The organism is Acidovorax sp. sic0104 (assembly GCF_019219095.1).
GTDB lineage: Bacteria > Pseudomonadota > Gammaproteobacteria > Burkholderiales > Burkholderiaceae_C > Acidovorax.
The window spans coordinates 57,672-113,625 of record NZ_JAHUWH010000014.1 but is presented as its reverse complement, the minus strand read 5'-3'; the positions used below and the strand labels follow the sequence as shown (position 1 = coordinate 113,625).

The window sequence follows — 55,954 nt, the reverse complement described above, 5'->3', positions numbered from 1 at the left end:
AGCATCCAGATCCCGGTTCCGTTCCGTCTGCTGCCATTGCTTTCATCATCATGAAGGTGCTTGATCTCCAATGCCGCCATGGCCATGTCTTTGAAGGCTGGTTCGCGTCGGAGGACGATTTTCAGAGCCAACGGGAGCGCAGCCTGGTGCAGTGCCCGATGTGCGCGGACGACCGCATCGAAAAGCGCCTGAGCGCGCCGCGCCTGAACCTTGGCGCGCGGGAACCTGCGGCAACACCACCCGCAGCATCGGGATCGGCTCTTGCCAGAAGCGCGCAGGCAGGCTCGATGGCGCCGTCCGACGCAGCCCCCATCGACGCGGGCATGCTGCCTCCGGCCCTGCAGGCCGCCTGGCTGGAGCTGGCCCGCAAGGTCGTCGCCAACACCGAGGACGTGGGTTCGCGGTTTGCGCAGGAAGCGCGGCGCATGCACCATGGCGAGGTCGAGGAGCGCGCCATCCGCGGCCAGGCCACGCCCCATGAAGCGGTGCAACTGCTGGAAGAAGGCATTGCGGTGATGCCGCTGCCTCTGCCTGCCGCCGCCAAGGAAACCCTGCAGTAGCGTAGCGGGCTGCCGCAGCGAGCGGGTTCGCTTCACAGTCGCCGTCGCCGTATCTCCACCGCTGTCGGTGTCGTTCAGCCAGACTCACGGCCTGTAGTGGGCTGGTTTTTGGGCTATTTTGGCCGCCGAAGCTTGAGCAGCAAACGCTGAAAGCTATAAATTCAGTAGCGTTGTGCCTGGCGCCGCCCCGTGGTCAGGCCGTGAACTGCAAGGCTGCCAGCCGCGCATAGACGCCACCTTGCGCGAGCAGGGCGGTGTGTGTTCCCTGCTCCACGATCCGCCCGTGCTCCAGCACCACGATCCGGTCCGCGTTCTGCACGGTGGCCAGGCGGTGGGCGATGACCAGGGTCGTGCGGCGACCGGTGTGGCGTTGCATGGCGGTGTCCAGGGCGGCCTGCACCATGCGTTCGCTTTCTGCGTCCAGCGCGCTGGTGGCCTCGTCCAGCAGCAGCAAGGGCGGGTCCTTGAGCATGGCCCGCGCGATCGCGATGCGTTGGCGCTGACCGCCCGACAGGCGCACGCCGCGCTCGCCCAGAAAGGTGGCGTAGCCCTCGGGCAGGGCCACCAGGAAGTCGTGCGCAAACGCGGCGCGCGTGGCGGCCATCACCTCCTCGTCGGTGGCATCCGGGCGCCCATAGCGGATGTTCTCCATCGCCGATGCCGAGAAGATCACCGCGTCCTGCGGCACGGTGCCTGTGCTGGCGCGCAGCGTGGCCAGCCGCAGGTCCTGGATGTCCACGCCGTTCAGGCGTATCCGGCCCGCCGGGCGGCCGTCCGGGCCGGTGTCCACATCGTAGAAGCGCTGCAGCAGCTGGAACACCGTGGTCTTGCCGGCGCCGCTGGCGCCCACCAGCGCCACGGTCTCGCCAGGCGCCAGGTGCAGTGAAAAGTCATGCAACGCAGGCTGGTCGGGCCGCGACGGGTAATGGAACTGCACGTTGTCGAACTCCACCGCCAGGCCCTGGCCCGACAGCGGCAGTTCCCGGGGGGCCGCGGGGTCCGCCACGGGGGATCGGCTGGACAGCAGCTCCATCAGGCGCTCGGTGGCGCCTGCGGCGCGCAGCAGGTCGCCGTAGACCTCGCCCAGCACGGCCACGGCACCCGCCAGCAGGATCACGTAGACCACGGTCTGTCCCAGGTGCCCGGCGGTCATCTTGCCGGCCAGCACGGCCTCGGTGCCACGGTACAGCCCCCACAGCAGCAGCGCTGCGTTGGCCACGATGATGAAGGCCACAAGCAGTGCCCGGGCCCGGCTGCGCGTGATGGCGACCTGAAAGGCGTTCTCGGTGGCCTGCATGAAGCGGTGCGTCTCGCGCGGCTCGGCCGTGTAGCTTTGCACCACCGGCACGGCATTGAGCACCTCGGCCGCGATAGCGCTCGAGTCCGCCACCCGGTCCTGGCTGTCGCGCGACAGGCGTCGCACGCGCCGCCCGATCCACATCGTGGGCAGCACCACCAGCACCACGGCCGCCAGAACGATCGACATGACGTACGGGTTGGTCCAGACCAGCATGGCCAGTGCGCCCACCCCCATCACGGCGTTGCGAAGCCCCATCGACAGCGACGAGCCCACGACCGTCTGCACCAGCGTCGTGTCGGCCGTGAGCCGCGAAAGCACTTCACCCGTCTGCGTGGTCTCGAAGAACTGCGGGCTTTGCCGCAGCACGTGGCCGTACACGGCATTGCGCAGGTCGGCCGTCACGCGCTCGCCCAGCCAGCTCACCATGTAAAAGCGCGCCGCCGAGAACACGCCCAGCGCCACGGCCACGGCGAACAGCGCCTCGAAGTGGTTGCGCAGCGCCATGGTCTGCGCTCCCTTGTCGGTGCTGACCAGGCCCGAATCCACCAGGTTGCGCAGCGCCAGCGGAAACGCCAGCGTGGCCAGGGCCGCGAGCACCAGGAACACCACCGACAGTGCGATGCGGCCTCGGTAGGGCCTCAGAAACGGGAGAAGGCCGCCAAGGGAGCGGGGCGCGCCGCGTGCCGGCGATGAGGTAGGGGTTGCCATGGGCGAAGTGTAGGGGCGCCAGCGAGGCGCCGGGTCTGCGCGGTCTGGCGGAGCGCTGGCATGTGGGTGCGATGTGCTGATGGCCGCTGTCGCCAGCCGGCACCCTTGTTGGAGGCGGCCAGCCCGTGCCGGCGTGTGCCGCAGTTGCGGGCCCGGTATCCGGGACGTCGCTTAGGCGTAAATACATAGGCATTAGTCCCAGTATCTACCGCAGGGTAAGCAGGCATACGATGCACGGCGACACAACGTACGCACGGGAGCCTTGGCCTGCCAGGCTTTCTTTCTCAGCCCCCTTACGGAGCGACCCTGGCGCAATGAGCGACGTCATCCTCGAAACCCACAGCCTGACCAAAGAGTTCAAGGGATTCACCGCGGTGAGTGATGTGAACCTGGCCGTGCGCCGCGGCTCCATCCATGCACTGATTGGCCCCAATGGTGCAGGCAAGACCACCTGCTTCAACCTGCTGACCAAGTTCCTCACACCCACCTCGGGCACCATCCGGTTCAACGGGCACGACATCACCCGCGAGCAGCCTGCGCAGATCGCGCGGCGTGGGGTGATCCGCTCGTTCCAGATCTCCGCCGTGTTCCCTCATCTCACGCTGATCGAAAACGTGCGCCTGGGCCTGCAGCGCAAGCTCGGCACGTCGTTTCACTTCTGGCGCAGCGAGCGCAGCCTGCACCAGCTCGATGACCGGGCCATGCAGTTGCTGGCCGAAGTGGGCCTGACCGACATGGCCGATGAAGTCACGGTGAACCTGCCCTATGGCCGCAAGCGCGCCCTGGAGATCGCCACCACGCTGGCCATGGAGCCCGAGCTCATGCTGCTGGACGAGCCCACGCAGGGCATGGGCCACGAGGACGTGGACCGGGTCACGCAGCTCATCAAGAAAGTGTCTGCGGGGCGCACCATCCTCATGGTCGAACACAACATGAAAGTCGTCTCCACGATCGCTGACCGCATCACCGTGCTGCAGCGCGGCGCCGTGCTGGCCGAAGGTCCGTACGCCGAAGTGTCGAGCAACCCCCAGGTGATGGAAGCCTACATGGGCACCACCGACGGCCAGCTGCAGGGAGCGCATTAGATGAAGCTCCCCCTGAGTCGCTTCGCGCCTCGGTGCCACCGCCAGAGGCGGTGTCTCTTCGGGCACGTCCAATCCTGCGCAGGCAGGATTGGAGCCTCGGCCCTCAGCCCCTCTCTCGTCTCGCTGCGCGAGTCGGGAGGGGGACGCCCCCAGCGCGGCGGGGCGGCCCTTGCGCGGGGGCGCTGGCTTCGATCGCGACGGTTGCGGCGGACAGCGTGCGGGGCAATGGATAACTGAAATGGCAAATACCCCAATCAAGAACGGTGTGCCCGCACTAGAAATCAAGGGCCTCGAAGCCTGGTACGGCGAATCGCACGTGCTGCATGGCGTGGACATCGTCGTGCAGCCGGGCGAGGTCGTCACGCTGCTGGGCCGCAACGGGGCTGGGCGCACGACCACCATGCGCGCCATCATGGGCCTCACGGGCGCGCGCAAGGGTTCGGTCAAGATCAACGGCGTGGAAACCGTGAACATGCCCACGCACCGCATTGCACACCTGGGCGTGGGCTACTGCCCTGAGGAGCGTGGCATCTTCTCCAGCCTGTCGTGCGAAGAGAACCTGCTGCTGCCGCCAGCGCTCAAGACCAACACGCCCGGCATGTCGGTGCAAGAAATCTATGCCATGTTCCCCAACCTGGCCGAGCGCAAGAACAGCCAGGGCACGCGCCTGTCGGGCGGCGAGCAGCAGATGCTGGCGGTGGCCCGCATCCTGCGCACGGGGGCCAACCTGCTGCTGCTCGATGAGATCTCCGAAGGCCTGGCGCCCGTCATCGTGCAGGCCCTGGCCCGCATGATCACCATGCTGCGCGAGAAGGGCTACACGGTGGTCATGGTGGAGCAGAACTTCCGCTTCGCCGCGCCGCTGGCCGACCGCTTCTACGTGATGGAGCACGGCCGCATCGTCGAGAAGTTCGGCGCTTCCGAGCTCACCGAGAAGATGCCCGTGCTCAACGAACTGCTGGGCGTCTGAGGGGCCGATGCCCGGCGCTTCCTCCCATTTCCTTTCTTCAACCACCACACCCACAGGAGACAATCCATGAAGAAGAACCAACTCACCGCGCTGGCACTGGTGCTGGCCGCAGCGGGCCTGGCGACCTCGGCGGCGCACGCGCAGGACAAGGTCAAGATCGGCTTCATCACCGACATGTCCAGCCTGTATGCCGACGTCGAAGGCAAGAACGGTGCCGTGGCCATCCAGATGGCCATCGACGACTTTGGCGGCAAGGTGCTGGGCATGCCCATCGAGCTGATGAGCGCCGACCACCAGAACAAGGCCGACATCGCGGCGTCGAAGGCGCGCGAATGGATCGACACCCAGGGCCTGACGATGATCTTCGGCGGCACCAACTCCGGCACCGCCCTGGCCACGGCCAAGGTCGCGCAGGAGAAGAAGCGCGTGTACATCAACAACGGCGCGGCCAGCTCGGCGCTGACCAACGAGCAGTGCTCGCCCTACACCGTGCACTATGCGTACGACACCGTGGCGCTGGCCAAGGGCACGGGCTCGGCCATCGTCGACACCGGTGGCAAGAGCTGGTACTTCCTGACCGCAGACTACGCGTTCGGCCACGCGCTGGAAGCCGACACCACCACCGTGGTCAAGGCCAAGGGCGGCAACGTGGTGGGCGCCGTGCGCCACCCGCTCAATGCGTCGGACTTCTCGTCCTTCCTGCTGCAGGCGCAGAACTCCAAGGCCCAGATCCTGGGGCTGGCCAATGCCGGCGGCGACACCATCAACTCCATCAAGGCCGCCAAGGAGTTTGGCATCGGCAAGAGCATGAAACTCGCCGGCCTGCTGATCTTCATCTCCGACGTGCACAGCCTGGGCCTGCGCAACACCGAAGGCCTGCAGTTCACCACCAGCTGGTACTGGGACCTGAACGACGAGACGCGCAAGTTCTCGGCCCGCTTCTTCGAGAAGACCAAGCGCATGCCCACCGAGATCCAGGCCGCCGACTACTCCGCCACCATGAACTATCTCAAGGCCGTGGAAGCTGCCAAGAGCGTGGACGCCGACAAGGTCATGACCACATGGCGCGGCATGAAGATGAACGACTTCTTCGGCTCCGGCCAGCTGCGCCCGGATGGCCGCTACGTGCACGACATGTACCTGATGGAAGTGAAGAAGCCTTCGGAATCCACCAAGCCCTGGGACTACTACAAGCTCGTGAAGAAGCTGCCCGGCGACACGGTGTTCACCACCAAGGCCGAGAGCAAGTGCGCGCTCTGGAAGTAGCCAACCCCTGAGAGCGCGGACGCAAGCCCGGGGGCCTCCACGGCCCCTGGCCTTTTGATTCCGGCAGTGCTGCTGCTGCTGCCTGCCGGACCGCCCCGCCTTCTGCTCTGAACCCTTTCCTCTCCACCTGGCCCTGCCTCCCATGGAATTCTTTGGTGTCTCATTGCCCGGCTTGCTCAGCCAGCTTCTCCTGGGGCTGGTCAACGGGTCGTTCTACGCAATTCTCAGCCTGGGGCTGGCCGTCATCTTCGGCCTGCTGAATGTCATCAACTTCGCGCACGGCGCGCTGTTCATGACCGGCGCCCTGATCACCTGGATGGCGATGAATTACTTCGGCATCAACTACTGGTGGATGCTGGTGCTGGCGCCGCTGGTGGTGGGGTTGTTCGGGGTGGTGATCGAGCGCCTGCTGCTGCGCTGGATCTACAAGCTCGACCATCTGTACGGCCTGCTGCTCACGCTGGGCCTCACGCTGCTGATCGAAGGCGTGTTCCGCTCCATCTACGGCGTGTCGGGCCTGGGTTACGACACGCCCGAGCTGTTGGAGGGCGCCACCAACCTCGGCTTCATGATCATGCCCAACTACCGCGCCTGGGTCGTGGTGGCGTCGGTGGTCGTGTGCCTGGGCACTTGGTACGTGATCGAAAAGACCAAGCTCGGCGCCTACCTGCGCGCCGGCACCGAGAACCCGCGCCTGGTGGAGGCCTTCGGCATCAACGTGCCCGTGATGGTGACCCTGACGTACGCCTTCGGCGCAGCGCTCGCCGCATTCGCGGGCGTGCTGGCCGCGCCGGTCTACCAGGTCACGCCGCTCATGGGCCAGAACCTCATCATCGTGGTGTTCGCGGTGGTGGTGATCGGCGGCATGGGCTCCATCATGGGCTCCATCCTCACCGGTCTGGGCCTGGGCGTCATCGAAGGCTTCACCAAGGTGTTCTATCCCGAAGCGTCCTCCACCGTGGTGTTCGTCATCATGGTCATCGTTCTCCTCATCCGCCCCGCCGGCCTGTTCGGCAAAGAAAAGTAAGCAGGGGCCGCTCGCATGAACCTCAAGAACATCGCCCCCATCGGCTACGGCCTGCTGCTGCTGGGCCTCATCGCCGCGCCGTTTCTGGGTGCCTATCCCGTCTTCGTGATGAAGCTCATGTGCTTTGCACTGTTTGCTTCGGCCTTCAACCTGCTGCTGGGCTTCACCGGGCTGCTGTCCTTCGGCCACGCGGCCTTCCTGGGCGGCGCGGCCTACGTCACCGGCCATGCGATCAAGGTCTGGGGCCTCACACCCGAGGTCGGCCTGCTGCTGGGTACGGCCGGCGGCGCGCTGCTGGGCCTGCTGTTCGGCTGGCTGGCCATCCGCCGCCAGGGCATCTACTTCTCGATGATCACGCTGGCGCTGGCGCAGATGCTGTTTTTTGCCTGCCTGCAAGCGCCCTTCACCGGCGGCGAAGACGGCCTGCAGGGCGTGCCGCGCGGCAAGCTGTTCGGCCTGATCAGCCTGCAGAGCGACCTGGTCATGTACTACGTGGCCTTGGTGATCGTGGTGCTGGCGTTCCTTGTCATCGTGCGCACCATCCACTCGCCGTTCGGCCAGGTGCTCAAGGGCATCAAGGAGAACGAGCCGCGCGCCATCTCGCTGGGCTACGACACCCACCGCTTCAAGCTGCTGGCCTTCGTGCTGTCGGCCGCGCTCGCGGGCCTGGCAGGATCGCTCAAGACCCTGGTGCTGGGCTTTGCCACGCTGTCCGATGTGCACTGGACGGCCTCGGGCCAGGTCATTTTGATGACGCTGGTGGGCGGCCTGGGCACGCTCTCGGGCCCGCTCATCGGCTCGGCCGTGGTGGTGCTGCTGGAGAACAAGATCGGCGAGTTCGGCAACCTGCTGGCGGCGTTGACCAGCGTGGAATGGTTCAAGACCCTGGGCGAGTCCGTCACCATGGTCACGGGCCTGATCTTCGTGATCTGCGTGCTGGCCTTCCGCCGCGGCATCATGGGCGAGATCATCGCCTGGATGGACCGGCGGCGCGGTGGTGGCGGCAAAGCGGGCGGCGGCACGGGCACCCCGCATTGATCCGACACCCGGCGTGGGCCCGTGGCTGCTGTGCTGCTCTCGATACGATAGCGCTCCGCGCTGTGTACAGGCGGATTTCAGGTTGAAATTTGCTTGAAAGGCTTTGCTGTAAAGCGCTGACAGCTATCAAACTTGACTGCAGCTGCGGGTGGCCTCAGCCCAGCCGCAGCCGCTTTGCATACCCCGTCATCTCCAGGTAGCCCCGGCCCACCGCGCGGCCGGCGGCGTCGCGCAACTCGCTCAGGCCCTCCCAGTAGATCGCGCCGGTCGAGCCCTGGCTGTCCAGCTCCTGATCGTCCAGCAGCGCGTGCACGCTGAACGTGCCCCCGGGCGTCTGCACCCTCCAATCCACCGGGTAGCGCGCACCGCTGCGCCCGCTGGTCCAGTGGCGGGTGGGCGTGAAAGTGACGGCATCGTGTGCGAAGACCTCGGGGGTGTGCTGGCCCGCCGCGCGCACGGAGCCACCGGCCCACAAAGTGCTGCCGTCCTGCCGGCGCAGGTGAAAGGCCGTGAGCGCGCGGCCATCGTCCAGATTCATGCCGATCCAGTCCCAGCCCACGGCGTCCGGATGCATCAGCGCTTCGCTCCACTCGTGATCCATCCATGCGCGGCCGCTGTTCTCTTGCACCGCCATGCGGCGCCCGCCCAGCGTCAGCAAGCCCGACACGGCCAACTGCGGCTGGCTGTAGTAGTAGCTGGCCTGTGCCGGGTCCGGCCCCTTGCGCGACAGGCCCTCGCGGCCCTGCAGCAGCACGGGCTGCGTGCTGTCAAAGCGCAGGTCCAGCGCGAAGCCGCCACCCTGCACCTGCGCGGTGTAGCGGCTGTTGCCAGGCGCATCGGCGGCGGTGCGCACCAGGTGCCAGTCACGCAGGTGCACGGCCGTGTCACCCTGGGCTGCTTCGGCGATGCCGAAGCCCGTGCGCGCAATGCGCTGGTCGTGGTGCAGGTGCCGACCCTGCACATCCGTCAACGCCGCGTGCGCAAACACCAGCTGCCTGGCTGCAAACTTCGACTGCATGCTTTGCGTCGCTTCCACCCGCGAACGAAAGAACGTGACCTGGAAACCCCACAACCGCCCCTCGGCCCTCGCGTGGCCGGTGATGTACCACCACTCGGTGCGCAGATCGGGGTGGCTGCCGTGGTCGCGCGGGAACGCGAGCGTGCGCGGGGGCAGGGCGTGGGCCGGCCGTGCGCCCCATCCCCAGCCCGCCACCACCATGGGGACGCCGCTGCCCAGCGCCAGCCAGCGCCGCCGCGTCAACGCGCCCGGAACGCCGTGGGGTGCGGTGGTGTGGTCCATGCCGGTTCGATGGGTTCGTGCCTGCGCGGGCCTAGCCAATCAGCGCATGGATGCGCTGCTGCGCGGACGAGCAGTCGCCAAAGCGCTCGTCCACCCAGTGCGTGTCGAAGTAGGTGGGCAGATAGCGCTCGCCCGCATCGCACAGCAGCGAGAGGATGGAGCCCTGCTCGCCGCGCTCGCGCATCTCGCCCGCCAGCGTGAGCATCGCGACAAAGTTGGTCCCCGTGGATGGCCCCACGCGGCGGCCCAGCAACTGCGACAGCGCCTGCATCGCGCTCACCGATTCCGCATCGCTCACGTCGATCATGCGGTCCACCAGCGTGCGGATGAAGCTGGCCTCCACGCGCGGCCGGCCGATGCCCTCGATGCGCGAGCCCGGCGCGGTCAGCGTGGCATCGCCCGATCGGTGGTAGGCGCTGAACACCGAGCCCGCAGGGTCAGCAACGCACACCTGCGATGCGTGCTGCTGGTAGCGCACATAGCGGCCGATGGTGGCGCTGGTGCCCCCAGTGCCCGCGCCCACCACGATCCAGCGCGGCACCGGGTGCCGCTCGCGCTGCATCTGCGAGAACATGCTCTCGGCGATGTTGTTGTTGCCGCGCCAGTCGGTGGCGCGCTCGGCATACGTGAACTGGTCCATGTAGTGCCCGCCCGTGTCGGCCGCGATGCTGCGCGCCGCGTCGTACACCTCGCCCGCGCTGTCCACGAAGTGGCAGCGCCCGCCGTAGAACTCGATCAGCGCGATCTTCTCGGCCGAGGTGCTGCGCGGCATCACCGCCACGAAAGGCAGCCCGAGCAGCCGCGCGAAGTAGGCCTCGCTCACCGCCGTGGAGCCGCTGGAGGCCTCCACGATGGTCGAGCCCTCATGCACCCAGCCGTTGCACAGCGCGTACAGAAACAGCGACCGCGCCAGCCGATGCTTGAGGCTGCCCGTGGGGTGGGTCGATTCGTCCTTGAGGTACAGGTCGATGCCGTGCTCGGCGTAGCCCGGCAGGGGCAGGGGGATCAGGTGCGTGTCGGCACTGCGCTGGTAGTCGGCTTCGATGCGGGCGATGGCTTCGTGGAGCCAGGGGGTCGGAAGGGTCATGGGAGGATTGTCGTGCAGCTGGCCTATTGACGGCTGTCTATGCGGGAACGCTTGTTCGTGCACAGGCTGTGCGCCTACCAATCCTCCTTCACCGCCATCACCGCATCCCGCCCGGCCGCAGCGCGCCCGGCCAGCCACGCCGTCACCGTGCCTGCGGCCACCACGGCGGCAGCCAGTGCCAGCAGCCGAGCCACCGGCACCTGCAGGTCCATGGTCCAGTGAAAGCTCTGCGGGTTGACCACGTGCACCAGCACGACCGAGACCGCCAGCCCCAGCACGGTGCCTGCTGCGGCGCCGACCGCCGTCCATGCCGCACCTTCGCTGGCCACCACGGTGAGGATCTGCCTGCGGGTCAGGCCCAGGTGGGCCAGCAGGCCGAACTCCTTGCGGCGGGCCAGCACCTGGGCGCTGAAGCTGGCGGCCACGCCGAACAGCCCGATGCCGATGGCCACGGCCTGCAGCCAGTAGGTGACGGCGAAGCTGCGGTCGAAGATGGCCAGCGAGCGGGCGCGGATGCTGGCGGCGGAGGTGAATTCAAGCGCGCTGCCGCCCGGCGCCGCCCCGGGCGAGGCCGACCGGGCCAGGGCGGCGATGGACTCGCGCAGCGCTGCTTCGTCGGCGCCCTCGCGCAGCCACAGCGCCAGGTCGCTGGTGCGCGCATCGCCCGTCAGGCGCACGAAGTCCGCGCTGTCCATTGCCACCGCGCCGAACTGGCGCACATAGTCGCGCCACACGCCTGCTACGAAAAATGTAGCTGCCTGCGCTTGTCCTGATTGCGTCAGCGACCCAAAGGATTCGGCAAGCGCAGGCCAGTCGGCGCCGGGGCGCGCGCCGTACAGCTCGGCCACCGCCTCGCTCACGTACACGCCCACGCGGCCGGGCGGCACGGGCACGGGGTTGCCGACCAGGGGCAGGGCCTGCGCCGGGCCGCCCGCCAGGGGCCTGGCGATCAGCGCCACGGCGGGGCGTGCCGGGTCGAGCAGCAGGCTGCTGGTGCGCAGGGTCTGCACCCGCTCCACGCCGGGCAGCTGCGCCACGCGGTCGGCAAAGCCGGCGGGCAAGGCGGCAGCGTCGTCGGCCGCGGCGTTGCCGGCCAGGCGCACGTACAGCGGAGCGGGCAGCACGGCGTCCAGCCACTGGACGACCGAGCCGCGAAAGCTGGCCACCATCACCGTCAGGGCCACGGCCAGGCTGAGCGATGCCACCACGCCGCCCACGGCCACAGCGGCCGTGCCATGCATGCGGCGGGCGCGCTCCACGGCCAGCAGGGGCAGCGGCGAAGTGGCTGCGCCATGCCGCGCGGCCAGCGGCTGCACCGCATGCAGCAGCGCTTGCACGGCCCAGGGCAACAGCGCAATGCCGCCCACCAGCAGCATGCCCACGGCGACATAGGCGGCCAGCGGTATGCCAAAAACCGGTGGAGCGCTTGCCAGTAAAGCGCTGGTAGCTATCAAAACAATACCGGCGATGCCGCCTCGCTGGCGCCCGCCGTGGGTGCCCAGCCCCTTGAGCGTCTGCGCGGGCGCAAGGCGCTGGGCCTGGCGTGCGGGCCACCAGCCCCCCACCAGCGCGGCGGCCACGCCCAGGGCACCGTAGACCGCTGCGGCGGCTGCGCTCCACTGCAGGCCGGGCTGCACGCCCGCAAAGTAGCCGCCGCCCAGGTCGCCGCCCAGCACCTGCAGCGCCAGCGCTGCCAGGCCCGTGCCCAGCGCAATGCCGGCCACGCTGCCCAGCAGCCCGAGCGCGGCGGACTCCATCAGCACCAGTGCCAGTCGCTGGTGCGGCGTGGCGCCCAGCACGGCCAGCAGGGCGAACTGCGGCGCGCGCTGCGCCACGCTGAGCGCGAGTACGGAGAAGACGAGGAAGGCGCCCGTGAACAGCGCCACCAGCGCCAGCACGGTGAGGTTGACGCGGTAGGCGCGCGAGAGGTTGCTCACGCGCTGCGCGGCGTCGCCGGGCTCGCTCATGCGCACGCCGCGCGGCCAGCCGGGCAGCGCCTGCAGTTCGTGCTCCACCGTGGCACGCACGGCGCCAGGGCGCAGCTGCAGGTCGATGCGGCTGAGCTGGCCGCCGCGCCCGAACAGGTCCTGCGCCGCGGCGATGTCCATCACCGCCAGCGGTGCGCCCCCGGCGGCCACGGTACCGGCCACCTGTACGGTGAGCGCCTGCAGGCCGTACTGCAGGCGCAGATCGGCCAAGGGCCCGCTGCCGTCGCCTGCCAGCCGCAGCGCCTGCAACGCCGCCGCGTTGAGGAACACCTGCCCCGGTGCCAGCATGGCCAGGCGATCGGCGACGTCGAATGCACGCGGCATGAGCGAAGGGGCCATGGCGGGCAACACGAGCGCATCCACACCCGCCACGCGCAGGGCCACGCGCGCACCGGGCTGCGCGGCGTCTGCGGACACCGCAGCGCTGGCCTGGGCGGTCAGCTCCAGCCACGGGCTGGCCAGCGCCACCTGGGGGTGCGCGGCCACGGTGGCGTAGAGCGACTCGGGCAGCGCGCCCTGCGCGGCGCGCAGTTCCAGGTCGGGCTGGCCATTGACGGAGCGCACGGCCTGCGCAAACTCATCCAGCGCCGACGCGTTGATCACATGCACCGCAAACCCGAGAGCGACACCCAACATCACCGCCGCCACGGCGGCTGCGCTGCGCCAGGGATGGTGGCGCAGTTCCTGCCAGGAGAAGGTGCGAAGCAGCGCAAGCATGGGCCAGGCCTGGTCAGCGCACCGCAATCCCTTGCGCCGTGAGATGCAGCACCCGGTCGGCCCGTGCAGCCGCCGCATCCGAGTGCGTGACCAGCACCAGCGAGGCCCCGTGCTCGCGCGTCTGCGCCAGCAGCAGGTCCATCACGCGGGCTGCGGTGGTGGGATCGAGGTTGCCGGTGGGTTCGTCGGCCAGCAGCAGGGCGGGACGGTGGACGAGCGCGCGGGCGATGGCCACGCGCTGCAGCTGGCCGCCGCTGAGCTGCTGCGGCAGCCGGCTGCCCAGCTCGGCCAGGCCGACCGCATCGAGCATGTGCCGGACGCGGGCCGCGTCGGGGCGAGAGAGCAGCATCAGCGGAAGTGCGATGTTCTGCGCCACGTCCAGATGCGGCAGCACGTGGAAGGCCTGAAAGACGAAGCCCACATGCGCGCGGCGCCACAGCGCGCGCTGGGTGCCGTCGAGCGGGCCCAGGTCCGTGCTGCCGTGCGCGATGCGGCCGGCGTCCCAGGTGTCCAGCCCCGCCAGGCAATTGAGCAGCGTGGATTTGCCCACGCCCGAGTCCCCCACGATGGCCACGAATTCGCCGGGCGCCACGCTGAAATCGACCTGGGCGAACACCTGCACGTCGCCATAGTGCTTGCCCAGTTGCTCGACGCGCAGACCGGCGGCTGCGGCCTGCGGTGCGTGGCTGGCCGCCTGCGTCATGCCGTGTGCTGCCCCAGCCGCTGCAGCACGGCCTGCACCAGGGCGGCCACGGCGTCTGGCTGGTCGCAGGCGATGGCGTGGCGCTGCGGCATGCTGCGCAGCCAGGTGATCTGGCGCTTGGCGAGCTGGCGCGTGGCGGCAATGCCGCGCTCGCGCAGGTGGGCCAGATTCAGCGGTGCACCCTGCCCGCGTGCGGCCTGAAAGTCGAGTTCGTCCCACACCTGGCGGTAGCCGACACAGCGCATCGAGGGCAGGTCCGGGTGCAGGTCGCCGCGCGCGCGCAGGGCCTGCACCTCTTCGACCAGACCGCCGGAGAGCATGGCGTCAAAGCGCTGGGCGATGCGCCCGTGCAGCCATGCCCTGTCGTTGGGTTCCAATGAATAAAGGGCGCTATCGCCCGCTGGCAGGGCGCCGCCAGCTCCTTTTTTTGTAGTGTGAAAGCTCGACAGCGGCTGGCCGGAGAGATGCCACACCTCCAGCGCGCGCTGGATGCGCTGGCTGTCGCCCGGCGCCAGGCGTGCGGCCGTGACGGGGTCTGCCAGGGCCAGTTCTGCATGCAGCGCAGGCCAGCCATACTCGGCGGCCCGGGCTTCGATGCGTGCGCGCACGGCGGGGTCGGCGGGCGGCATGTCGTCGATGCCATCGAACAGCGCCTTGAAGTACAGCATGGTGCCCCCCACCAGCAGCGGCAGCGCGCCCCGTGCGCGGATGTCGGCCATGAGCCGCGTGGCGTCCTGCACGAATTCGGCGGCGCTGTAGGCCTGCAGCGGGTCGCGGATGTCGATGAGGTGGTGCGGCACCGCGGCGCGTTCCTCGGGCGTGGGCTTGGCGGTGCCGATGTCCATGCCGCGGTAGACCAGGGCGGAGTCCACGCTGATGATCTCCACCGGCAGGCCCTGCCGGCCCAGCACGGTGGCCAGCGCCAGCGCCCCGGCCGTCTTGCCGGAGGCGGTGGGGCCTGCCAGGGCGATGGCGGGCAGGCGGTGGTGCTGCAGCGGCGTGCTCACGCGCGGGCTCCGAATTTCTGTACCAGCGTCCAGGAGATCACGGCAAGCACCGTCGACCAGAACCAGATGCCGTTGACCAATGGCCACACGGTGCCGTCCAGGCGCGCGCCCAGCCAGCCGCCAATGGCGAAGGCGGCCAGCATCATCATGAAACCGTTGAGCGCGGACGCCACCCCCGCAGCCTGCGGAAACGGCCCCACGGCACCGCTTTGCCCGCAGGGCTGGTGGATGCCGTGGCCCAGCATGAACAGATAGAACGGCAGCGTCAGCGCCCAGGGCTGCTGCCAGCCCAGGTGCGCCACCAGCGCCATCAGCGTGCCGCCGCTGATGCTCAGGGCCCCGGCGATCGCCACCGTGCGCTGCAGGCCAAAGCGCCCCAGCAGGCTGCGGCACAGGAAGGTGCCGCCGAAGTAGGCCAGGCAGGCGGACGCCATCGTCCAGCCGTACTGGGTGCGGGTGAGGCCCAGCACGTCGATGTAGATGAACGAGGACGCCGCCAGAAAGGTGAACAGGCCGCTGTAGGTGGCCGTGGTCTGCAGCGAGAACGCCCAGAACGTGGGGTGGCGCAGCACCTGCATCCAGGTGCCGACCAGCACGCGGGGCTGCAGTGCCTGCGGGTTGCGGCGTGCCAGCGTCTCGGGCATGCGCAGTGCCACCAGGGCGAGCGTGACGACCGCATACACGGTAAGCGCCAGCAGCGCTGCACGCCAGCCCAGCCATTCGCTGAGGAGCCCCCCCATGGGTGCGCAGATGCAGGCCACGATGCCCAGCCCGGTCAGCGCCTTGGACATGGCCCGGGCGCCCTCGAGCGGCGTGTACAGGTCGCGCACGATGGCGCGTGCGCACATCACCACGGCGCCCATCGCGGCACCCTGCGCAATGCGCCACAGGATCAGCAGCGCCATGCTGGGCGCGAACGCGCTGCCCAGCGATGCCACGGTGTAGATCGCCAGGCCCGCCAGCAGGATCGGGCGCCGCCCGAACCGATCGGACAGGGGGCCCCACACCATCTGCGAGCAGCCGAAGGCCAGCAGCAGCCCGCTGAGCGTGAGCTGGGCCGACGCCATGGGCGCACCCAGGCTGCGTGTGAGCGCCGGCAGCGCGGGCAGGTACAGGTCGGTGGTGACGGGCTGGATGCTCAGCAGCAGGGCCAGCACCAGGATGGCCAGGCCAGGCGCAACCGTGGTGTTGGAAGCCGTGGGCACGGCGGTGGCGGAGGGGGCAGACATATCTGTCTGAGGGTACCAGATGGGCCGTCCCGGCCCGCGCCCGATGGCCCGGCGCCTGCCAGGTTGGAGTCGCGCCGAGCGGCCCTTGCCGATGCGCTGGCGGGCCAGCCTACTTGAGCTTGAACAGCGAGACCATGGCCTCGCGGTACAGGCTTTGTCCCACCGAGTTGGTGTTGTGGTGCGAGCCGCCCTCGACCAGCACGAACTGCTTGGGCTCCTGAGCCGCCTCGTACAGCTTGCGCCCCAGGCTGGGCAGGATCAGGCTGTCATCACTGCCATGCACCACCAGAAGGGGCGAGCCGATCTCCGAGACCTTGCGCACCGATTCAAAACGCTGGGTGATCAGGGCGGAAACCGGCAGCCAGCCCCACTTGAAGGTGCTGACCACCTCGGGAATACTGGTGAAGGTGCCTTCCACGATGGTGCCCTGCTCATCATCGACCTGGCGCGCGAGGTCGATGGCGATGGCGCCGCCCAGCGAATGGCCGAAGATGTAGCGGGGCTTGCCCGGCTGGTGCTCTGCCAGCCAGTTCCAGGCTGCGCGCGCGTCCTCGGCGGCGGTGGATTCGGACGGAAGGCCCGCGCTGCTGCGGCCAAAGCCCCGGTAGTCGATGGCCAGCACCGAGAAGCCCAGCTCCTGCATGCGCCGGATGCGGCCGGACGAGCCCGCCACGTTCCAGCGGGCACCGTGCAGGTACAGCAGCACCGGCGCATCCGCCCGGTCGTGGGGCAGCCACAGGCCATGCAGCTTCTCGGCCTTGCCGCTGTCCCGGGATTGGAAGTCGATCCACACGTCCGCCATGTCGTCGGTGGACTGCGCGCCGCCCCAACTGCGGTCGCTGGGCTGGAAGATCCATTCGCGCTGCTTGGCGTCGAGGGTGGCGCAGCCCGCCGAGACGGCAATGGCCAGCGCCAGGGAGACAAGGAGAGGGGTGCGTTTCATGACAGGGACTGACTGCGATCGTGTCGGAAAGTTCTGACACGGCCAAGCAGGGTTTGTGCCCATCTGCCTGGAGAAGCCGCCAATTGGCGCGCAACTCTCCCCTTTGTCATCGCTTGCGCGATGCGTCTGGCGGTGGCTTACACCACGCCCTGCGCCAGCATGGCGTCGGCCACCTTCACGAAGCCCGCGATGTTGGCGCCGTCCACATAGCTCACGCGGCCGTCGGCGTGCTTGCCGTAGCGCAGGCAGGCGGCGTGGATGCCCTGCATGATCTGCAGCAGGCGGGCGTCGACCTCTTCGCGCGGCCACGACAGGCGGGCCGCGTTCTGGCTCATCTCCAGGCCCGACGTCGCCACGCCGCCAGCATTGCTGGCCTTGCCCGGGGCGTACAGCACGCCGGCGGCCTCGAAGGCCTTGGCGGCGTCGATGGTCGAGGGCATGTTGGCGCCCTCGGCCACGCAGACGACGCCATTGCGGATGAGGGTGGCGGCGTCGCTGGCGTCCAGTTCATTCTGCGTGGCGCAGGGCAGGGCCACGTCCACGGGGATGTGCCAGGGGCGCACGCCGGCTTCGAACTGCAGGCCCGTGCGCTCGGCATAGTCGCTCACGCGGCCGTAGCGGTGGTTTTTCACGTCCATCAGGACGGCCAGCTTCTCGGGCGTGAAGCCTTCCTTGTCGACGATGGTGCCGCTGGAGTCCGACACGGTGATCACCTTGGCGCCCAGCTCCAGGGCCTTTTCCACCGCGTACTGCGCCACATTGCCCGAACCCGAGACGGACACGCGCAGGCCGTCGAACGAGCGGCCCTGCTGCTTGAGCATCTCCTGCGCGAAGTACACGGTGCCGTAGCCCGTGGCCTCGGGGCGGATCAGCGAGCCGCCGAACGACAGGCCCTTGCCGGTGAACACGCAGTCCGCCCGGTTGGAGAGCTTCTTCATCATGCCCGCCATGAACCCCACCTCACGGCCGCCCACGCCGATGTCGCCGGCCGGCACATCGGTGTCGGCACCTACGTGGCGGAACAGCTCGCAGACGAAGGCCTGGCAGAAACGCATCACTTCACCGGGGCTCTTGCCCTTGGGGTCGAAGTCGGAGCCGCCCTTGCCGCCACCCATGGGCAACGTGGTCAGGGCGTTCTTGAAGGTCTGCTCGAACGCCAGGAACTTGAGCACCGACAGGTTCACGGAGGGGTGGAACCGCAAGCCGCCCTTGTACGGCCCGATGGCCATGCTGTGCTGGATGCGGTAGCCCCGGTTGACCTGCACCGTACCGTGGTCGTCCACCCACGACACGCGGAACATCACGATGCGCTCAGGCTCCACCAGCCGCTCCAGCAGGCCGTGTTCGGCGTAGCGCGGGTGCTCGGCAATGAAAGGCCACAGGCTCTCCATGACTTCGGTGACGGCCTGCAGGAATTCGGGCTGACCCGGATTGCGTTGGGCGACATGGGACAGGAAGCTGCCTGCGGACTCGTATTTCATGGTTCTCCAGATTTGTGCGTAAAAGATGAGCAGCCAAGCGCGCTGCAAAAAAGGTTCAGCGCGGATTATGTTCAAAAGTTATACGTTCATGCGCAAGGCTATGCACAATGGTGGGGAATGTGGCAGGGATTTGCCACAAATTGGTGCATTTGATGGCGACTGCGGGTCGTCATCGTTTGGCAAGACGGGCGTCACGGCCTTGTCACAAGGCAAGCCCACAGTTCGGCGGTTTTAAACACGTTCTACAACACGACGAGGAGAAGACCATGCACATTTCTGGTGCGAAATTGGGAGCGCTGGCCCTGGTGGCCATGCTGGCGGCTTGCGGCGGGGACAACGACAACCCCTACCCCACACTGAGCGGTGACAGGCCGCTGGTGATCGGCCACCGCGGCGCCGCCGGCTACCTGCCTGACCACACGCTCGAAGGCTACAAGCGCGCCATCGACATGGGCGCCGACTTCATCGAGCCCGACCTGGTCGCCACCAAGGACGGCGTGCTCGTGGCCCGCCACGAACCCAACATCACCGGCACCACCGACGTGTCCACCCGGCCAGAGTTCGCCAGCCGCAAGACCAAGAAAATGGTGGACGGCGTGCAGGAAGAAGGCTGGTTCGTCTCGGACTTCACCCTGGCCGAGATCAAGACGCTGCGCGCCATCCAGCCCCTGTCCGACCGCGACCAGTCGCACAACGGCAAGTACCAGATCCCCACGCTCGAGGAAGTGCTGGACCTGGCCAAGAATGAAGGCGCCAAGGCCGGGCGCACCGTGGGTGTCTACCCCGAGACCAAGCACCCCACCTACCACGTCAATCTGGGCCTGGCGCTGGAAGACCGCCTGCTGGCCGTGCTGGCCAAGTACGGCTACACCACCAAGGCCTCGCCGGTGATCGTGCAGTCCTTCGAAGTGTCTAACCTCAAGTACCTGCGCACCAAGACGCAGATCCGCCTGGTGCAGCTGGTGGACGCGAACGACGTGAACCCCGACGGCAGCATGGACCTGACAGCGCCGTACGACAAGCCGTATGACTTCGCCGTGGCGGGCGACAAGCGCACCTTCGCGAGCCTGCTCACCGCCGACGGCCTCAAGGAAGTCAAGACCTACGCCGACGGCATCGGCCCCTGGAAGCCGTACCTGATCCCTTCCAAACAGGTGGACGCCAACAAGGACGGCAAGGCCGACGACCTCAATGGCGACGGCGTGATCGACGAGCGCGACCGCGTGATGATGGCCCCGACCGATGTGGTGAAGAATGCCCACGCCGTCGGCCTGATGGTCCACCCCTACACCTTCCGCAGCGAGGCCAAGCGCCTGGCGTCGGACTTCAAGGGCGACCCCAAGGCCGAGTACAAGCTGTTCTACAACCTGGGTGTGGACGGCGTGTTCAGCGACTTCCCGGACACCGCCAAGGCGGCGCGGGACAACTGAGCTGCCGATCTGGAGGGGCACGGCTTCGCAAGGCCGTGCCCAGCCGCCAAGTCAAAGGCCCGCGACTGCGGGCTTTTGATTTTTTGGCGGCGAGGGGTGGGCGTGGGGCGAAGCAGCGCCGTCATGTTGCTGCGGTTGCAGCCTGGGCAGGTTCGTGTGCCGACTGCAACCGGTCGGCAGGGGGCAGGTCCATCCAGGCGCGCATGAGCGCGGGCTGCTTTCGCAGCCAGTGCGTGGGCATGGCCTGTGTGCCCCAGACGGGGATGCGGCCGGCATATTCACCCATCAACCAGAACTGCCGCAGCGCCAGGCAGAGGGCGACGGCCGCCATGTCCGCAGGCGGCACCGCGCGCACGCTGGTGTAGCCGGCCAGATAGTGCTGCCACCGCTCCAGCACGGCAGGCGTGGCGGGCGTCTCGGGGCTGCGTGGCAGAAGCACCCACAGGTACACGGCCAGTTCATACGCCAGCAGGCCCGGGCCTGCGTCGTCGAAATCGAAGAACGCCGCCACCCGGTGGTGTCCGGCTCCTTCCGGTCCGTCGGCCATGAAGTTGTTGCTGCCGTGGCAGTCGCCATGGCAATGCACGCGCGTGAGGGGCGGCAGGGCCGCAAGGCGTGCGCGCAAAACCTCGGCCAGGTCCGAGAACTCGCGCCGCAGGGCGTCATCGACGGTGGGCGCGGCCAGCATGCGCTGCAGCGATGCGCCCAGCAGCTGCGGCACATCCAGTGTGTAGATGCTTTCGGGCCCCTGGTAGCTTTGCGCCGCAGCGTGCAACTGCGCGAGCCCCCGGCCCGTGGCCTCGATGTCCGCCAGCGACTCGCCGGGAGGGTCGCCCGGCAGAAAGTCGAACAGCACCAGCGCGCGGGGCCCTTCGGGCAGCGCCAAGCTCGCGCCGAATGAGCCATCTGCCGCGGGCAGCGGCGCTGCAACCGGAATGCCGTGCGCGCGCAAGTGGGTGAGCAAGGCGGTTTCGTAGGCGATGTTGGGCTCGCCGCGCGGCCGTTCGGCGCTCAGCCGCGCGATGGCGTGCTGCCCGCTGGCAAGGCGCAGCTCGTACACCTGGTTGAAGCCGCGCCGCAGCAATACGCAGTGCGCCACGGGGCCCAGCAGCCAGCCGGATTCCACGGCACGCGCGATGGCCTCGCCCGTGGGAGTGGTTTGTGCGATGGAGTGGGGGTCGAGGGCGATCATGGCGGCGTGTGCGTGCAGCAAGGCGCGCGATTGTGCCGCCAACGGCAACTTTGTGGCTTAACGCCAGCCAAAGGTGCAGCGGGCCATATGCCCCGCGCCGGTCAGAAACCGAAGGCGAACCCCACGCTCAGCAGCGTGCGGCCCTGCTGGCGGCCCACGGTGGCGTCCACCTGCCGGTCTGGCGCCCATTCCCACCGCGCACCGGCCTGGAAGACGGGCGCGCCGTGCTGGACGCCGAAGGCCTCCACATGCGGCGTCACCGCGCCCCAGTTGCGCTCCAGGGACACTCCCCAGGTGCCGCGCCACGGCTGTCCGCGCTCGCGCAGCGCCCCCAGGTTGGCATTGGCCACACCCCACGGCGCCGCGCAGGTGCCGATCATGTTCAGCGCCACCACGCTGCCGCCGCTGTGGCCCTGCGGCAGCCTGCGGTGCGTGATGCCGGCTGACGTGGCCGCGTTGCAGCCGTCTGCCTGCGCGGGGCTCCACAGCCACTTGGCCTGCACGCCCTGCAGCGTGTGGCGCTCTCCCACATCGCGCGCGAGCAAGGCGCCCAGCTCCAGGCCTTCGACGGGCGTGAAGGCGGGCGCTGCGTACAGGCTGCCCCGCTGTCCGCGCAGGCCTTCCCACCAGACTTCGACATGGCCCTGGCCCACCTCGTCCACGCCCGCGTCGTCCACGGTGAGCGGGCGCCCCGCGTGGGCGCAAGGAACGGCCATGCACAGAGTCGCCAGCAGGGCGGGCGCGAGGGGATGTGTACGAAGCTGTGAGGATTGCATTTGGCTGGAAGGAATCTGGCTATGCGAAGGGGGTTGATAGCCGGCGGCCACGAGAGATGCCGGGCAGGCGGGCCTGGCGCGCTACCTGCCCCGCAGGAACAGCGCGTCCAGCTCTTTCATCGACAGCTGCCGCCAGGTGGGGCGTCCGTGGTTGCACTGGTCGCTGCGGTCGGTGGTCTCCATCTGGCGCAGCAGCGCGTTCATCTCGTCGATGGTCAGGCGCCGGTTGGCCCGCACCGCGCCGTGGCAGGCCATGGTGCCCAGGATCTCGTTGCGGGCGCGTTGCACCACCGTGGTGGCGTCGTGCGCGGCCAGTTCGGCCAGCACGCTGCGGGCCAGCTCCACCGGATCGCCGAAGCCCGATGCCGTGGCCAGCGTGGTGGGCACGGCGCGCACGGCCAGGGTCTTGGGCGAGAACGGCACCACCTCCAGCCCCAGCAGCGCCAGCACGTCGGTGGACTCCTCGGCGGTGGCGACCTCTTCGGCCGTGGCGGCGAAGGTGGCGGGGATCAGGAGCGGCTGGCTCGCGATGCGCGCCCCGCTGTCCACCTGGGCCTTCAGGCGTTCGTACACGATGCGCTCGTGTGCGGCGTGCATGTCCACGATGATCATGCCCTGCGCGTTCTCGGCCAGGATGTACACGCCGTGCAGTTGCGCCACGGCACGGCCCAGGGGCCAGGTGGCATCGCTGCGGGTGGCCGGTGTGCTGCCGGCGTGGGCCATGGCGCTGGTGTCTGCTGAAAGGCCCGGTGCGGCGGCAAGGGGGGCTGCCGCTCCCGGCGAGTCCCATGGCGGCACCTCGGCGGCGTTGCCAGCGGGCCCTTCTTGCCCTTGCTGCGACTGCGGCTGCGCGGCTTGCCACGGGGCCGGGCCTGCGGCTGCGCCTGGAGCAGCGGGGTCCTTGCGGGGCCCCCATAGTGCCTGAAGGTCGGCCACCTGGTGGCCGCGTTCTTCAAATCTGATAGCAGACTGCGCTTGCCAGGTGCGCCCTGGCGCCTGTTTTGATGGGAATCCCGGCGCGTTGTCGCCCGTGGGGCTGGCACCGCCCTCGGCAGACGCGGCGGCTGTTGCTGCCGCCAGCGCTGCGGCACGTGGTGCGGCCAGGGCGTTTTCGACCGCGTGGCGCACGGCCTGGTGCACTTCGCGGCTGTCGCGAAAGCGCACCTCGATCTTGGTGGGGTGCACGTTCACATCCACGCGGGCGGGGTCGATCTCCACATACAGCGCATACACGGGCTGCTTGTGGCCGTGCAGCACGTCTTCATAGGCGCTGCGCGCGGCGTGGGTCAGCACCTTGTCGCGCACGAAGCGCCCGTTGACGTAGCAGTACTGGTGGTCGGCGCGCGAGCGCGCGGCGTCCGGCAGGCCGGCGCGGCCGGTCACGACCACCGGGCCCACGCGGTGCTGCACGGCGACGGACTGCGCGACGAAGTCCTCGCCGAGCACGTCCGACAGGCGGCGCGCCAGTGCGTCCTGCAGGCCGTCGGCCGCGCCCTGGCCCGGCACGAAGGTGGCGCGCCACTGCTCCACCAGCTTGCCTTCGTGCCAGATGGCAAAGCCCACGTCGGGCCGGGCCAGTGCGTGGCGGCGCACGGATTCGATGCAGTGCGCAAGCTCGGTAGCGTCGGTCTTCAGGAACTTGCGGCGCGCGGGTGTGGAAAAGAAGAGTTCCTTGACTTCCACCGTGGTGCCGGTGGCACGCGCAGCGGGCCGCAGCTCGCCGCTGCGGGCATCCAGCAGGAAGGCGCTGGATTGAGCGGCCGGCCGCGACAGCAGCGCCATCTCCGAGACGGACGCAATGGCCGCGAGCGCCTCGCCCCGAAAGCCCATCGTGGCCACGGTCTCCAGGTCGTTCAGGTTGGTGATCTTGCTCGTCGCATGGCGGCGCAGCGCCACGGGCAGTTCCTCGTGCGGTATGCCGCCGCCGTCGTCTTCCACCGTGATCAGGCGCACGCCACCGGCGGACAGCCGCACGGTGATCTGCGAAGCACCCGCATCGAGCGCGTTGTCCACCAGCTCGCGCACCACCGACGCGGGGCGCTCGACCACCTCGCCCGCGGCGATCTGGCTGATCAGCTCGTCGGGCAGGTCGCGGATGGGGCGGCGAGGGGATGGGGGCGCGTCGGCCGGCACGGCGGCTGCGATAGGGGCGGTGGTGTCGTTCACCAAGTGGATTTTATGAGTGCCGGGCCCGCGCAGGGGCTTTGCGGGGCATCGCGGCGGGGTGGGGATAATGCCCGCTGCTTTTTTGCCAACACCAGCCCATGGAACTTGTCACCTTTCTCATCGACTTCATCCTGCACGTGGACAAGTACCTTGAAGCGTTCGTGCAGGCCTACGGCCCCTGGGTGTACGCGCTGCTGTTCCTGATCGTCTTCGTGGAAACGGGCGTGGTGGTCATGCCCTTCCTGCCGGGCGACTCGCTGCTCTTCATCGTCGGAGCGCTGTGCGGGGCGGGGATGATGAGCTTTCCCATCGCCTGCGTCGTGCTGATCGCCGCGGCCATTCTGGGGGACCAGTGCAATTACTCGATCGGGCGGTATTTCGGGCCCAAGGTGTTTCAGTGGGAAGACTCGCGCTGGTTCAACCGCCGCGCGTTCAATCAGGCGCATGATTTTTACGAGCGCTACGGTGGCATCACCATCATCCTGGCGCGCTTCATGCCGTTCATCCGCACGTTCGCGCCTTTCGTGGCGGGCGTGGCCGAGATGGGCCGCGCAAAGTTCACGGCGTTCAACGTCGGCGGCGCGCTGCTGTGGGTGCTGGGCATCTGCACTGCGGGCTACTTCTTCGGCAACTTTGCATGGGTGAAGGAAAACCTGGACAAGATCATCTGGGCCATGATCTTCATCCCCGGACTCATCGCGATCTTTGGCGCCTGGCGCGCAGGCCGCGCTGCCAAGGCGGCTTGAGGCCTCGCCCGGGTGGCCCCCCCAAGACAAAACTCCTGGCGCCCGTGAACGAGCGGCAGGAGTTTTTTTTGGCCACCACGCCGCAAGGTGCGTGGGAGGCTGGTTGGCAATAAGCTGGCAACAGGTGGCGGCTGATCAGCGGCGATAGGGGCGGCGCTGGTCGCGGTCTTCACCGATCTCATGGCCCACCAGAGCGCCGGCTGCGGCACCGCCGATGGTCCCCACGGGGCCGCCGAAGATGGCGTTGCCGGCCACACCGCCGACCACGGCGCCTACACCGGTGCCGACCTGGGCATTGGTGGGGTTGGAAGCGCAACCACCCAGGGCAAGGGCTGCAGTGCAAGTGGTCGCAAGGAGGATGTGACGGATTTTCATGGCAAGAGTCCTTTGTGCTGTGGATTCAGGCCTTGCAGCCCAGCAGCGGGTGCTGATGGACTCGACCTGTGACTGAACTATCCATCCCGCTCCGCGCCACGGGCGTAGGCAAGCTGGGGCTGAGCCTGTAGGACATGCCGCGCCGCCGCTGAAGGCCGGACGTGGTGGGGACGGCCCCGGTTCGGGACGGCTTGCGCGGGTTGCGCCGGGCCGTCTTGCCGGTGGCGGATTTGCGGCACTTCTAAGGGTTTACGTGGCATCGTCCCCGTTGCCAAGCCTGCGGTGCAGACTGATCATTGACTGGCCATGAACACACGACGCGACCAGAGCGCGGCAACCGAGGGGATACCAAGATGGGCCAGCACACCAACCACGCGGGCCAAGGCCCCCAGCTCACCGTAGCGCAGCAGATCAGCCTCATCGTCGGGGTGGCGGTGCTGGCGCTGGTCGTCATCCTGGCGCTGAGCCTGGTGCGGGTGCAGACCCTGGGCCGCACCGTGGACCACCTGGCCACCGAGCAGGTCGAGCGGCTGCAGCTGGCCCTGCGCTGGCGCAGCAACATCGCGGTCAACTCCACGCGCGTGTTCTCCATTGCGCAGAGCGATGGTGACGACCTGCAGAACTACTTCAAGGACATGGTCGCCGCGACCACGGCGGATACCACGACGGTGCAAAAGCGCTACACCGAGCTGGAGCACAGCCCGGAGGGGCTGCGCATCCAGGAAGAGCTGGCGGCCGTGCGCACCAAGTACCTGGAGACCCGCGACAAGGCCCTGGCCCTCAAGAAAGCGGGCGACATGGCGCAGGCACGGAGCTATGCGCTGGGCAGCTTCGCGCCGGCACTCAACCAGTACAACACCGTGGCGGACAAGATGGTGGCCTACCAGGTGCAGCGCTCGGCCGAGCAGGCGTCAGAGGCTGCGGCACTCATCAGCTCGTACCGCACCACGGTGCTGGTGGCCGGTGTGGCCGGGCTGGCGCTGCTGGTGCTGCTGTCGATGGTGGTGGTGCAGCGCATCCGCCGGTCGCTGACCGAAGTGGCCACGGTGGCCCAGCGCATCGGTGAAGGCGATCTGTCGCAGCCCATCCAGGTGCAGGGACGTGGCGAGGTGGCGCGGATGATGCAGGCGATGGACACCATGCAGGCATCGCTGGTGCGCATCGTGGGCGACGTGCGCCACAGCAGCGACAGCATCGCCACCGGCTCCAGCGAGATCGCCGCCGGCAACGCCGACCTGAGCCAGCGCACCGAAGAGCAGGCCAGCAACCTGGAGCAGACAGCCGCGTCGATGGAAGAAATCACGAGCACCGTGAAGAACAACTCCGACACCGCGCAGCGCGCCGCCGTGCTGGCGGGCACCGCATCGGCAGCGGCCGTCAAGGGCGGCGAGGTGGTGGGCCAGGTGGTGGCGACCATGCAGGACATTTCGGCCGCGTCGCGCAAGATCACCGACATCATCGCGGTGATCGACGGCATCGCCTTCCAGACCAACATCCTGGCGCTGAACGCTGCGGTGGAGGCGGCTCGCGCGGGCGAGCAGGGCCGTGGGTTCGCGGTGGTGGCCAGCGAGGTGCGCAACCTTGCGCAGCGCAGCGCTGACGCCGCCAAGGAAATCAAGGTCCTGATCAACGCCAGCGTCTCCAGGGTGGAAGACGGCACGCAGCTGGTGAGCAATGCGGGCCAGAGCATGGAAGACATCGTCACGCAGGTCAAACGCGTGAGCGACCTGATTGGTGAGATATCGAGCGCGACGGGCGAGCAGACCATCGGCGTCAGCCAGGTGGGCGAGGCGGTGACGCAGCTCGATCAGGTCACGCAGCAGAACGCCGCGCTGGTGGAGCAAAGCGCCGCTGCGGCCGACAGCCTCAAGCACCAGGCGGCGCGGCTGGCCGAGGTGGTGAGCGTGTTTCGCCTGTAGCCAGGGCCGCGCGGGCCGGGGCCGGCCCCGCGCGCCCACACGGGCGCGTGGACATGATGGGTGCCCCAAGGGCCGCGCGGCTGACTCTGATCAGCGCTCTGCGGGCTGAAGGCACAGTGTGACCAGCAGGGACGCCGGCTGCACCGCCTTGAGCGCATGCAGCATGCGCGGTGCCAGGTGCACGAAGTCGCCGGCATGCAGTTGCTGCACCGCGCCTTCGTTCATGAACTCCACCACGCCTTCGATGCACTGCACCGTGGCTTCGCCCGGGGTCTGGTGCTCTTTCATGGACTTGCCCACGGGCAGCACCACGCGCATGACCTCGAGCTGGCCGGCTTTCAGGATGGCGGTGGTGATGGCTTCGGGCAGGCGGTCGCCCAGGGGGCGAACACTGACGATCTGGCCGGATTGGGCGTGGGGCAGTGCCATGGCATTTCTCCTTGCGTCCGCGGCGCACGGCCTGCTCGCAGGGGCGGGGCTGCACGGGCGGTGTCGATGATGCAGCCTACTTTGCCTGTACTTGGCTGTCCGCGCAAGGCAAGGCACCTGCACGCTGGAAGCTGCTGCGGGTCTACACCGACCTGCTGCGCGCCAGCGGCGGGTTCTTGGCGAAGTAGCGCGTGATGCCGCGCATGAGGGCATCGGCCAGCTTTTCCTGGTAGGCGCTGCTGCGCAGGCGCTGCTCTTCTTCGGGGTTGCTGATGAAGGCGGTTTCCACCAGCACGCTGGGGATGTCCGGAGCCTTGAGCACCGCAAAGCCCGCCTGCTCCACGCGGGGCTTGTGCAGTTTGGCCATGCCGCCGATCTCGCCCAGCAGCACGCTGCCGAGCTTGAGGCTGTCGTTGATCTGCGCGGTGGTGCTCATGTCCAGCAGCGCGCGCTGCACGTGCTGGTCTTTCGATTGCACGTTGATGCCGCCCACCAGGTCGGCCTGATTCTCTTTGTTGGCCAGCCAGCGCGCGGCGGTGCTGGAGGCGCCGCCCTGGCTGAGCGCGAACACGCTGGCGCCGCGCGCGGCCGGGGTGGTGAAGGCATCGGCGTGGATGGAGACGAACAGGTCGGCCTGCACGCGCCGGGCCTTTTGCACGCGCACGCCCAGCGGCACGAAGAAGTCCCCGTCGCGGGTGAGGAAGGCGCGCATGGGGTTGCCGCCCACGGTGGTCGCGTTGATGCGGTCGCGCAGCAGGTGGGCCACGCGCAGCACCACGTCCTTCTCGCGGGTGCCCGCCGGGCCGATGGCGCCCGGGTCTTCGCCGCCGTGGCCGGGGTCCAGCGCCACGATGATGATGCGGTCGGTCTGCGTGGACGTGGCACGGTTGGGAGTGGGCCGGGCGGGCTCTGCCGGCGACGGCGCTGCCGCCACCACGGGCGGCGGTGCGCCGGCCGGGCCGGGGCGCTGGCTGCGCTGCGCGATCAGGTCGCCCAGCGGGTCGGTTTCTGCGGGCGGCGGCGGGCCGGTGCGTGCCGTGGCGGTGGGAGGCGCGGGCAGGGGTGTGCCGGATGCGGGCGCTTCGCGCAGGCGCTCGGCAATCAGGGCCTCCAGCGGATCCACCGGTGCGGCTGGGTACAGGTCGAACACCAGGCGGTGCTGGTAGGCGGCCACGGGCGGCAGGGTGAACACCTGGGGCAGCGCGGCCTGCTTGAGGTCCACCACCAGGCGCACCACGCCAGGCGCGTTCTGGCCCACGCGGATCCCGGCGATGTTCGGGTCGTCCGGCTTGACCTTGGCCACCAGCTCGCGCAGCTCGGGGCTCAGATCGATTCCTTCGATGTCCACGGCCAGGCGCGGCGGCGTGGTCACGAAGAACTGCTTGGCCACCAGGGCGCCGTCGGACTCGATGGTGACGCGCGAGTACTCAGGGGCGGGCCACACCCGCACGGCCAGGATGGTGGCGCCACGGGCGATCTGCTGCGTGCCGAGCAAAAGGACCAGGCTTCCCGTCTGCAGCAGCGTGCGGCGGGACGGCTGGCTCAGCGCCGGGCGGGGTGGCAGATTCATTCGTTCAGAGTCCTTGCAGCAGCTGGAGGCCGTGGGCCGTGGGGGCGTGCACCGTGACAGCCCTTTCGGTGTCGTCAATTGCTTCAATGTGTATAGCAAGGTCTGCAGGCGGGGTGAGCGCTGCAGCCTTTTCCGGCCATTCTGCCACCTTGAGGCCCGGGTTGGCAAAAATGTCCCTGAATCCGGCGTCTTCCCACTCGCGCGGGTCGTCGAAGCGGTAGAAGTCGAAGTGCCAGATCGCCATGCCCGGCGCCTCATGGGGCTCCACCACGGCGTAGGTGGGGCTTTTGATGCGGCCTTGCACGCCCAGGGCGCGCAGCAGGTGGCGCACCAGCGTGGTCTTGCCGGCGCCCAGGTCGCCGTGCAGCGTGACGAAGGCATTGGCCAGCTGCGGCTGCGCGGCCAGGCGGCGCGCGAAGTCGGCGGTGTCGTCTTCGCCGTGCCAGGTGAAGGGGCGGGCGGCGGCCTGCGCTGCGGGGGCGCCGCTTTCTACAATCTGGCCGGTATGTGGTGCAACAGTCAACTCGTTCCTCAAATGCAGGAGTGGGCCCGCGAGCTGGGATTTTCCCAAATCGGCGTGGCGGGGGTGGACTTGTCCGCCGCAGAGCCCGGGCTTTCGGCCTGGCTGGCGCAAGGGTTCCATGGAGAGATGCATTACATGGCATCGCACGGCCTGAAGCGCGCCCGCCCGTCCGAACTGGTGCCCGGCACCGTGAGCGTGATCACGGCGCGCATGGATTATTTGCCGCGCGACACCGGCCAGGGGGCGGCCCAGGGCGCCGGGCCGGGCTGGCAGGCCCACGAGCTGGCGCGGCTCACGCGGCCGCACGAGGGCATCGTCTCGGTCTACGCCCGGGGGCGCGACTACCACAAGGTGCTGCGCGCGCGGCTGCAGAAGCTGAGCGACCGCATCGCTGAGGCCATCGGTCCGTTCGGCCACCGCGTGTTCACCGACTCCGCCCCCGTGCTGGAGGCCGAACTGGCCGCGCGCAGCGGCCAGGGCTGGCGCGGCAAGCACACGCTGGTGCTCAACCGCGAGGCGGGGTCGATGTTCTTCCTGGGCGAGATCTACGTGGACATGGCGCTGCCCGAGAGCGCCCCCGTCACCGCGCACTGCGGCAGCTGCAGTGCCTGCATCGACGTGTGTCCGACGCAGGCCATCATCGCGCCGCACCGCATCGATGCACGGAGGTGCATCTCCTACCTCACCATCGAGCACGCGGGTCCCATCCCGCTGGAGCTGCGGCCGCTGCTGGGCAATCGCATCTACGGCTGCGACGACTGCCAGCTCATCTGCCCCTGGAACAAGTTCGCGCAGGTCAGCCGGCTGCCCGACTTCGACGAACGCAAGGGGCTGTCGGGCCAGCAGCTCGTGCACCTGTTCGCGTGGGACGAGCCCACCTTCCTGCGCATGACGGAGGGCGGCCCCATCCGCCGCATCGGCCATGAGCGATGGCTGCGCAACGTGGCGGTGGCGCTGGGCAATGCGCTGGCGGCCACGCACGACGATGCCCTGCGCGTGGCGCTGAAGTCCCGTGCGCAGGACGACAGCGCGCTGGTGCGCGAGCACGTGGCCTGGGCGCTGGGCGAAAAATTTGAATGAAATGGGCCTCTGGCGCTTGATGGCAAAGCGCCAGTAGCTATCAAAACAGTAGTATTCGATTCAGCGCAGCAGCAGCCCGGCGCCCTTGAGCGTTTCAGCCAGGCCCTGTGCAAACCGCTCGTAGCCCGCCGCGTTGGCGTGAATCTGGTCGGAGCGCAGGCTCGCGTCGGCGAGCACCGTGGACCAGCCCTTGGCGTGCAGGGGGATCTTCAGCTCGCCGGCAATCTCTTCGTACATCGCGTGGTCGCTCAGAAGGCCGGCGGACGCCGCCAGGATCGACAGCTCGGGCACGGCCACCAGCACCACCTGGGCGCCGCTGGCGCGGGCCTGCGTGCAGATGCTGCGGATGTTGGCGCGGGTGGCGCTGGCGCTGTGGCGGCGCAGGAAGTCGTTGCCGCCGATGCCGACGATCACCAGCGCGGGCTGGTGTTTTTGCAGCAGGGCAGGCAGGCGCTCCAGCGCCTGGGCCGAGGTGTCGCCCGACACGCCGCCATTGACCACCTTCCAGCCGGTCAGGCGCTGCAGCACGGCAGGGTAGGCCGCCTCGGTGGATGCGCCCACGCCCGAGGTGAGCGAGTCGCCCAGCGCGAGCACGGTGGCGTCGGACGGCACGGCCTGGCCGCGCGGGGCCTTGCGGCCACAGGCGGCAAGGGGCGCGGCTGCAACCATGGCCAGCCCGGCCAGCAATGCCCGGCGGCGCGCGAGGGTCGCGTTTGCACTGTCGCCAGTGATGACACGGCAAGAATCGTTCATCGCAAGAACCCCAAGGCAAATGGCAGGCTCACCATGCCGAGCAAGGTGGACATCGTCACCAGCCCCGCCACATACGGCCCGTTGTAGCCCATGCGGGCGGCCAGCACGTAGCAGGTGGATGCGGTGGGCAGGGCAGAGAACGCCAGCAGCATGGTGGTCTGCACCGGGTTCAGCCCGAACAGGCGGGCCATGCCGAAGGCGATCAGCGGCTGCACCAGGTGCCGGATGGACAGCACCGCCACGCTCAGCGCCTTGCCCCGGGTGAGCAGGCCGAACTCCAGGCCCGCGCCGGCGGCCATGAGCCCCAGCGCCAAAGACGCAGCGCTGATGCGGCCCACGGTGGGCGCCGCCCACTCGGGGATCTGAAAGCCGAGCAGGTTGGCCACCAGCCCCGACAGCGTGGCGACGATGAGCGGATTGCGCGCGAGTTCGCGCACGAAGCTGTGCTTGCCGTTGCGTGCCATGGGCCACACGGCCGCCACATTGAAGAGCGGCACGCACACGCCGATCAGCACCGCAATCATCAGCAGGCCCTCGGAGCCCGCCAGCCTTTCGGCGATGGCCAGCCCGATGAAGGAGTTGAAGCGGAACGCCACCTGCGCGCTGGCCGCATGGTCGCGTGCGTCGATGTGCCTGCCCACCCACGGCCAGTGCGGCAGGCTGTAGGCCAGCGCAATGCCGATGAGGCCCGAGAGGAGGCCCGCGGCGATCAGGCCCGACGCCGCGCCCACGTCCACGGGGCTCTTGACGATGGACTGGAACAGCAGCACCGGAAAGAGCAGGTAGTACACCAGGCTCTCCACGGGTTGCCACACCGTCCTGTTCAAGGCGGTGAACCGGCAAATGAGGTAGCCGCACAGGATGAGGGAGAAGTCAGGAAGCAGGAGCTGGGCGTAATTCACCGGCGGAGAATACTTGATGTGCGGCAAGGCCTTGGGGTTAGCCCTTATGTGGAATCCGCAGAGCGCCTTGGCGTGCATTGCGCATACCATCGGCGCCTGTCTGTTTGTCCGTTATCCCGCACGAAGGAGAACTCGAATGCATCGTCGTCAATGGCTTGCTCTGACGGTATTGGCCGCCGCCGCCGGATCGGCCGCCGCCCAGGGCTACCCCAACAAGGTGATCAAGCTGCAGGTGCCTTTCGCACCCGGCGGCACCACCGACATCATTGCGCGCGTGATCGCCGACCCGCTGGGCCGTGCCCTGGGCCAGAGCGTGATCGTGGAGAACAAGGCCGGTGGCGGCGGCATCGTCGGCGCGGCCGAAACCGCCCGCTCGGCGCCGGACGGCTATACGCTGGGCATCGCCACCGTGTCCACCACGGCGGCCAACCCCGCCATCAACCCCAAGACGCCGTACAACCCGCTGACGGACTTCACGCCCGTCATCAACATCGCGGCCACGCCCAACATCATCGCGGTGAACCCCAACTTCCCCGCCAAGGACTACAAGGCCTTCGTGGCCGAGCTCAAGAAGGCGCCGGGCAAGTACTCGTACTCGTCGTCGGGCACGGGCGGGATCGGCCATCTGCAGATGGAGCTGTACAAGAGCCTGTCGAATACCTTCGTCACGCACATCCCCTACCGTGGCGCGGGCCCCGCACTGAATGACACCGTGGCAGGCCAGGTGCCGATGATCTTCGACAACCTGCCCTCGGCATTGCCCTTCATCAAGGACAACCGCCTGGTGCCCATCGTGGTGGCTGCGCCCCAGCGCGTGGCGGCATTGCCCAACACGCCCACCTTCAAGGAACTGGGCCTGGAGCCGGTGAACCGCATGGCCTACTACGGCATCATCGGACCCAAGGGCCTGCCCAAGGACGTGGTGGACAAGATCAATGCCGGCGTGCGCAAGGCGCTGGAAGACCCGGCCGTGAAGAAGCGCATCGAAGAGACGGGCTCCATCGTGATCGGCAATACGCCTGAGCAATTTGCCGAGCAGATCAAGGCCGAGTTCGCCGTGTACAAGGAAGTGGTCGTCAAGCAGAAGCTGACGCTGGAATAAGCACACCGCATCCCATCACAAGCCGCCCGCTGACCCCGGGCGGCTTTGTTTTTGGGGGGGCTTGGGTTTCCTGGGCCCTGGCGCTGCGGCAGGCTTGTTTACGTGCTATCGTTTTTCCATGTCCGATGCGAGCCTGACTGCGATAGATGCCTTTGTCGATGCCCTGTGGCTGGAGGACGGACTGTCGCGCAACACCCTGGCGGCCTATCGGCGCGACCTTACCCTGTATGCGCAGTGGCTGGCGGCGCAGCAACCCGCCGTCGCGCTGGACGGGACGGCAGAGCACCACCTGAACGGCTACTTCGCGGCGCGGCACGCAGAGACCCGCGCCACGTCGGCGAACCGGCGGCTCACGGTGCTCAGGCGCTACTTCCACTGGGCGCTGCGCGAGCGCCGCATCACGGCCGACCCCACGGTACGGCTCATGGCAGCCCGCCAGCCCCTGCGCGTGCCCAAGACGCTGTCGCAGGCGCAGGTCGAGGCGCTGCTGAACGCGCCCGACCTGGGCAACCCGCTGGGCGTGCGTGATCGCACCATGCTGGAACTGATGTACGCCAGCGGCCTGCGCGTGACCGAGCTGGTGACGCTCAAGACCTTCCAGCTGGGCCTGGCCGAGGGCGTGCTGCGCGTGATGGGCAAGGGCGGAAAGGAACGCCTGGTGCCCTTCGGCGAAGTGGCCCGCCAGTGGCTGGAGCGCTACCTGCAGGAGGCGCGCGGCGCCATCCTCGGCGGGCAGCAGACGGACGACCTTTTCGTGACCCAGCGCGGCAGCGGCATGACGCGCGTGATGTTCTGGGTCATCGTCAAGAAATGGGCGGCCGCGGCGGGCATCACCGTGCCGCTGTCTCCCCATACCCTGCGCCACGCATTCGCCACCCACCTGCTCAACCACGGCGCGGACCTGCGCGTGGTGCAGCTGCTGCTGGGGCATGCCGATATCTCGACGACGACCATCTACACCCACGTCGCGCGCGAGCGGCTCAAGGTGCTGCACTCGGAGCACCATCCGCGCGGCTGATGGGCGGCTGATGCCGGGTCCGCCTGGCAGCCCGGGTTTGACAATTCCTCACAACAACACAAGGAGACAAGAGCATGAAGAAACTGGTTGCAGGCGCGTTGCTGCTGGGGCTGGCCACCCTGTGCATGGCCCAGAGCTGGCCCACGGCCAAGCCCATCCGCCTCATCGTGGGCTACCCGCCGGGCGGAGGCATCGACTTCGCGGCGCGAACTGTGCAGGTGCCGCTGCAGGATGCACTCAAGCAGCAGATCGTGGTGGACTACAAACCCGGCGCGGGCGGCATGCTGGCAGCCACCGAACTCACGCGCGCCGCGCCGGACGGCTACACCATCCTGCTGGCCAATACCGGCCCGTTCGCCATCGCGCCCTACCTGCAGCGCAAGATGCCGTACGAGCCCTTGAAGCAGTTCACGTACATCGGCCAGATCAGCCAGGGCAGCTATATCGCCGTGACCCGGCCCGACCACCCCGCCAAGGACCTCAAGGACTGGGTGGGGTGGGCCAAGGCCAACGCCGGCAAGGTGAACTTCGCCTCCGGGGGCGCGGGCACCTCCACCCACCTCAATGGCGAGCTGATGAACCAGGCCACGGGCCTTGATGTGACGCACGTGCCGTACAAGGGCAGCGCACCCGCGGTTCAGGACCTGATCGGCGGCCAGACGCAGTTGCTCATCGACGCGGGGCCGGTGCTGCTGCCACAGATCAAGGGCGGCAAGCTCAAGGCGCTGGCCGTGACCGGGCCCCGGCGCGACCCGCAACTGCCCGACGTGCCCACGGTGGGCGAGCTGGGGTTTGCGGGCATGGAGTCGGTCGGTTTCCAGGGCCTGGTGGGCCCTGCGGGCCTGCCGAGGGACGTGGTGGACAAGCTGGCAGCCGAGCTGGCGAAAGTGCTGGCCCAGGCCGACACCAAGGCCAAGTTCGCGGCGACGGGTTCCGAAGTACATTCGCTCGGCCCCGTCGAGTTCTTCGGCTTTGTCAAAGGCGAGAACGAAAAATGGGCCAAGCTCATCCGGGAGCGCAAGCTTGAGCTGGACTGATGCGTTGGCGCATTGGGCCCCCGATGGCGGCAGGCCCGTGTGGCCCGCCGATGTGCGAGTTGATTGACGGATTGTTCCGATGCCCACTTTTTCACCCCTGTCCCGCCGATATCTCCTGGCCATAGCGGCCCTGGCCCTGGCTCCTGCCGCAGCAATTGCGCAGGCGCCGTCCTGGCCCACGGCCAAGCCCATCCGCATCGTCGTCGCCTATCCGGCCGGCGGCGTGAGCGACACGGTGGCCCGCGCGCTGGCCGACAAGCTGGCAGTGCAGCTGGGCACGCCGGTGGTCATCGAGAACAAGGCGGGCGCGAGCGGCAGCATCGGCGTGGACGCCGTGGCCAAGGCCGCGCCCGACGGCTACACGATCGGCTTTGCGGCCATCAGCCCGCTGGCGCTGAACCCGCACCTGTCCAAGTCGCCGTTCGACCCGCAAAAGGACATCGCGCCGGTGGTCAGCGTGATGTATTCGCCGGTGCTGCTGCTGGGGACGCCCGCAAGCCAGGCGGGCGACTTTGCTGCGCTGATCGCCGGTGCCAAGGCCCACCCGGGGCAGGTGCGCTGGGCCACATCGGGGCTGGCGTCGCTGGGCCACATCATGCTGGAGCAGATCGTGGGCAAGAGCCAGGTGCAGATCACGCACGTGCCCTACAAGGGCGGCGGCCAGCAGATGAACGACGCGCTGGGCGGGCAGTTCGAGGTGCTGTCCACGAATGCCGGGCCCGCCGTGCTGCAGCACATCAAGGCCGGCAAGCTCCGGCCCCTGGCCGTGGGCGCGCCCGCGCGGCTCGACTCGCTGCCCCAGGTGCCCACGCTGGCCGAGCTGGGCCAGCCCGCTGCCAACCTGTCGTCGCTGTTCGGCCTGTATGCGCCGGCACAGACGCCGGCTGCCGTGGTCGCGCGTCTCAATGCCGAGGTGAACAAGGCGCTGGCACAGCCCGACATCCGCAACAAGCTGGACGCCACTGACAACGTGCCCACGGGCGGCACGGCGGCCGAGTTCGCGCGCCAGATCGCGCAGGAGTCGGAGAACAACGCGCGCATCATCCGCGCTGCGGGAATACAGCCCAACTGATGCCGGGCGTGGCCCGGGGCGCGCCAACCCAGAGCGCGCAGCAAAGGTGGCTGCGGTGGCGGCACCTGCGGCCCTGAAAGGCAAAAGGCCCTGAGATCAGGGCCTTCGGGTTCGTCCTTGGGGGCTGCAGCTACCGCTGGCGCACCTGCAGGCGCTCTTACTCCTCGTTCAGGCTCTCGGCCCAGGTCAGCGCCTGCAAGTGGGCCCAGTTGACCTGGCGGTTGGACAGGTGCAGGGCATCCGCATTCTTGGCGAAGGCCACTTCGTCGCCGCTTTCGCAGGCGATGGTCAACTCCAGGAACGGTGCGAACACGCCCGTGCGGCGCAGCAAGGCATCCATCACGGGCTCGGGCAGGGCCACGGACTCCAGGGCTTTCTCCAGCGGAACGCCCAGCATCGTGTCGAGAAGGGAGAACACGCCCACCACGAAGGCGTTGTCGCATTCCTCGGGGGCCAGCAGTTCGGCGGCCAGCAGTTCCATCAGGCGGCCGCGTACCACGGCAGTCTGGCCGACGGCCGGCGGCGCGCCGCCCGCGCGCGACGTGGTCATCAGCAGCGCGGCCCAGCGGAAGAGCTTCTTCAGGCCCAGGATCATCACCGCGTGGCGGAACGACGTGATCTCGCACGACAGGCCGAAACCGGACGAGTTGATGAAGCGCAGCAGGTTGAAAGACAGCGTGGGGTCTTTCTTGAGCAGGTCTTCGATCTCCGCCGTGGTGGCCTGTTTGCGCACCAGGTTGATCAGCTGGATGATGGTGGCCTGCGATGGGCGGATGGTGGTCGCCTTGACCAGCGCGGGCTTGGCGAACCAGTAGCCCTGGAACAGTTTCACGCCCAGGCCGCGCATCAGTTCGTACTGCTCGGCGGTTTCCACCTTCTCGGCCACCAGGGTGGCCTTGCTGTGGGTGGTGGCGAACTTGACCAGCGGCGTGGCCAGCTCGGGCTTGAAGGCCATCATGTCCAGCTTGATGAAGGCTGCCAGCGGCAGCCAGCTGGTGTAGGCGCGGCGCAGGGCCTGCTGGTCGAACGCGAGCCGAAAGCCACGGGTGCGCAGGGCTTCCAGCGTGGGCAGGCGGCCTTCGATCTCTTCGGGCGTGGCGCCGTCCGGCAGGGGGGGGACTTCCAGCACCACCTTCTCGGGATGGATCAATTCCAGGTGGCCGCCCGATAGGCTGTCGTGCGTGCAGTTGATGAACACCGTCTTCTTGCCCACCAGGGCCTCGGTGTCCGCGTACGAGAGGGCGTTGAACAGCAGCGCGGCGTCGCTGGCGGCGGTGTGCGCATCGGAGGCGGTGGAGCGGTCGAACAGCTCATAACCATAGACCGCGCGGGTTTCGTCCACGATGGCCTGGCGCGCGATGATCGCGATGTTCTCGTCGACGGGTTCAACCGCTGGAGCGACTGCTTCCGGGGTGTCTTGTTCAATTGAGCTGGACATGGGGTCTGCAGTAGTGTTTACGGGGCTGCGTTGATTCTAGACCCCACAGCCGCCACGGCCCAGCATTGGTTTGCGCGCGTGCTGCGGGCCAGCGTCATGCCGTGAGCTGGTCAGCCCAGGCCAGCGCCTGCAGGTGGGCGAAGTTGATCTGCTGGCTGGTCAGGTGCAACAGGCCGGCCGTGCGGTCGAAGGCGGCGTCGTCGCTGGATTCGCAGGCCTCGGCCAGCGTGAGCAGGTCGCCCAGGAAGCCCTCGCGGCGAAGCAGCGCCGCGGCCACGGGCTCGGGCACGTTGAGCAGGCCGAGCGCGGACTCCATGGGCATGGACAGCATCACGTCGAGCAGCGAGAAGATGCCCACCACGAAGGCCTGGTCGGCTTCTTCAGGGGGCAGGGTTTCGAGCGCCAGCAGTTCCATCAGGCGGCCACGCTCCACGGCGGTCTGGCCTACGGACGATGGCGTGCCGCCGGCCCGCGAGGCGGTGAGCAGCAGCGCCGCCCAGCGGAACAGCTTCTTCAGGCCCATGAGCATCACGGCCTGGCGGAAGGAGGTGATCTCGCGGGACAGGCCGAAGCCGGCGGAGTTGATCAGCCGCATCAGGTTGAAGGCCAGGCCCGCGTCCTTCTTGAGCGTCTCCTCGATGTCGTCCGTGCTGGCCTGCTTGCGCACCTGGTTGATGAGTTCGATGATGGCCGCCTGCGAGGGCGTGAGCAACTTGGCCTCGACCAGCGCCGGCCGTGCGAACCAGTAGCCCTGGAACATCTGCACGCCCTGGCTGGACACCATGTCGTACTGCTGGGCGGTTTCGACCTTCTCTGCGATCAGCTCGGCCTTGGAATGGCGGCCTGCATAACTGATGAGCACGGCCAACTGGTCGGGCGCCAGCACGGAGAGGTCGAGCTTGATGTAGTCGGCCAGCGGCAGCCAGGGCGCGTAGGCGGACTGCAGCACCGTGTGGTTGAACGCGAGGTGAAAACCCCGGTCGCGCAGCTCGGCCAGGATGGGCATGCGCGTGGCGACCTCTTCGGCGGCCGTGTGGCCCAGCGGCGGGATCTCCAGCACCACCTTGTCAGGGTCCACCAGCTCCAGGTGCCCGCCCGAGAGGCTTTCGTGGGTGCAGTTGACGAAGATCTGTTTCTTGCCCACCAGCTCTTCCGTGCCGGCATGCGACAGTGCGGTGAACACGAGGATCACGTCGGTCGCCGCCGTGTGGGCCGCACCGGTGCGCGAGCGGTTGAACAGCTCGTAGCCCACCACCACCTGCTGCGCGTTCACGATGGCCTGCCGCGCGATCATCGCGACCGATGACTGGGAGCCTGGGGGCGGAGGGGTGAGGCTGGCACCGGGGGCTGAGGGTGATGTCATGGCTAGAGTATGGAAGAAAGAGGGAAGGGTGTCAGCGGCAGTCGGCGCGGGCGGATTGTAGGAGCGCCCGCTGCGCCCGCTGTGCCGGGTTCAGATCTGCTGCAGCCAGCGCAGTTCGTTGTCTGTAAAGCCGGCTTTTCGGCGAGCGGCTTCGTTGAAAGGGGGTTTCAGGCGCGGTGCTTCGTACTGCGCCACCAGTGCGCCGTAGTGGGTTTCGGGGTCATGCCCTGCGCGTTCGCACAGCCAGCGGTACCAGTGGTTGCCGATGGCCACGTGGCCGACCTCGTCGCGCAGGATGATGTCCAGGATGGCGACTGCGGCCAGGGCATCGGGCGCGCCCACCTGCCGCAGCTTGGCCTGGATCTGGGGCGTGGCGTCCAGGCCCCGGGCCTCCAGAGTGCGCGGAACCAGGGCCATGCGGGCCAGGATGTCGTGGCCGGTTTTCTCGCACATCGTCCACAGGCCTTGGTGGGCGGGGAAGTCGCCGTAGTCGAAGCCCTGGGTGCGCAGATGGTCGCGCAGCAGGCGGAAGTGGCGGGCCTCCTCGGACGCGACCAGCATCCAGTCGAGGTAGTACGCGCGCGGCATGCCGCCAAAGCGCCAGACGGCGTCCAGCGCCAGGTTGATGGCGTTGAACTCTATGTGCGCAATGGCGTGGATCAGCACGGCGCGGCCTTCGGGGGTAGCGGGTGAGCGCCGTGCCACGTCTGTGTGGCGCCGCAATTCGGGCCGCGCGGGCCGGCCGGGCAGGTCGCTGGCGCCTTCTGGCACGGCCGGGGTGTCGTCTGCTATCGAAAGGGTAGCTGACTGCGCATACAGGTCAAGTGCGGCGGCCGCTTTTTGTTCAGGGTCTGCAAGGCATAAGACCTGCAGTGCACGGTGGCGAAGCTCCATCCTTACAATTCTAGGCCTTGCGATTGGGCGCAGGGCGCGTGCGTTTGTAACGCCGCCCACGGGTGAATCGCACCTGAACCGACACACATACCCACGGGCGGCCGGGCCGGCCGCCCCTCTTGGAGACTCTTGCATGGCGATATATGAACTCGATGGCATGGTGCCCCAGCTCGCGGCGTCGGCGTGGGTGGCTGACAGCGCGCAGGTCATGGGCAACGTGGTGCTGGGCGAAGACTCCAGCGTGTGGTTCGGCACCGTGATTCGCGGCGACACCGAGACCATCACCATCGGGGCGGGCTCCAATATCCAGGATGCGAGCGTGCTGCATGCCGACATCGGCAAGCCCCTGCTCGTGGGCGAGCGTGTGACGGTGGGCCACCAGGTCATGCTCCATGGCTGCACCATCGGTGATGAGACGCTGATCGGCATCGGGGCGGTGGTGCTCAACGGCGCGAAGATCGGCAAGAACTGCCTGGTGGGCGCCGGCGCCTTGGTCACTGAAGGCAAGGAGTTCCCCGACGGCTCCATGATCATCGGCAGCCCCGCCAAGGCCGTGCGCGAGCTCACTGCCGAACAGATCGAGGGCCTGCGCCAAAGCGCCCAGCATTACATCGACAACGCTCGCCGTTTCCAGAACGGCCTGCACAAGATCGGCTGAAGGCGATGGATCGCACCTTCTGAGTGCCTGTTATTTGGGGAATTTTTTGCGTGTCTGAACTTCACAAGTTTCTTTTTGACGGCCTGCCAGTGCGCGGCATGATCGTGCGGCTGACCGATGCATGGACCGAAATCCTTCGCCGCCGCGCCAACAACACCAGCACAGGGGCCTATCCTGCCCCGGTGAGCGAGCTGTTGGGCGAGATGGCTGCTGCCGGCGTGCTGATGCAGTCCAACATCAAGTTCAATGGCGCCCTGGTGCTGCAGGTCTTCGGTGACGGCCCGGTGAAGTTGGCCGTCGCAGAGGTCCAGTCGGACCTGAGCCTGCGCGCCACCGCCACCCTGAGCGGCGATGTGCCCGAGCAGGCGACACTGAGCCAGATGGTCAACGTGGGCGGCGGCGGGCGCTGCGCCATCACGCTGGACCCCAAGGACCGCCACCCAGGGCAGCAGCCCTATCAGGGCGTGGTGCCGCTGCACGGCGACCAGCGCGAGAAGCTCGAGCGCCTGTCGGACGTGCTGCAGCACTACATGCTCCAGTCCGAGCAGCTCGACACCGTGCTGGTGCTCGGCGCCAACGAGCAGGTGGCTGCAGGCCTCTTGATCCAGCGCATGCCCATCAAGGGCGAGGGCAACCTGGCCTCCAGTCTGAGCCACAGCGAGAACGAAGACGAGATCGGTCGCAACGAGGACTACAACCGCATTGCCCACCTGGCCTCCAGCCTCACCCGCGAGGAACTGCTCACGCTGGACGTCGACACCATCCTGCGTCGGCTGTTCTGGGAAGAAAAGCTGCTGCGCTTTGAGCCGCAGCAAGGCGCACAGGATCCGCGCTTCGCCTGCACCTGCAGCCGCGAACGGGTGAGCGCCATGCTTCGGAACCTGGGTTCGGAAGAGGCCGAGAGCATTCTTGCCGAACGCGACGATATCGAGGTGGGCTGCGAGTTTTGCGGCCAGCAGTATCGCTTCGATGCCGTGGACGCCGCGCAGATCTTTGTCTCGCCCAACGCGAGCCAGCCTCCGGGGCCGAGCGGTATCCAGTAGTCCGCGTCGGCCATTGAGCGGTCCACGCCATCGCCGGGCACCGCCCTGGCGGGCCGGCTGGGCGCCTGCACCGTGCTTGGACCGTCATCGGCAAGCGCGCCTTTTTGTCTTGCCCCGCACGCAAGCCACCACCTGGTATCGCTTTCTTGGGGCGGGTGGGGCGCGGATGTTCAGGGGCGGGCCCGGGCATCACGGCAGCTCAGCGGAATCTTTTGGCCGATGCCGCAAGAGGGGCCATGGTTATTTTTCGCCGGGTGCTGGGGGCTGGAACCTGGAACCTGGAACGAAAGCGGAACCGTGCTGTGCTGCGCAGTGGCTGGAGCAGGGGGACGCTACAGCATCTGGGCGCGATTGCCTGCGCGCCGACAAGCAGCGGACGGCCCTGGACACCGACGCCGCGATCAACGCCCACGAGCGGTGGAAAGCGCACCTCATGGACTACCTCGAAAGGCGCACGACCCATGGCCTGGACCCCACCGAGGTCCGCCGCAGCGACCGTGGGACACTGCGGCGGTGGCAGCATGGACTGGGCGGCGAACTGCTGGGCGACCAGCCTCCCTTCGCCGTCCTGATGGCTCGCCGCGACTACTTCCACGAGCAAGCAGCACTGCTGGAGCGATGGGCCCAGCAGGCGAGTGGGACAAAGCGATGCTCAACGGCGGCTACCGCTATGGCTCCTGCCCGGTGTTGTTGCTGCTCAAGGAGCTCAGACGGGGTTGCTCGTGCCACTGCCGCCAGTTTGATCGTCGTGGCGCGGGCGGTGCGCGTACAGGCGCAGCGTGCCCGCCGACCTGCGTCGGACAGGCACGTTGGACGGTTGTCCGGTGTCTAGTGAGCCCGCCCTGTCAAGGCCGTGAAAAGGCGGTGTTCACATTCCGGATCGCTGCATTTCTCGCAGTTCCAAGCCCGTAGACGGGCTGAGGGGGCTGCGCGCCCCGTGTGATCTTCTGAATTGGCATGAAAATCACTGCTGACGCTTGGTGGATGGGTGCTGATAGCTATATTTTTAATAGCGCTAAGGGCATTCGCCACCCGTTGCTCGCCCTGGCCGTACACAACACGATAGCTGGCGCCTGCGCGAGCAAGCGCCGCGCGCAGCGCCGCATCGTGCGCTTCCTGCACTGGCCGGTCGATGGCGGAGCAGGGCACGTCCAGCCCCATCAGCAGCCAGGTGGTCGGGATCTCGTCAGCGGCGGGTGTGCCTGTGAACGCGAGGTTGTCCAACGTGTGGCTCCAGTCCAGGCGGGGGCGCTGCTCGCTGGCGGCAAAGCGTGCCTCCAGCGCGGCGCACAGTGCCTGCGCGCCGGTGCCGGGTGCGCCGATGAGGATGATCATGGAATGGGATGGCACGTTCGTGGCGCTGCGGTTAACAGGCAGCTGGCGCTGCGGTTAACAGGCAGCTGGCGCTGGGCGCAGAGCCGGCATCGGCGCGGTGCGTCCTGGATCAGCGGGGTGTGAACTGCACGTACACCTCGTTGGGCTTGACCATGCCCAACTCGCTGCGCGCTTTTTCTTCCACCATGTCGAGGCCTTCCTTGAGGTCGTGCACCTCCGAGGACAGGCGCTCGTTGGCCTGCCGGGCCTGGTCGTTGGCGGCCTTCTGCACGTCGATCTGGCGCTGCATCTCATTGACGCGCGGCACGCTGCCACGCCCCAGCCAAAGCTGGGCGTGCAATGCTGCCAGCAGGGCCAGCAGTATGACGGGCACGATGCGTGAACCCATGGCGTGGCTCTGTGGTCAGCCTTTTGCGTGTTGCCGAGCCATCGGGCCGGTTGCCACAGGCCATGCCGGTGCGCGGGGCGCGCTGCACGCCAGCGTACCCGTGGAACCGGCTTGGCCGGGCCACCGGGTGCGTCCCCCTCCCGCAGAAGAGGGGGAAGACGCGAAGCGGCTCGGGGGGAGCATCATTTCAAGTTGTAGAACGCGGCGCGGCCGGGGTACTGGGCGATCTCGCCGAGGTCTTCCTCGATGCGCAGCAACTGGTTGTACTTGGCGATGCGGTCGGAGCGCGACAGCGAGCCGGTCTTGATCTGGCCGGCGTTGGTGCCTACCGAGATGTCGGCAATGGTGCTGTCCTCGGTCTCGCCCGAGCGGTGCGAGATCACGGCGGTGTAGCCCGCCCGCTTGGCCATCTCGATGGCGGCGAAGGTTTCGGTCAGCGTGCCGATCTGGTTGATCTTGATGAGGATCGAGTTGGCGATGCCCTTGTCGATGCCTTCCTTGAGGATCTTGGTGTTGGTCACGAACAAATCGTCGCCCACCAGCTGCACCTTGTCGCCCAGGCGTTCGGTCAGGTGCTTCCAGCCATCCCAGTCGCCTTCGTGCATGCCGTCTTCGATGCTGATGATGGGGTACTTGTCGACCCATGCGGCCAGCATGTCCGTCCATTGCTGGGCGGTGAGCTTCAGGCCGCCTTCGCCTTCCAGCACGTAGTGGCCGTCCTTGTAGAACTCGCTGGCCGCGCAATCGAGGCCCAGGGCGATCTGTTCGCCAGCCGTGTAGCCTGCGGCTTCGATGGCCTGCAGGATGAGGCGGATGGCCGCTTCATGGTTCTCGACGCTGGGGGCAAAGCCGCCTTCGTCGCCCACGGCGGTGCTGATGCCCTTGTCGTGCAGGATCTTCTTCAGGGCGTGGAACACTTCGGCGCCCCAGCGCACGGCTTCGCGGAAGGTGGGAGCGCCCACCGGGATGATCATGAACTCCTGCAGGTCCAGGCTGTTGTTGGCGTGCGCGCCGCCGTTGATCACGTTCATCATGGGCACGGGCAGTTGCACGCTGCCCATGCCGCCCAGGTAGCGGTACAGAGGCAGGCCGGACTCTTCGGCGGCGGCGCGGGCCACGGCCATGGAGACGGCCAGCATCGCGTTGGCGCCCAGGCGGCTCTTGTTCTCGGTGCCATCGAGGTCGATCAGGGTCTTGTCCAGAAAAGCCTGCTCGGAGGCATCCAGGCCCAGCACGGCTTCGGAGATCTCGGTGTTGATGTGCTCCACGGCCTTGAGCACGCCCTTGCCCAGGTAGCGGCTCTTGTCTCCGTCGCGCATTTCAATGGCCTCGCGGCTGCCCGTGGAGGCACCCGAAGGCACGGCGGCGCGGCCCATCACGCCCGACTCCAGCAGCACGTCGCATTCGACGGTGGGGTTGCCGCGGCTGTCCAGCACTTCGCGGCCTACGATGTCAACAATGGCACTCATGATTTTCCTTGAGGTTTTTGAAATTCGTTCTGACGGGCACGACGGGCTACCGGTAGCTCAAGAAGGGCGCTAGCGCACGTCTGTAGTCATTTTATGCTACTGATTTGATAGTAATCTGTAGGCTGGGTACGAACAGGGTACAACCCGACCGACGCTCAGACGCCCTCGACGCACACCATGCGCATGATGGCTGCGCCTTCGCGCGCTGCCTTGGCCTTCTGGTACTCGGGCGTATCGTAGAAAGCACGGGCCGCATCGAAGCTGGCGAACTTGAGGATCACGGTGCGGCCCGGGTTCCAGTCGCCTTCCAGCACTTCGACCTTGCCGCCGCGCACGCACACCTCGGCGCCATGGGCCTGCATGGCCAGCGTGCTCCACTTGCGGTACTCCTCGTACTGCGTGGGGTTGGTGACGGTGACGGATGCGATGACGTAACCACTGCTCATGTCTCAGGCTCCAAAGTTGTTTTCGAGGAATCCGCTTTTCTTGGTGACGTCGTCGAGCGCCACCAGCGTCTCGAGCAGCGCCTTCATGTGCTTGAGCGGCACGGCGTTCGGGCCGTCCGACCACGCCTCGGCAGGCCGGGGGTGGGTCTCCATGAAGAGGCCCGCCACGCCCACGGCAACACCTGCACGCGCCAGCACGGGCACCATGTCGCGCGCGCCGCCGCTCACCGAACCCAGGCCGCCGGGCTTTTGCACCGAGTGGGTCACGTCGAACACCACGGGCGCGCCGGAGTTGCGCATCTCGGCCAGGCTGGTCATGTCGGCCACAAGGTTGTTGTAGCCAAAGCTCACGCCGCGCTCGCAGGCCAGGAAGCGGTCTTCAGACAGCCCCACCTCCTGCGCGGCAGCGCGGGCCTTGTCGATGACGTTCTTCATGTCCCAAGGCGCCAGGAACTGGCCCTTCTTGATGTTCACCGGCTTGCCGGACTGCGCCACGGCGCGGATGAAATCCGTCTGGCGGCACAGGAATGCGGGCGTTTGCAGCACGTCCACCACGCTGGCCACCTCGGCCACGTGCGAGGTGTCGTGCACGTCGGTCAGGATGGGCAACTGCAGCTGGCGGCGCACTTCGTCCAGGATCTTCAGGCCCGCATCCAGCCCCACGCCGCGCTTGCTGCTGCCCGACGAGCGGTTGGCCTTGTCGAACGAACCTTTGTAGATCAGCGGTATGCCGAGCGGCGCGCAGGCTTCCTTGAGTTGGCCGGCGACGTCCAGCGACATCTCCAAACCCTCGATGGAGCAGGTTCCCGCGATCAGGAAGAATCGCTGGTCGAGGCCGACGTTGAATCCGCACAACTGCATGGTCGCTCCGATCAGGCTTTCGCCGCTTGCTGGTGTTCCACCGCCGCCTTGATGAAGGCGTTGAACAGCGGGTGGCCGTTCCACGGGGTCGACTTGAACTCGGGGTGGAACTGCACGCCGATGAACCACGGGTGCACGGCCTGGGGCAGCTCGACGATCTCGGTGAGCTGCTCGCGCTGGGTCAGCGCGGAGATCACGAGGCCCGCCTTGCGCAGCTGGTCCAGGTAATTCACGTTGGCTTCGTAGCGGTGGCGGTGGCGCTCGGTCACCACGTCGCCGTAGATGGTGTGGGCCAGCGTGCCTGCCGTCACATCGGAGCTTTGCGCCCCCAGGCGCATGGTGCCGCCCAGGTCGGAGTTCTCGTTGCGGGTCTTGATGGTGCCGTCGGCATCCTTCCACTCGGTGATCAGGGCGATCACGGGGTGGGGGGTGCTGGCGTCGAACTCGGTGCTGTTGGCGCCCTTGAGGCCTGCCACGTGACGCGCGTATTCGATGGTGGCCACCTGCATGCCCAGGCAGATGCCCAGGTAGGGCACCTTGTGTTCACGCGCGAACTGGGCGGTGGCGATCTTGCCTTCCACGCCGCGCACGCCGAAGCCGCCGGGCACCAGGATGGCGTCGTATTGGGCCAGCTTGGCAGCGGCGTCGGCGCTATCGATGGTCTCGGAGTCGACGTGGTCGATCTTCACGCGCACATGGTTGCGCATGCCGGCATGGCGCAGGGCTTCATTGACGGACTTGTAGCTGTCCGACAGGTCCACGTACTTGCCGACCATGGCGATCGTGACTTCGCCCTGCGGGTGCTCGGTCTCGTGCACCAGGTCGTCCCAGCGCTTGAGGCTGGTGGGCGGGGTGTTCAGGCGCAGCTTGTCGCAGATCAGGCCGTCCAGGCCCTGCTCGTGCAGCATGCGGGGCACCTTGTAGATGGTGTCCACGTCCCACATGCTGATCACGCCCCATTCGGGCACGTTGGTGAACAGCGAGATCTTGGCGCGCTCTTCTTCAGGGATGCGGCGGTCAGCGCGGCACAGCAGCGCGTCAGCCTGGATGCCGATCTCGCGCAGCTTCTGCACGGTGTGCTGGGTGGGCTTGGTCTTGAGCTCACCCGCCGCGGCGATCCAGGGCAGGTAGGTCAGGTGTACAAAGGCCGCATTGTTGGGGCCCATGCGCAGGCTCATCTGGCGCACGGCTTCCAGGAACGGCAGCGACTCGATGTCGCCCACGGTGCCGCCGATCTCGACGATGGCCACATCCACGGCATCGGGCGTGCCGATGCCGGCGCCGCGCTTGATGAATTCCTGGATCTCGTTGGTGACGTGCGGGATGACCTGAACGGTCTTGCCCAGGTAGTCGCCGCGGCGTTCCTTCTCCAGCACGGACTGGTAGATCTTGCCCGTGGTGAAGTTGTTGGTTTTCTTCATGCGCGTTTCGATGAAACGCTCATAGTGGCCGAGGTCCAGGTCGGTTTCTGCGCCGTCGTCGGTCACGAACACCTCGCCGTGCTGGAACGGCGACATGGTGCCCGGATCTACGTTGATGTACGGGTCAAGCTTGATGAGGGTGACTTTGAGTCCCCGCGATTCGAGGATCGCGGCAAGGGAGGCTGAGGCGATTCCCTTACCGAGGGAAGACACCACACCGCCGGTGACGAAGACAAATTTGGTCATGTCTTTTTTGGTGGTGGGAAATTGGGATTATAGATGGGCCCCCGTCAGCCCCTCGCAGCCATGGGACCATACCGTCTGCTAAATTCGCCGCATGAATGAGCTTGCTGGCAAACACATTGTTCTGGGTCTGAGCGGGGGCGTGGCCTGCTACAAGTCGGCCGACCTGTGCCGCCAGCTCATCAAGGCAGGCGCCACCGTGCAGGTCGTGATGACCGAAGCGGCCGAGCAGTTCATCACCCCGGTGACCATGCAGGCACTGTCCGGGCGCACGGTGTACGGCTCGCAGTGGGACGCGCGCGAGCCCAACAACATGCCGCACATCAACCTGAGTCGCGAAGCCGATGCGATCCTCATCGCGCCGTGCAGTGCGGACTTCATCGCGCGGCTGGTGCAGGGCAGGGCGGACGAACTGCTCAGCCTCCTGTGCCTCGCACGCCCCGTGCAGCGCGTGCCGCTGCTGGTGGCGCCCGCGATGAACCGCGAAATGTGGGCCCACCCTGCCACCCAGCGCAACCTGGCCCAGGTGGCGCAGGATGGCGCAGTGGTGCTGGGCGTGGGCAATGGCGACCAGGCCTGTGGGGAGACGGGCGACGGGCGCATGCTGGAGCCTGCCGAGTTGCTGGAGGAAGTGATCGCGTTCTTCGCGCCCAAGGTGCTGGCCGGGCGCAAGGTGCTGGTCACGGCCGGCCCCACCTTCGAGGCCATCGACCCGGTGCGCGGCATCACCAACCTCTCCAGCGGCAAGATGGGCTTTGCCATCGCGCGGGCTGCCCGCGAGGCGGGGGCCGAGGTGACCCTGGTGGCCGGGCCTGTGCACGTGCCGACGCCGCGCGGCGTGAGCCGCGTGAACGTGCAGTCTGCACAGGAAATGCTGGTAGCTGTGGAGCAGCAAGCGCTGGATGCTTCTGTTTTCATAGCAACTGCTGCTGTCGCCGACTGGAGGCCTGCCGAGCCGTCTGCCCAGAAGATCAAGAAGGACGGCTCTGGCCAGACGCCGACGCTGGGTTTTGTCGAAAATGCCGACATCCTGGCCCGTGTGGCGCAGTCTGCGCGCGCCCAGGACGGCAGGCTTTTCTGCGTGGGGTTCGCCGCGGAAAGCCATGACCTGCTGGCCCATGCCACTGCCAAGCGGACTCGCAAAGGCGTTCCGCTGCTGGTGGGCAATATCGGCCCGGCGACCTTCGGGCAGGACGACAATGCCCTGCTGCTGGTAGATGCCGAGGGGCACCGCGAACTGCCCCGCGCCTCCAAGCGCGTGCTGGCGCAGCAGCTCATTGCGGACATCGCGACCCGTCTGCTGCCAGCGCACGCCTGACACCGTCATCCAGGAGGCCGTATGAGAACCGGAGCCACCAAGCCCGAGTGGGACACGCCGCCCGACGGCGACTTCGCAAGCTATGTGGAGCGCCTGACGGCGCCTGCCCCCGCCAGGGCCGCCAAAGCGGCCCACGTGGCAGCGGCACGCAGTACTGCTGGCCCGACAGGTGTGGCGGCGAAGTCCGCATCGGACGCTGCGCTCGCGCCGGGGCAGACGGTGCCGCCGGATCTGGCGCAGGCGCTTTTGCCGCTGCTGGGTTTTTTGCGCCTGGCGCGGCCCGTCCTGCTGCTGCTGATCTTCGCGCAGGCCGTCGCGCTGTTCATCTTCAGCCAGGGTTCCATGTTCGTGCTCGTCGTCATGGCCTCGTTGTGGTGGGGGGCTGGCTGGCTGATCGAATCGGTTCCAAAGATCGTTGCAGCGACAAAAGGGGCACAGGGCCTCGGAAGCGGTGCATTGCAGGAGCGGCTGCGGCAGGTTGCCGAGCAGCGCAACAAGACAGGAAAGAAGAAACCACAGTGAAGATCGACGTCAAGATTCTTGATCCGCGCATGGCGGACCAGTTGCCCGCCTACGCTACGCCCGGCAGTGCCGGCCTGGACCTGCGGGCCTGCCTGGATGCGCCGCTCACGCTGCAGCCCAACGCGTGGCAGCTGGTGCCCACGGGCATCTCGGTGTACATCAAGGATCCGGGCTATGCCGCGCTGATCCTGCCGCGCTCGGGCTTGGGCCACAAGCACGGCATAGTGCTGGGCAACCTGGTGGGCTTGATCGACAGCGACTACCAGGGGCAGCTGATGGTGAGCGCCTGGAACCGCAGCGGCACGGCCTTCACGCTCGAGCCCATGGAGCGCCTGGCGCAGTTGGTCATCGTGCCAGTGGTGCAGGCGCAGTTCAACGTGGTCACCGAATTCGCCGCCACCGAGCGGGGTGAGGGCGGCTACGGCTCCACCGGCAAGGCCTGACGCCGAACGGAGTGAGGCTGGGGCAGCGGCCGGTGTCACGGCCTGCGGCTGTGGCGCACTGTAAGACGGCGCTTACCTTTCTAAGGGTCTGTTACGCACAGGGGCGCAGTGCTTGTGTCTACGCTTCACACGCATCAAACGTTGTTCCAATGAAGGTGTGTATCGCAAGTCGGCCGTCCTCCTTGGGTTCGGCTGGCTTTGCGCGAAGACATGAACACAACCGTTTTTGCCTGATTCCCAAGGAGATGAATATGCTGCAAATGACCCGTTCCCTCGCCATCGCCGGTGCCGTTGTGCTGGCCGCTTCCCTCACGGCCTGCGGTCACAACCGCTCGGCGCCTGCGCCGCAGTACGGCGGCGGCTACGGCGGTGGTTACCAGACGGCTCCCGCCTATCCCAACAACCCGGCGGGCACGGAATATGGCCGGGTTTCCAACATTGAGGTGCTGCAGGGCCGTTCGCAAGGAACCTCGGGCGCCGGTGCCGTGATCGGCGCCGTGGTGGGCGGCGTTTTGGGCAACCAGATTGGCAAGGGCTCCGGCCGCGCCGCTGCCACAGGTGTCGGTATCGTGGGTGGAGCGGTCGCGGGCAATGCCATTGAAGGCCGAAACAACAGCCAGGAAGTGCAGGGCTACCGTTTGTCAGTGCAACTGGACCAGGGTGGTTACCGCGTCTATGACGTGAGTACGCCAGGCGACCTGCGGATCGGTGATCGCGTTCGCCTGTACAACGGCCAGATTTCGCGCGTGTAAGCTGACGCGGAGATCGCCCTCTGCGACGCCCGGGAACTTGAATGCCTCAGGTGCCCGGGCGAAATTTTTACCTCAATGCAGCAGGGACCCGCCGGGTGCCTGCGGCTGTACCCTGAAGAACCCGGTGCCTGCGCTGCCTCGGCCGATCTCCTCTTCGGTAGCTTCGCGCACTGCCTGCACCGTCAACTGCAGGCGCAGGGCAATCCCTGCGAGAGGGTGGTTGCCATCGAGCACGATGTGCTCGGGGTAGATTTCAGCCACGGTGTACAGCGTGTTGCGAGGGGCATCTGGATTGCACCCTTCGGGCAGGGCGGTGCCCTCGAATGTCATGCCCTCTTCGATCTCCGCGGGGAACAGCGAGCGCGGCTCCAGGAATAGAAGCTGGTCGTCGAAGTCGCCAAAGGCGTCTTCGGGTTCCAGGTGCAACTGCAGGGTGGCGCCGGGGCCATGGCCCTGCAACGCTTCTTCGATACGGGGCAGAAGGTCGTCGCCGCCCACCAGAAATTCCACCGGTTCGTCCAGAACGTCGAGTTCCTCGCCCAGGGTGTCTTTCAGTGTCCAGGTCAGCGCGACCACGCATTGTTGGGTAATTTCCATAGGAGAATTGTCGCAGTTTGACCAAAGGCCCTGTCGATCGGGGCGGACCGCTTTCATGGATATCCAGCAACCTCTCTCTCTGCTCGGCGGTCTGACCCCTGCGCAGTTCATGCGCCGTCACTGGCAAAAAAAGCCGCTGCTGGTGCGCCAGGCCATCCCCGGGTTTCAGGCCCCGGTACAACGGTCCGACCTCTTCGCGCTGGCGGCGCAGGACGGCGTGGAGTCCCGTCTGGTGCAATTGGTAAAGGACACTTGGAAGCTGCGCCACGGGCCCTTCAGCCGCAGGGCATTGCCCGCATTGCAGCAACCCGACTGGACCTTGCTGGTGCAGGGCGTGGACTTGCACAACGATGCAGTGCACGCGCTGATGCAGCAGTTCCGGTTCGTGCCCGAGGCGCGGCTGGACGACCTCATGATCAGCTATGCATCCAATGGCGGCGGAGTCGGGCCGCACTTCGACAGCTACGACGTCTTCCTGCTGCAGGCCCACGGCAGGCGCCGCTGGCGCATAGGGCGCCAGAAAGACCTGGCGCTGCGCGACGACATTCCCCTGAAGGTGCTGGCGCACTTCGAGCCTGAAGAGGAGTTCGTGCTGGAGCCCGGCGACATGCTCTACCTGCCGCCGCGCTATGCGCACGACGGGATTGCCGAGGGCGAGTGCATGACGTATTCGATCGGCTTCAGGGCGCCCGCGCGGGCCGAATTGGCGCAGGAACTGCTGGTGCGCCTCGCAGAGGATGCTGCCGATGTGGACGGCAATCCGGTGCTGTACCGCGATGCCGGCCAGGAGGCGGTGGCACAACCCGCAGCCATTCCGACCGGCCTGACCGACTTCGCGCGCGAGGCGCTCTCAAAGGCCCTGGCGGAGCCGCTCGTGCTGGAGCGCGCGTTGGGCGAGTACCTGACCGAGCCCAAGGCCAGTGTGTGGTTCGAGCCTGGCGACACGCGCGTGATGCTGGAAGGCGTGCGCCTGGACCGCAAGAGCCGCATGATGTACGACGCACACCATGTGTTCATCAACGGCGAAAGCTACCGGGCGGCAGGGCGCGATGCCACGCTGATGCGCCACCTGGCCGATCAGCGCCAGTTGACGCCGCGCGAGCTGGCAAGGGCCAGCGACGATGCGCTGGAGTTGCTGTCCTCCTGGTGCGAGGCCGGTTGGGCGCATGCGTGGTTGGAGCAGGCCGACTGAGCCACTTTCTGGAGAAACGCCATGAGCGATGCCCCTTCCTCTTCGTCGATGCTTTCGGGCGCACTGCTGCCCAGCCTGCCCTCGGGGCGCTTCAGCAGCCGCGAAGGCTTCCAGCAGATGGTGCGCGACGCGCTGGCGACTGCGGTGCGAGAGGGGTGGCAGGAAATCATCATCAGCGATGCCAATTTTCATGATTGGCCGCTGGGGGAGCGAGTCGTTGCGGACCTGCTGCAGGAATGGTCTCATGGCAGCCGCCGGTTCACCATGCTGGCGGGCAGCTATGACGACGTGATCCGCCGGCATGCGCGCTTCGTGCGCTGGCGTGGGACGTGGGATCACATCATCACCTGCCGGCGCAGCCCGGCAGCTGACCCGGTGGACATCCCCAGCGTGCTATGGTCGCCGCAGTGGGTGATGCACCGGCTTGACCCCGAGCGCTGCGTAGGTGTGACGGGCTTCGAGCCTGACCGCCGCGTCCTTCTGCGCGAAACGCTCAACGAATGGTTGCGCAGCAAAAGCGCTCCCGGCTTTCCCGCTTCCACGCTCGGCTTGTGAATCCGTACCCAGCCGTGATCGATGTCAATGGCTTGTAAAGCTTTCGTCAGTGTTAGTCAGTATTGACTAAATACCAATATAATCGGCGGCTGCGCCAAAAAGGTGCAAGCCAAGTGCATTGTGCCAACGCGTACAGCGGCTTCCAGGAGCCTGACGCCGTGGCTTTTCAAGATACTTTGTCCAACTAGGAAAATCCAATGAAGAACTCCCTCGTTCTGGCCGCCCTGATCGCTGCTGCAGCCCTCGCCGCTTGCGGCAAGAAGGAAGAACCCGCTCCTGCTCCAGCACCAGCCCCCGTGGAAGCTCCTGCTCCAGCACCCGCAGCCCCCGCTTCCGAAGCCGCTCCTGCAGCTTCCGACGCCGCTCCTGCAGCACCAGCCGCCTCCGACGCTGCCGCTCCTGCAGCTGACGCTGCCAAGGCCGCTGCTGACGCTGCCGCCGCTGCTGCTACCGGCGCATCCGCAGCCAAGTAATCTGCTGCAGGCCCTGGCTGGTTCTGAGACCAGTCAATGCCGCCAGGCCCCGTACCGAAAGGTCCGGGGCTTTTTTGTTTGTGGGGCGGCTGAGTGTTTGGGCGTGATGCCCTCGCGGACCTCGGCTGTCAGGCTGCCGTGTGCTCCACCGACAGCCAGGGTGTGCCCGCTGCAGGGCTGGCCACGTGGATGGCTTGCGCCGGCCAGTCAAGGGCAGGGGCCAGGGCTTCCTGGGCCATGGAGGGTAGGTTGTTCTTGGCACTCAGGTGCGCCGCGACCACGGTCCGCAGCCCCGGGTGCCGCACTGCCCGCAGGATGTCCGCGGTGACCCGGTTGGCGAGGTGTCCGAACGGGCCACCCACCCGGCGCTTGAGAAAGAGCGGGTACCGTGAGGCTTCGAGCATGGCCGGATCATGGTTGGCTTCGATCATCAAGGCGTGGCAGCCCTGCAGTTGCTCAAGCACGTGGTCGCTGCCGTGGCCCAGATCGGTCAGCACACCCAGGTGGGCGGCACCGTCGGAGCAGCGCAGTTGCAGCGGCTCGCGGGCATCGTGCGGTACGGTGAAGGGACGGGCTTCGAACGCTCCCAGGTCGATGGGCTCCAGGTCGCGTGCGACGCGCAGCATGCCGCCGAAGTCCGGCTGGCCGATCGCGTCGTAGGTGCCCTGGCTCATCCAGACGGGAATTCCATAGCGCAGCGCCACGGCTTGCGCGCAGCCGATGTGGTCGGAGTGCTCGTGGGTGATGAAGACTGCGTCCAGGTCTTCGATCTGCAATTGGGCCTGCGCCAGGCGGCTCTGTAGTTGGCGGATGCCGAAGCCGCAGTCCACCAGAAGGCGGTGAACTTGAACGCCGCTGCGGCCTTCGACCACGGTGGCATTGCCGGTGCTGCCGCTCCCCAGGTTCTTGAAACGCAGCATGGGGAGGCTAGTGTTTTGGCTTTTTCTGCGGGATCGGCGCGCGTTTGGTACACGCCAGGGAAGGAGCGGACGGCCCGTGGTGGCGCCCGCCTGCTCCTGCTCCCTTCCCGCAAAAACTGCGGATTACTTGAGGTCGTCCGCAATCACGCGCACGATGCGCTCGGCGTTGGCCGAAGACTCGGGTGCGCCGGCTTCGTTGAGCACCGACACCGTGCTGGCTTCACCCTGGCTGCGCACGACGATGCGGAACTTCAGGGGTGGCGTTGCCGACGAGGAGCCGCTGAAAAGCTTGCCGAAGAAACCGGGTTCCTTTTTCTCGGCGGTGGGGGCCACGTAGCGCACGAAGTACGTGCCTTCATTGCGGTTGCGGTCTTCCACCGTGAAGCCGGTACGGTCCAGTGCCAGTCCCACGCGGCGCCATGCGCGGTCAAAGCCTTCGTCCAGTTGGACCACGGGCCTGTTGTCCACGGTGGCCATGCGGGCAGATTGGTTGCGCGGAGCGGGAGCTGCTGCTACCGCCTTGGACTGTTCCTGGCTCACGCCCAGCTTGACCATCAGGCGACGCAGGAATTCGGTTTCGAGTTCCGGGTCGGACGGGCGGGGCTGCCACACGGTGTTGTCCTTGGTGGTTGTGCCATACACCTCGATCATTCCGCGGTGCGTGATGTAGATCTCGGTACCGCCATTGGCATTGCGTTCCAGCCGGGTGCGGAACTTGTCGCGCTCGCCGGTGGAATACAGCGAGTCGAGCAGCTTGCCCAGGGTCGAGCGGATGAAATCCTGCGGCAGCTTGGCACGGTTCTCGGCCCAGTCGGTTTCCATGATGCCCACGTTGGCTTCCGCCTGGGCGAGGTTGAAGCCGTTTTCCTGCCAGAAGTCGCGCACGGGCTCCCAGAGTTTGTCGGCGGGGCGGTTGACCACCAGCCAGCGCTGATTGCCGTCGCGCTCGATGCGCACGTCGCCCAGTTGCAGGGCCGCGGCGTTGGCCGTGCCCGATGGCCGCGCCGCCTGACCAGCCTGCATGGCTGCTGCCGAGACGGGGCCGCCGCCAGGAACGGCGTAGCGCGAATCGCGCGACAGCTGGGTCAGGTCCGGCGGGACTTCGAGGGTCGAGCCCTTGGTCG

53 protein-coding genes (1 of these 53 running past the window's edge) are annotated in these 55,954 nt (G+C 67.5%); 23 read left to right on the top strand and 30 right to left on the bottom strand.

Annotation, left to right across the window (positions count from 1 at the left end; all coding sequences use genetic code 11):
- Positions 1-50 precede the first annotated feature (50 nt).
- Positions 51-560 (top strand): DUF1178 family protein, encoded by a 510-nt coding sequence (locus KW835_RS20355; RefSeq protein ID WP_218385803.1) that lies wholly within the window; start codon positions 51-53, stop codon positions 558-560.
- Positions 561-753: 193 nt separating this feature from the next.
- Here KW835_RS20355 and KW835_RS20350 read toward each other — a convergent pair whose 3' ends face one another.
- Entirely contained in the window at positions 754-2,568 is a 1,815-nt protein-coding gene (locus KW835_RS20350; RefSeq protein WP_218385801.1) for an ABC transporter transmembrane domain-containing protein, read from the bottom strand.
- Between the two features lie 314 nt (positions 2,569-2,882).
- Here KW835_RS20350 and KW835_RS20345 point away from each other — a divergent pair, with 314 nt between their 5' ends.
- The 5 genes from KW835_RS20345 (at position 2,883) to KW835_RS20325 (ending at position 7,954) form a co-directional block, all read left to right on the top strand.
- Positions 2,883-3,653, top strand: coding sequence for an ABC transporter ATP-binding protein (locus KW835_RS20345; protein WP_218385800.1), 771 nt, complete (start codon positions 2,883-2,885; stop codon positions 3,651-3,653).
- 238 nt (positions 3,654-3,891) lie between these two features.
- Positions 3,892-4,623, top strand: a complete 732-nt coding sequence (locus KW835_RS20340) for an ABC transporter ATP-binding protein (RefSeq protein ID WP_218385798.1) — start codon at positions 3,892-3,894, stop codon at positions 4,621-4,623.
- Positions 4,624-4,689: 66 nt separating this feature from the next.
- Positions 4,690-5,889 (top strand): ABC transporter substrate-binding protein, encoded by a 1,200-nt coding sequence (locus KW835_RS20335; RefSeq protein WP_218385796.1) that lies wholly within the window; start codon positions 4,690-4,692, stop codon positions 5,887-5,889.
- A 142-nt stretch (positions 5,890-6,031) separates the two neighbouring features.
- Positions 6,032-6,916: a branched-chain amino acid ABC transporter permease gene (locus tag KW835_RS20330; protein WP_218385794.1), complete on the top strand. Its 885-nt coding sequence runs from the start codon at positions 6,032-6,034 to the stop codon at positions 6,914-6,916.
- A 15-nt stretch (positions 6,917-6,931) separates the two neighbouring features.
- Positions 6,932-7,954, top strand: a complete 1,023-nt coding sequence (locus tag KW835_RS20325) for a branched-chain amino acid ABC transporter permease (protein ID WP_218385793.1) — start codon at positions 6,932-6,934, stop codon at positions 7,952-7,954.
- Positions 7,955-8,108: 154 nt separating this feature from the next.
- Here KW835_RS20325 and KW835_RS20320 read toward each other — a convergent pair whose 3' ends face one another.
- The 8 genes from KW835_RS20320 to gdhA all read right to left on the bottom strand — a co-directional run bounded on the left by KW835_RS20320 (position 8,109) and on the right by gdhA (position 18,409).
- Positions 8,109-9,254: a lipocalin-like domain-containing protein gene (locus KW835_RS20320; protein ID WP_370633662.1), complete on the bottom strand. Its 1,146-nt coding sequence runs from the start codon at positions 9,252-9,254 to the stop codon at positions 8,109-8,111.
- A 31-nt stretch (positions 9,255-9,285) separates the two neighbouring features.
- Entirely contained in the window at positions 9,286-10,341 is a 1,056-nt protein-coding gene (locus KW835_RS20315) for a PLP-dependent cysteine synthase family protein (protein ID WP_218385785.1), read from the bottom strand.
- A gap of 74 nt (positions 10,342-10,415) precedes the next feature.
- On the bottom strand, positions 10,416-13,046 hold the full coding sequence (locus KW835_RS20310; RefSeq protein ID WP_218385783.1) for an FtsX-like permease family protein: 2,631 nt from the start codon (positions 13,044-13,046) through the stop codon (positions 10,416-10,418).
- A gap of 13 nt (positions 13,047-13,059) precedes the next feature.
- Positions 13,060-13,749, bottom strand: coding sequence for an ABC transporter ATP-binding protein (locus KW835_RS20305; protein ID WP_218385781.1), 690 nt, complete (start codon positions 13,747-13,749; stop codon positions 13,060-13,062).
- Positions 13,746-14,756, bottom strand: a complete 1,011-nt coding sequence (gene miaA, locus KW835_RS20300; protein ID WP_339385452.1) for a tRNA (adenosine(37)-N6)-dimethylallyltransferase MiaA — start codon at positions 14,754-14,756, stop codon at positions 13,746-13,748. Before miaA ends, KW835_RS20305 begins: the two co-directional genes overlap by 4 nt.
- Positions 14,753-15,985 (bottom strand): multidrug effflux MFS transporter, encoded by a 1,233-nt coding sequence (locus KW835_RS20295; protein ID WP_218385779.1) that lies wholly within the window; start codon positions 15,983-15,985, stop codon positions 14,753-14,755. Before KW835_RS20295 ends, miaA begins: the two co-directional genes overlap by 4 nt.
- A 109-nt stretch (positions 15,986-16,094) precedes the next feature.
- Positions 16,095-16,928, bottom strand: a complete 834-nt coding sequence (locus KW835_RS20290; RefSeq protein WP_218385777.1) for an alpha/beta hydrolase — start codon at positions 16,926-16,928, stop codon at positions 16,095-16,097.
- Between the two features lie 137 nt (positions 16,929-17,065).
- Positions 17,066-18,409: an NADP-specific glutamate dehydrogenase gene (gene gdhA, locus KW835_RS20285; protein WP_218385770.1), complete on the bottom strand. Its 1,344-nt coding sequence runs from the start codon at positions 18,407-18,409 to the stop codon at positions 17,066-17,068.
- A 266-nt stretch (positions 18,410-18,675) separates the two neighbouring features.
- Between gdhA and KW835_RS20280 the strand changes: the two genes are divergently transcribed.
- Positions 18,676-19,839, top strand: coding sequence for a glycerophosphodiester phosphodiesterase (locus KW835_RS20280; RefSeq protein WP_218385768.1), 1,164 nt, complete (start codon positions 18,676-18,678; stop codon positions 19,837-19,839).
- Positions 19,840-19,960: 121 nt separating this feature from the next.
- Here the strand turns inward: KW835_RS20280 and KW835_RS20275 are convergent, their stop codons facing one another.
- From KW835_RS20275 to mutL, 3 genes are all read right to left on the bottom strand, one after another.
- A complete protein-coding gene (locus tag KW835_RS20275) occupies positions 19,961-21,031 on the bottom strand; it encodes a phosphotransferase enzyme family protein (RefSeq protein WP_218385766.1) in 1,071 nt (356 codons plus the stop codon).
- Positions 21,032-21,132: 101 nt separating this feature from the next.
- The gene (locus tag KW835_RS20270; protein WP_218385764.1) at positions 21,133-21,747 is read right to left on the bottom strand and encodes a hypothetical protein; all 615 of its coding nucleotides are present in this window, start codon (positions 21,745-21,747) and stop codon (positions 21,133-21,135) included.
- Between the two features lie 141 nt (positions 21,748-21,888).
- Positions 21,889-23,973 carry a DNA mismatch repair endonuclease MutL gene (gene mutL, locus KW835_RS20265; protein ID WP_218385763.1) on the bottom strand — a complete coding sequence of 695 codons (2,085 nt, stop codon included), beginning with the start codon at positions 23,971-23,973 and terminating at the stop codon, positions 21,889-21,891.
- Between the two features lie 98 nt (positions 23,974-24,071).
- On the opposite strand from mutL, the gene KW835_RS20260 reads away from it, so the two are divergent.
- Positions 24,072-24,719, top strand: a complete 648-nt coding sequence (locus KW835_RS20260; RefSeq protein WP_218385761.1) for a DedA family protein — start codon at positions 24,072-24,074, stop codon at positions 24,717-24,719.
- 135 nt (positions 24,720-24,854) lie between these two features.
- On the opposite strand, the gene KW835_RS20255 is transcribed toward KW835_RS20260, so the two are convergent.
- Positions 24,855-25,094, bottom strand: a complete 240-nt coding sequence (locus tag KW835_RS20255; RefSeq protein WP_218385759.1) for a glycine zipper 2TM domain-containing protein — start codon at positions 25,092-25,094, stop codon at positions 24,855-24,857.
- Positions 25,095-25,447: 353 nt separating this feature from the next.
- Between KW835_RS20255 and KW835_RS20250 the strand changes: the two genes are divergently transcribed.
- Complete coding sequence (locus KW835_RS20250; RefSeq protein WP_218385757.1) at positions 25,448-27,013, top strand: methyl-accepting chemotaxis protein; 1,566 nt, start codon at positions 25,448-25,450, stop codon at positions 27,011-27,013.
- A 90-nt stretch (positions 27,014-27,103) separates the two neighbouring features.
- Here the strand turns inward: KW835_RS20250 and KW835_RS20245 are convergent, their stop codons facing one another.
- The 3 genes from KW835_RS20245 to tsaE form a co-directional block, all read right to left on the bottom strand.
- Positions 27,104-27,442, bottom strand: a complete 339-nt coding sequence (locus tag KW835_RS20245; RefSeq protein WP_218385755.1) for a cupin domain-containing protein — start codon at positions 27,440-27,442, stop codon at positions 27,104-27,106.
- 142 nt (positions 27,443-27,584) lie between these two features.
- The gene (locus KW835_RS20240; RefSeq protein WP_218385753.1) at positions 27,585-29,012 is read right to left on the bottom strand and encodes an N-acetylmuramoyl-L-alanine amidase; all 1,428 of its coding nucleotides are present in this window, start codon (positions 29,010-29,012) and stop codon (positions 27,585-27,587) included.
- 4 nt (positions 29,013-29,016) lie between these two features.
- The gene (tsaE, locus tag KW835_RS20235) at positions 29,017-29,535 is read right to left on the bottom strand and encodes a tRNA (adenosine(37)-N6)-threonylcarbamoyltransferase complex ATPase subunit type 1 TsaE (RefSeq protein WP_218385751.1); all 519 of its coding nucleotides are present in this window, start codon (positions 29,533-29,535) and stop codon (positions 29,017-29,019) included.
- A 12-nt stretch (positions 29,536-29,547) separates the two neighbouring features.
- On the opposite strand from tsaE, the gene queG reads away from it, so the two are divergent.
- On the top strand, positions 29,548-30,615 hold the full coding sequence (gene queG, locus KW835_RS20230) for a tRNA epoxyqueuosine(34) reductase QueG (protein ID WP_218385745.1): 1,068 nt from the start codon (positions 29,548-29,550) through the stop codon (positions 30,613-30,615).
- A 60-nt stretch (positions 30,616-30,675) separates the two neighbouring features.
- Here the strand turns inward: queG and KW835_RS20225 are convergent, their stop codons facing one another.
- Together KW835_RS20225 and KW835_RS20220 are read right to left on the bottom strand one after the other, a co-directional pair.
- Entirely contained in the window at positions 30,676-31,368 is a 693-nt protein-coding gene (locus tag KW835_RS20225; protein WP_218385744.1) for a GDSL-type esterase/lipase family protein, read from the bottom strand.
- Positions 31,365-32,270, bottom strand: coding sequence for an AEC family transporter (locus KW835_RS20220; RefSeq protein WP_218385742.1), 906 nt, complete (start codon positions 32,268-32,270; stop codon positions 31,365-31,367). The genes KW835_RS20225 and KW835_RS20220 overlap by 4 nt, the downstream gene beginning before the upstream one ends.
- 136 nt (positions 32,271-32,406) lie before the next feature.
- Here KW835_RS20220 and KW835_RS20215 point away from each other — a divergent pair, with 136 nt between their 5' ends.
- From KW835_RS20215 to KW835_RS20200, 4 genes are all read left to right on the top strand, one after another.
- Complete coding sequence (locus KW835_RS20215) at positions 32,407-33,372, top strand: tripartite tricarboxylate transporter substrate binding protein BugE (RefSeq protein ID WP_218385741.1); 966 nt, start codon at positions 32,407-32,409, stop codon at positions 33,370-33,372.
- A 118-nt stretch (positions 33,373-33,490) separates the two neighbouring features.
- Positions 33,491-34,390 carry a site-specific tyrosine recombinase XerD gene (gene xerD, locus KW835_RS20210; RefSeq protein WP_218385740.1) on the top strand — a complete coding sequence of 300 codons (900 nt, stop codon included), beginning with the start codon at positions 33,491-33,493 and terminating at the stop codon, positions 34,388-34,390.
- A 74-nt stretch (positions 34,391-34,464) separates the two neighbouring features.
- Positions 34,465-35,427, top strand: coding sequence for a tripartite tricarboxylate transporter substrate binding protein (locus KW835_RS20205; RefSeq protein WP_218385738.1), 963 nt, complete (start codon positions 34,465-34,467; stop codon positions 35,425-35,427).
- A gap of 79 nt (positions 35,428-35,506) precedes the next feature.
- Positions 35,507-36,499 carry a tripartite tricarboxylate transporter substrate binding protein gene (locus KW835_RS20200; RefSeq protein ID WP_218385737.1) on the top strand — a complete coding sequence of 331 codons (993 nt, stop codon included), beginning with the start codon at positions 35,507-35,509 and terminating at the stop codon, positions 36,497-36,499.
- Positions 36,500-36,656: 157 nt separating this feature from the next.
- On the opposite strand, the gene KW835_RS20195 is transcribed toward KW835_RS20200, so the two are convergent.
- The 3 genes from KW835_RS20195 to KW835_RS20185 all read right to left on the bottom strand — a co-directional run bounded on the left by KW835_RS20195 (position 36,657) and on the right by KW835_RS20185 (position 40,194).
- Positions 36,657-37,937, bottom strand: coding sequence for an EAL and HDOD domain-containing protein (locus KW835_RS20195; protein WP_218385735.1), 1,281 nt, complete (start codon positions 37,935-37,937; stop codon positions 36,657-36,659).
- Positions 37,938-38,031: 94 nt separating this feature from the next.
- Positions 38,032-39,300, bottom strand: a complete 1,269-nt coding sequence (locus KW835_RS20190) for an EAL and HDOD domain-containing protein (RefSeq protein WP_218385734.1) — start codon at positions 39,298-39,300, stop codon at positions 38,032-38,034.
- 90 nt (positions 39,301-39,390) lie between these two features.
- Complete coding sequence (locus KW835_RS20185; RefSeq protein WP_218385732.1) at positions 39,391-40,194, bottom strand: ferritin-like domain-containing protein; 804 nt, start codon at positions 40,192-40,194, stop codon at positions 39,391-39,393.
- Positions 40,195-40,327: 133 nt separating this feature from the next.
- Between KW835_RS20185 and KW835_RS20180 the strand changes: the two genes are divergently transcribed.
- Together KW835_RS20180 and KW835_RS20175 are read left to right on the top strand one after the other, a co-directional pair.
- Complete coding sequence (locus KW835_RS20180) at positions 40,328-40,852, top strand: gamma carbonic anhydrase family protein (RefSeq protein WP_218385731.1); 525 nt, start codon at positions 40,328-40,330, stop codon at positions 40,850-40,852.
- 50 nt (positions 40,853-40,902) lie between these two features.
- Entirely contained in the window at positions 40,903-41,895 is a 993-nt protein-coding gene (locus KW835_RS20175; RefSeq protein WP_218385730.1) for an Hsp33 family molecular chaperone HslO, read from the top strand.
- Positions 41,896-42,723: 828 nt separating this feature from the next.
- On the opposite strand, the gene KW835_RS20170 is transcribed toward KW835_RS20175, so the two are convergent.
- The 6 genes from KW835_RS20170 to KW835_RS20145 form a co-directional block, all read right to left on the bottom strand.
- Positions 42,724-43,230 (bottom strand): hypothetical protein, encoded by a 507-nt coding sequence (locus KW835_RS20170; protein WP_218385728.1) that lies wholly within the window; start codon positions 43,228-43,230, stop codon positions 42,724-42,726.
- 109 nt (positions 43,231-43,339) lie between these two features.
- A complete protein-coding gene (locus tag KW835_RS20165; RefSeq protein ID WP_056411842.1) occupies positions 43,340-43,618 on the bottom strand; it encodes a septum formation initiator family protein in 279 nt (92 codons plus the stop codon).
- A gap of 182 nt (positions 43,619-43,800) precedes the next feature.
- Entirely contained in the window at positions 43,801-45,087 is a 1,287-nt protein-coding gene (eno, locus tag KW835_RS20160; RefSeq protein WP_218385727.1) for a phosphopyruvate hydratase, read from the bottom strand.
- 155 nt (positions 45,088-45,242) lie between these two features.
- Complete coding sequence (locus KW835_RS20155; RefSeq protein WP_056173684.1) at positions 45,243-45,533, bottom strand: DUF1330 domain-containing protein; 291 nt, start codon at positions 45,531-45,533, stop codon at positions 45,243-45,245.
- Positions 45,534-45,536: 3 nt separating this feature from the next.
- The gene (kdsA, locus tag KW835_RS20150) at positions 45,537-46,394 is read right to left on the bottom strand and encodes a 3-deoxy-8-phosphooctulonate synthase (RefSeq protein ID WP_218385725.1); all 858 of its coding nucleotides are present in this window, start codon (positions 46,392-46,394) and stop codon (positions 45,537-45,539) included.
- 11 nt (positions 46,395-46,405) lie between these two features.
- Positions 46,406-48,061 (bottom strand): CTP synthase, encoded by a 1,656-nt coding sequence (locus KW835_RS20145; RefSeq protein WP_218385723.1) that lies wholly within the window; start codon positions 48,059-48,061, stop codon positions 46,406-46,408.
- Positions 48,062-48,152: 91 nt separating this feature from the next.
- Between KW835_RS20145 and coaBC the strand changes: the two genes are divergently transcribed.
- The 4 genes from coaBC to KW835_RS20125 all read left to right on the top strand — a co-directional run bounded on the left by coaBC (position 48,153) and on the right by KW835_RS20125 (position 51,093).
- Complete coding sequence (coaBC, locus tag KW835_RS20140) at positions 48,153-49,376, top strand: bifunctional phosphopantothenoylcysteine decarboxylase/phosphopantothenate--cysteine ligase CoaBC (protein WP_218385721.1); 1,224 nt, start codon at positions 48,153-48,155, stop codon at positions 49,374-49,376.
- Positions 49,377-49,547: 171 nt separating this feature from the next.
- Positions 49,548-49,898: a hypothetical protein gene (locus tag KW835_RS20135; protein ID WP_339385451.1), complete on the top strand. Its 351-nt coding sequence runs from the start codon at positions 49,548-49,550 to the stop codon at positions 49,896-49,898.
- Positions 49,895-50,341, top strand: coding sequence for a dUTP diphosphatase (gene dut / locus KW835_RS20130; protein WP_218385719.1), 447 nt, complete (start codon positions 49,895-49,897; stop codon positions 50,339-50,341). The genes KW835_RS20135 and dut overlap by 4 nt, the downstream gene beginning before the upstream one ends.
- A 251-nt stretch (positions 50,342-50,592) precedes the next feature.
- A complete protein-coding gene (locus KW835_RS20125; RefSeq protein WP_218385717.1) occupies positions 50,593-51,093 on the top strand; it encodes a glycine zipper 2TM domain-containing protein in 501 nt (166 codons plus the stop codon).
- 72 nt (positions 51,094-51,165) lie between these two features.
- On the opposite strand, the gene KW835_RS20120 is transcribed toward KW835_RS20125, so the two are convergent.
- Positions 51,166-51,690, bottom strand: coding sequence for a peptidylprolyl isomerase (locus tag KW835_RS20120; RefSeq protein ID WP_218385715.1), 525 nt, complete (start codon positions 51,688-51,690; stop codon positions 51,166-51,168).
- Positions 51,691-51,745: 55 nt separating this feature from the next.
- On the opposite strand from KW835_RS20120, the gene KW835_RS20115 reads away from it, so the two are divergent.
- The 3 genes from KW835_RS20115 (at position 51,746) to KW835_RS20105 (ending at position 53,910) form a co-directional block, all read left to right on the top strand.
- A complete protein-coding gene (locus tag KW835_RS20115) occupies positions 51,746-52,882 on the top strand; it encodes a cupin domain-containing protein (protein WP_218385714.1) in 1,137 nt (378 codons plus the stop codon).
- 21 nt (positions 52,883-52,903) lie between these two features.
- Complete coding sequence (locus KW835_RS20110) at positions 52,904-53,437, top strand: hypothetical protein (RefSeq protein WP_218385712.1); 534 nt, start codon at positions 52,904-52,906, stop codon at positions 53,435-53,437.
- Between the two features lie 197 nt (positions 53,438-53,634).
- The gene (locus KW835_RS20105; RefSeq protein WP_218385711.1) at positions 53,635-53,910 is read left to right on the top strand and encodes a hypothetical protein; all 276 of its coding nucleotides are present in this window, start codon (positions 53,635-53,637) and stop codon (positions 53,908-53,910) included.
- A gap of 128 nt (positions 53,911-54,038) precedes the next feature.
- On the opposite strand, the gene KW835_RS20100 is transcribed toward KW835_RS20105, so the two are convergent.
- Both KW835_RS20100 and bamC read right to left on the bottom strand, forming a co-directional pair.
- A complete protein-coding gene (locus KW835_RS20100) occupies positions 54,039-54,830 on the bottom strand; it encodes an MBL fold metallo-hydrolase (RefSeq protein ID WP_218385709.1) in 792 nt (263 codons plus the stop codon).
- Positions 54,831-54,953: 123 nt separating this feature from the next.
- A protein-coding gene (gene bamC, locus KW835_RS20095) for an outer membrane protein assembly factor BamC (protein WP_218385707.1) crosses the window boundary here: on the bottom strand, positions 54,954-55,954 show its 3' portion. Its footprint extends 97 nt past the window's final position; only the last 1,001 of its 1,098 coding nucleotides appear in the window; its start codon lies off the right edge, out of view; it ends in the stop codon at positions 54,954-54,956.

Bases quoted from the DNA above. Each gene is read 5' to 3' on its own strand.
- KW835_RS20355 (WP_218385803.1), top strand. From the start codon at position 51: ATGAAGGTGCTTGATCTCCAATGCCGCCATGGCCATGTCTTTGAAGGC.
- KW835_RS20350 (WP_218385801.1), bottom strand. From the start codon at position 2,568: ATGGCAACCCCTACCTCATCGCCGGCACGCGGCGCGCCCCGCTCCCTT.
- KW835_RS20345 (WP_218385800.1), top strand. From the start codon at position 2,883: ATGAGCGACGTCATCCTCGAAACCCACAGCCTGACCAAAGAGTTCAAG.
- KW835_RS20340 (WP_218385798.1), top strand. From the start codon at position 3,892: ATGGCAAATACCCCAATCAAGAACGGTGTGCCCGCACTAGAAATCAAG.
- KW835_RS20335 (WP_218385796.1), top strand. From the start codon at position 4,690: ATGAAGAAGAACCAACTCACCGCGCTGGCACTGGTGCTGGCCGCAGCG.
- KW835_RS20330 (WP_218385794.1), top strand. From the start codon at position 6,032: ATGGAATTCTTTGGTGTCTCATTGCCCGGCTTGCTCAGCCAGCTTCTC.
- KW835_RS20325 (WP_218385793.1), top strand. From the start codon at position 6,932: ATGAACCTCAAGAACATCGCCCCCATCGGCTACGGCCTGCTGCTGCTG.
- KW835_RS20320 (WP_370633662.1), bottom strand. From the start codon at position 9,254: ATGGACCACACCACCGCACCCCACGGCGTTCCGGGCGCGTTGACGCGG.
- KW835_RS20315 (WP_218385785.1), bottom strand. From the start codon at position 10,341: ATGACCCTTCCGACCCCCTGGCTCCACGAAGCCATCGCCCGCATCGAA.
- KW835_RS20310 (WP_218385783.1), bottom strand. From the start codon at position 13,046: ATGCTTGCGCTGCTTCGCACCTTCTCCTGGCAGGAACTGCGCCACCAT.
- KW835_RS20305 (WP_218385781.1), bottom strand. From the start codon at position 13,749: ATGACGCAGGCGGCCAGCCACGCACCGCAGGCCGCAGCCGCCGGTCTG.
- KW835_RS20295 (WP_218385779.1), bottom strand. From the start codon at position 15,985: ATGTCTGCCCCCTCCGCCACCGCCGTGCCCACGGCTTCCAACACCACG.
- KW835_RS20290 (WP_218385777.1), bottom strand. From the start codon at position 16,928: ATGAAACGCACCCCTCTCCTTGTCTCCCTGGCGCTGGCCATTGCCGTC.
- gdhA (WP_218385770.1), bottom strand. From the start codon at position 18,409: ATGAAATACGAGTCCGCAGGCAGCTTCCTGTCCCATGTCGCCCAACGC.
- KW835_RS20280 (WP_218385768.1), top strand. From the start codon at position 18,676: ATGCACATTTCTGGTGCGAAATTGGGAGCGCTGGCCCTGGTGGCCATG.
- KW835_RS20275 (WP_218385766.1), bottom strand. From the start codon at position 21,031: ATGATCGCCCTCGACCCCCACTCCATCGCACAAACCACTCCCACGGGC.
- KW835_RS20270 (WP_218385764.1), bottom strand. From the start codon at position 21,747: ATGGCCGTTCCTTGCGCCCACGCGGGGCGCCCGCTCACCGTGGACGAC.
- KW835_RS20260 (WP_218385761.1), top strand. From the start codon at position 24,072: ATGGAACTTGTCACCTTTCTCATCGACTTCATCCTGCACGTGGACAAG.
- KW835_RS20255 (WP_218385759.1), bottom strand. From the start codon at position 25,094: ATGAAAATCCGTCACATCCTCCTTGCGACCACTTGCACTGCAGCCCTT.
- KW835_RS20250 (WP_218385757.1), top strand. From the start codon at position 25,448: ATGGGCCAGCACACCAACCACGCGGGCCAAGGCCCCCAGCTCACCGTA.
- KW835_RS20245 (WP_218385755.1), bottom strand. From the start codon at position 27,442: ATGGCACTGCCCCACGCCCAATCCGGCCAGATCGTCAGTGTTCGCCCC.
- KW835_RS20240 (WP_218385753.1), bottom strand. From the start codon at position 29,012: ATGAATCTGCCACCCCGCCCGGCGCTGAGCCAGCCGTCCCGCCGCACG.
- queG (WP_218385745.1), top strand. From the start codon at position 29,548: ATGCAGGAGTGGGCCCGCGAGCTGGGATTTTCCCAAATCGGCGTGGCG.
- KW835_RS20225 (WP_218385744.1), bottom strand. From the start codon at position 31,368: ATGAACGATTCTTGCCGTGTCATCACTGGCGACAGTGCAAACGCGACC.
- KW835_RS20215 (WP_218385741.1), top strand. From the start codon at position 32,407: ATGCATCGTCGTCAATGGCTTGCTCTGACGGTATTGGCCGCCGCCGCC.
- xerD (WP_218385740.1), top strand. From the start codon at position 33,491: ATGTCCGATGCGAGCCTGACTGCGATAGATGCCTTTGTCGATGCCCTG.
- KW835_RS20205 (WP_218385738.1), top strand. From the start codon at position 34,465: ATGAAGAAACTGGTTGCAGGCGCGTTGCTGCTGGGGCTGGCCACCCTG.
- KW835_RS20200 (WP_218385737.1), top strand. From the start codon at position 35,507: ATGCCCACTTTTTCACCCCTGTCCCGCCGATATCTCCTGGCCATAGCG.
- KW835_RS20195 (WP_218385735.1), bottom strand. From the start codon at position 37,937: ATGTCCAGCTCAATTGAACAAGACACCCCGGAAGCAGTCGCTCCAGCG.
- KW835_RS20190 (WP_218385734.1), bottom strand. From the start codon at position 39,300: ATGACATCACCCTCAGCCCCCGGTGCCAGCCTCACCCCTCCGCCCCCA.
- KW835_RS20185 (WP_218385732.1), bottom strand. From the start codon at position 40,194: ATGGAGCTTCGCCACCGTGCACTGCAGGTCTTATGCCTTGCAGACCCT.
- KW835_RS20180 (WP_218385731.1), top strand. From the start codon at position 40,328: ATGGCGATATATGAACTCGATGGCATGGTGCCCCAGCTCGCGGCGTCG.
- KW835_RS20170 (WP_218385728.1), bottom strand. From the start codon at position 43,230: ATGATCATCCTCATCGGCGCACCCGGCACCGGCGCGCAGGCACTGTGC.
- KW835_RS20165 (WP_056411842.1), bottom strand. From the start codon at position 43,618: ATGGGTTCACGCATCGTGCCCGTCATACTGCTGGCCCTGCTGGCAGCA.
- eno (WP_218385727.1), bottom strand. From the start codon at position 45,087: ATGAGTGCCATTGTTGACATCGTAGGCCGCGAAGTGCTGGACAGCCGC.
- KW835_RS20155 (WP_056173684.1), bottom strand. From the start codon at position 45,533: ATGAGCAGTGGTTACGTCATCGCATCCGTCACCGTCACCAACCCCACG.
- kdsA (WP_218385725.1), bottom strand. From the start codon at position 46,394: ATGCAGTTGTGCGGATTCAACGTCGGCCTCGACCAGCGATTCTTCCTG.
- KW835_RS20145 (WP_218385723.1), bottom strand. From the start codon at position 48,061: ATGACCAAATTTGTCTTCGTCACCGGCGGTGTGGTGTCTTCCCTCGGT.
- coaBC (WP_218385721.1), top strand. From the start codon at position 48,153: ATGAATGAGCTTGCTGGCAAACACATTGTTCTGGGTCTGAGCGGGGGC.
- KW835_RS20125 (WP_218385717.1), top strand. From the start codon at position 50,593: ATGCTGCAAATGACCCGTTCCCTCGCCATCGCCGGTGCCGTTGTGCTG.
- KW835_RS20120 (WP_218385715.1), bottom strand. From the start codon at position 51,690: ATGGAAATTACCCAACAATGCGTGGTCGCGCTGACCTGGACACTGAAA.
- KW835_RS20115 (WP_218385714.1), top strand. From the start codon at position 51,746: ATGGATATCCAGCAACCTCTCTCTCTGCTCGGCGGTCTGACCCCTGCG.
- KW835_RS20110 (WP_218385712.1), top strand. From the start codon at position 52,904: ATGAGCGATGCCCCTTCCTCTTCGTCGATGCTTTCGGGCGCACTGCTG.
- KW835_RS20105 (WP_218385711.1), top strand. From the start codon at position 53,635: ATGAAGAACTCCCTCGTTCTGGCCGCCCTGATCGCTGCTGCAGCCCTC.
- KW835_RS20100 (WP_218385709.1), bottom strand. From the start codon at position 54,830: ATGCTGCGTTTCAAGAACCTGGGGAGCGGCAGCACCGGCAATGCCACC.